At 71.1% G+C, this 57,671-nt stretch carries 48 protein-coding genes and 1 pseudogene (1 of these 49 running past the window's edge); 27 read left to right on the top strand and 22 right to left on the bottom strand.

The window, feature by feature from the left end; genetic code table 11:
- From QCZ28_RS25275 to QCZ28_RS25240, 8 genes are all read right to left on the bottom strand, one after another.
- Positions 1-529 carry the 5' portion of a DUF4142 domain-containing protein gene (locus QCZ28_RS25275; RefSeq protein ID WP_279518982.1) on the bottom strand. Its footprint begins 212 nt before the window's first position, so 529 of the gene's 741 nt are visible here — the first part of the coding sequence; its start codon is at positions 527-529; its stop codon lies beyond the left edge, outside the window.
- Between the two features lie 124 nt (positions 530-653).
- Positions 654-950, bottom strand: a complete 297-nt coding sequence (locus tag QCZ28_RS25270) for a DUF1707 domain-containing protein (RefSeq protein WP_210864727.1) — start codon at positions 948-950, stop codon at positions 654-656.
- A gap of 19 nt (positions 951-969) precedes the next feature.
- Entirely contained in the window at positions 970-2,151 is a 1,182-nt protein-coding gene (locus QCZ28_RS25265) for an ROK family protein (RefSeq protein WP_210864726.1), read from the bottom strand.
- A 22-nt stretch (positions 2,152-2,173) separates the two neighbouring features.
- Positions 2,174-3,436, bottom strand: coding sequence for an ABC transporter permease (locus QCZ28_RS25260; protein WP_279518981.1), 1,263 nt, complete (start codon positions 3,434-3,436; stop codon positions 2,174-2,176).
- The gene (locus QCZ28_RS25255; protein WP_030330038.1) at positions 3,433-4,251 is read right to left on the bottom strand and encodes an ATP-binding cassette domain-containing protein; all 819 of its coding nucleotides are present in this window, start codon (positions 4,249-4,251) and stop codon (positions 3,433-3,435) included. Before QCZ28_RS25255 ends, QCZ28_RS25260 begins: the two co-directional genes overlap by 4 nt.
- 114 nt (positions 4,252-4,365) lie before the next feature.
- Positions 4,366-5,460, bottom strand: a complete 1,095-nt coding sequence (locus tag QCZ28_RS25250) for a substrate-binding domain-containing protein (protein WP_279518980.1) — start codon at positions 5,458-5,460, stop codon at positions 4,366-4,368.
- Positions 5,461-5,639: 179 nt separating this feature from the next.
- The gene (ybaK, locus tag QCZ28_RS25245; protein WP_279518979.1) at positions 5,640-6,119 is read right to left on the bottom strand and encodes a Cys-tRNA(Pro) deacylase; all 480 of its coding nucleotides are present in this window, start codon (positions 6,117-6,119) and stop codon (positions 5,640-5,642) included.
- Positions 6,120-6,129: 10 nt separating this feature from the next.
- Positions 6,130-7,326, bottom strand: a complete 1,197-nt coding sequence (locus QCZ28_RS25240; protein ID WP_279518978.1) for a methyltransferase domain-containing protein — start codon at positions 7,324-7,326, stop codon at positions 6,130-6,132.
- A gap of 259 nt (positions 7,327-7,585) precedes the next feature.
- Here QCZ28_RS25240 and groES point away from each other — a divergent pair, with 259 nt between their 5' ends.
- The 3 genes from groES to QCZ28_RS25225 all read left to right on the top strand — a co-directional run bounded on the left by groES (position 7,586) and on the right by QCZ28_RS25225 (position 11,503).
- Entirely contained in the window at positions 7,586-7,900 is a 315-nt protein-coding gene (groES, locus tag QCZ28_RS25235) for a co-chaperone GroES (protein ID WP_030330046.1), read from the top strand.
- 70 nt (positions 7,901-7,970) lie between these two features.
- Complete coding sequence (groL, locus tag QCZ28_RS25230) at positions 7,971-9,611, top strand: chaperonin GroEL (protein WP_279518977.1); 1,641 nt, start codon at positions 7,971-7,973, stop codon at positions 9,609-9,611.
- A gap of 164 nt (positions 9,612-9,775) precedes the next feature.
- The gene (locus QCZ28_RS25225) at positions 9,776-11,503 is read left to right on the top strand and encodes a molybdopterin-dependent oxidoreductase (protein ID WP_347815130.1); all 1,728 of its coding nucleotides are present in this window, start codon (positions 9,776-9,778) and stop codon (positions 11,501-11,503) included.
- A gap of 659 nt (positions 11,504-12,162) precedes the next feature.
- On the opposite strand, the gene QCZ28_RS25220 is transcribed toward QCZ28_RS25225, so the two are convergent.
- Positions 12,163-12,720, bottom strand: coding sequence for a hypothetical protein (locus QCZ28_RS25220; RefSeq protein WP_279518975.1), 558 nt, complete (start codon positions 12,718-12,720; stop codon positions 12,163-12,165).
- Positions 12,721-13,842: 1,122 nt separating this feature from the next.
- A complete protein-coding gene (locus QCZ28_RS25215) occupies positions 13,843-14,226 on the bottom strand; it encodes a WhiB family transcriptional regulator (RefSeq protein ID WP_279518974.1) in 384 nt (127 codons plus the stop codon).
- 253 nt (positions 14,227-14,479) lie between these two features.
- Here QCZ28_RS25215 and QCZ28_RS25210 point away from each other — a divergent pair, with 253 nt between their 5' ends.
- Entirely contained in the window at positions 14,480-15,295 is an 816-nt protein-coding gene (locus QCZ28_RS25210; RefSeq protein ID WP_279518973.1) for a response regulator transcription factor, read from the top strand.
- A 45-nt stretch (positions 15,296-15,340) separates the two neighbouring features.
- Here the strand turns inward: QCZ28_RS25210 and QCZ28_RS25205 are convergent, their stop codons facing one another.
- On the bottom strand, positions 15,341-15,760 hold the full coding sequence (locus tag QCZ28_RS25205) for a DUF5319 domain-containing protein (protein ID WP_030337860.1): 420 nt from the start codon (positions 15,758-15,760) through the stop codon (positions 15,341-15,343).
- 186 nt (positions 15,761-15,946) lie between these two features.
- Here QCZ28_RS25205 and guaB point away from each other — a divergent pair, with 186 nt between their 5' ends.
- Both guaB and QCZ28_RS25195 read left to right on the top strand, forming a co-directional pair.
- Positions 15,947-17,509, top strand: a complete 1,563-nt coding sequence (gene guaB / locus QCZ28_RS25200; RefSeq protein WP_279518972.1) for an IMP dehydrogenase — start codon at positions 15,947-15,949, stop codon at positions 17,507-17,509.
- Between the two features lie 30 nt (positions 17,510-17,539).
- Positions 17,540-18,658 (top strand): GuaB3 family IMP dehydrogenase-related protein, encoded by a 1,119-nt coding sequence (locus QCZ28_RS25195; RefSeq protein WP_030337858.1) that lies wholly within the window; start codon positions 17,540-17,542, stop codon positions 18,656-18,658.
- Positions 18,659-18,730: 72 nt separating this feature from the next.
- On the opposite strand, the gene QCZ28_RS25190 is transcribed toward QCZ28_RS25195, so the two are convergent.
- Positions 18,731-19,840, bottom strand: coding sequence for a sugar phosphate isomerase/epimerase (locus QCZ28_RS25190; RefSeq protein ID WP_279518971.1), 1,110 nt, complete (start codon positions 19,838-19,840; stop codon positions 18,731-18,733).
- Between the two features lie 185 nt (positions 19,841-20,025).
- Here QCZ28_RS25190 and QCZ28_RS25185 point away from each other — a divergent pair, with 185 nt between their 5' ends.
- Together QCZ28_RS25185 and QCZ28_RS25180 are read left to right on the top strand one after the other, a co-directional pair.
- Positions 20,026-21,429 carry a M1 family metallopeptidase gene (locus QCZ28_RS25185; RefSeq protein WP_279518970.1) on the top strand — a complete coding sequence of 468 codons (1,404 nt, stop codon included), beginning with the start codon at positions 20,026-20,028 and terminating at the stop codon, positions 21,427-21,429.
- Between the two features lie 110 nt (positions 21,430-21,539).
- Positions 21,540-22,997 (top strand): M1 family metallopeptidase, encoded by a 1,458-nt coding sequence (locus QCZ28_RS25180; protein ID WP_279518969.1) that lies wholly within the window; start codon positions 21,540-21,542, stop codon positions 22,995-22,997.
- Between the two features lie 7 nt (positions 22,998-23,004).
- Here QCZ28_RS25180 and QCZ28_RS25175 read toward each other — a convergent pair whose 3' ends face one another.
- Positions 23,005-24,123, bottom strand: a complete 1,119-nt coding sequence (locus QCZ28_RS25175) for an LCP family protein (RefSeq protein ID WP_279518968.1) — start codon at positions 24,121-24,123, stop codon at positions 23,005-23,007.
- A 144-nt stretch (positions 24,124-24,267) separates the two neighbouring features.
- On the opposite strand from QCZ28_RS25175, the gene QCZ28_RS25170 reads away from it, so the two are divergent.
- Both QCZ28_RS25170 and guaA read left to right on the top strand, forming a co-directional pair.
- Entirely contained in the window at positions 24,268-25,965 is a 1,698-nt protein-coding gene (locus QCZ28_RS25170) for a GMC family oxidoreductase (RefSeq protein WP_279518967.1), read from the top strand.
- A gap of 152 nt (positions 25,966-26,117) precedes the next feature.
- The gene (gene guaA / locus QCZ28_RS25165; protein ID WP_279518966.1) at positions 26,118-27,674 is read left to right on the top strand and encodes a glutamine-hydrolyzing GMP synthase; all 1,557 of its coding nucleotides are present in this window, start codon (positions 26,118-26,120) and stop codon (positions 27,672-27,674) included.
- A gap of 7 nt (positions 27,675-27,681) precedes the next feature.
- Here the strand turns inward: guaA and QCZ28_RS25160 are convergent, their stop codons facing one another.
- On the bottom strand, positions 27,682-28,050 hold the full coding sequence (locus QCZ28_RS25160; protein WP_279518965.1) for a PspC domain-containing protein: 369 nt from the start codon (positions 28,048-28,050) through the stop codon (positions 27,682-27,684).
- 143 nt (positions 28,051-28,193) lie between these two features.
- Between QCZ28_RS25160 and QCZ28_RS25155 the strand changes: the two genes are divergently transcribed.
- The 3 genes from QCZ28_RS25155 (at position 28,194) to QCZ28_RS25145 (ending at position 31,769) form a co-directional block, all read left to right on the top strand.
- Positions 28,194-29,144, top strand: a complete 951-nt coding sequence (locus tag QCZ28_RS25155; protein WP_030337850.1) for an NUDIX domain-containing protein — start codon at positions 28,194-28,196, stop codon at positions 29,142-29,144.
- A gap of 364 nt (positions 29,145-29,508) precedes the next feature.
- Positions 29,509-30,474 carry an NUDIX domain-containing protein gene (locus QCZ28_RS25150; RefSeq protein ID WP_279518964.1) on the top strand — a complete coding sequence of 322 codons (966 nt, stop codon included), beginning with the start codon at positions 29,509-29,511 and terminating at the stop codon, positions 30,472-30,474.
- A 344-nt stretch (positions 30,475-30,818) separates the two neighbouring features.
- A complete protein-coding gene (locus tag QCZ28_RS25145) occupies positions 30,819-31,769 on the top strand; it encodes a CDP-alcohol phosphatidyltransferase family protein (RefSeq protein ID WP_279519013.1) in 951 nt (316 codons plus the stop codon).
- 56 nt (positions 31,770-31,825) lie between these two features.
- On the opposite strand, the gene QCZ28_RS25140 is transcribed toward QCZ28_RS25145, so the two are convergent.
- The 3 genes and pseudogenes from QCZ28_RS25140 to QCZ28_RS25130 form a co-directional block, all read right to left on the bottom strand.
- The gene (locus tag QCZ28_RS25140; RefSeq protein ID WP_279518963.1) at positions 31,826-33,079 is read right to left on the bottom strand and encodes a phosphatidylserine decarboxylase; all 1,254 of its coding nucleotides are present in this window, start codon (positions 33,077-33,079) and stop codon (positions 31,826-31,828) included.
- Positions 33,080-33,810: 731 nt separating this feature from the next.
- Positions 33,811-33,993: pseudogene (locus QCZ28_RS25135) on the bottom strand (hypothetical protein); the annotation flags it as partial.
- The gene (locus QCZ28_RS25130; protein ID WP_279518962.1) at positions 33,990-35,789 is read right to left on the bottom strand and encodes a PspC domain-containing protein; all 1,800 of its coding nucleotides are present in this window, start codon (positions 35,787-35,789) and stop codon (positions 33,990-33,992) included. The pseudogene QCZ28_RS25135 and the gene QCZ28_RS25130, both read right to left, overlap by 4 nt.
- Before the next feature lie 156 nt (positions 35,790-35,945).
- On the opposite strand from QCZ28_RS25130, the gene QCZ28_RS25125 reads away from it, so the two are divergent.
- From QCZ28_RS25125 to QCZ28_RS25095, 7 genes are all read left to right on the top strand, one after another.
- Positions 35,946-37,214 (top strand): ATP-binding protein, encoded by a 1,269-nt coding sequence (locus tag QCZ28_RS25125; RefSeq protein ID WP_030337844.1) that lies wholly within the window; start codon positions 35,946-35,948, stop codon positions 37,212-37,214.
- Positions 37,215-37,216: 2 nt separating this feature from the next.
- The gene (locus QCZ28_RS25120) at positions 37,217-37,903 is read left to right on the top strand and encodes a response regulator transcription factor (RefSeq protein WP_030337843.1); all 687 of its coding nucleotides are present in this window, start codon (positions 37,217-37,219) and stop codon (positions 37,901-37,903) included.
- Positions 37,904-38,481: 578 nt separating this feature from the next.
- The gene (locus tag QCZ28_RS25115; RefSeq protein WP_279518961.1) at positions 38,482-40,119 is read left to right on the top strand and encodes an ABC transporter substrate-binding protein; all 1,638 of its coding nucleotides are present in this window, start codon (positions 38,482-38,484) and stop codon (positions 40,117-40,119) included.
- 148 nt (positions 40,120-40,267) lie between these two features.
- Entirely contained in the window at positions 40,268-41,194 is a 927-nt protein-coding gene (locus QCZ28_RS25110) for an ABC transporter permease (RefSeq protein WP_030337841.1), read from the top strand.
- A complete protein-coding gene (locus tag QCZ28_RS25105) occupies positions 41,187-42,155 on the top strand; it encodes an ABC transporter permease (RefSeq protein WP_279518960.1) in 969 nt (322 codons plus the stop codon). Before QCZ28_RS25110 ends, QCZ28_RS25105 begins: the two co-directional genes overlap by 8 nt.
- Before the next feature lie 26 nt (positions 42,156-42,181).
- Entirely contained in the window at positions 42,182-43,210 is a 1,029-nt protein-coding gene (locus QCZ28_RS25100; RefSeq protein ID WP_279519012.1) for an ABC transporter ATP-binding protein, read from the top strand.
- Positions 43,203-44,216 carry a dipeptide ABC transporter ATP-binding protein gene (locus QCZ28_RS25095; protein ID WP_279518959.1) on the top strand — a complete coding sequence of 338 codons (1,014 nt, stop codon included), beginning with the start codon at positions 43,203-43,205 and terminating at the stop codon, positions 44,214-44,216. The genes QCZ28_RS25100 and QCZ28_RS25095 overlap by 8 nt, the downstream gene beginning before the upstream one ends.
- Before the next feature lie 129 nt (positions 44,217-44,345).
- On the opposite strand, the gene QCZ28_RS25090 is transcribed toward QCZ28_RS25095, so the two are convergent.
- Positions 44,346-44,735 carry a chorismate mutase gene (locus tag QCZ28_RS25090; RefSeq protein WP_347815129.1) on the bottom strand — a complete coding sequence of 130 codons (390 nt, stop codon included), beginning with the start codon at positions 44,733-44,735 and terminating at the stop codon, positions 44,346-44,348.
- Positions 44,736-45,061: 326 nt separating this feature from the next.
- On the opposite strand from QCZ28_RS25090, the gene pcrA reads away from it, so the two are divergent.
- Positions 45,062-47,467: a DNA helicase PcrA gene (gene pcrA / locus QCZ28_RS25085; protein ID WP_030337836.1), complete on the top strand. Its 2,406-nt coding sequence runs from the start codon at positions 45,062-45,064 to the stop codon at positions 47,465-47,467.
- 107 nt (positions 47,468-47,574) lie between these two features.
- Here pcrA and QCZ28_RS25080 read toward each other — a convergent pair whose 3' ends face one another.
- A complete protein-coding gene (locus QCZ28_RS25080) occupies positions 47,575-48,333 on the bottom strand; it encodes a M23 family metallopeptidase (protein ID WP_279518958.1) in 759 nt (252 codons plus the stop codon).
- A 273-nt stretch (positions 48,334-48,606) separates the two neighbouring features.
- Positions 48,607-49,314: a M23 family metallopeptidase gene (locus QCZ28_RS25075; protein WP_030337834.1), complete on the bottom strand. Its 708-nt coding sequence runs from the start codon at positions 49,312-49,314 to the stop codon at positions 48,607-48,609.
- Between the two features lie 473 nt (positions 49,315-49,787).
- On the opposite strand from QCZ28_RS25075, the gene QCZ28_RS25070 reads away from it, so the two are divergent.
- The 3 genes from QCZ28_RS25070 to sucD all read left to right on the top strand — a co-directional run bounded on the left by QCZ28_RS25070 (position 49,788) and on the right by sucD (position 52,686).
- Complete coding sequence (locus QCZ28_RS25070) at positions 49,788-50,192, top strand: cobalamin B12-binding domain-containing protein (RefSeq protein ID WP_279518957.1); 405 nt, start codon at positions 49,788-49,790, stop codon at positions 50,190-50,192.
- Between the two features lie 425 nt (positions 50,193-50,617).
- Positions 50,618-51,796: an ADP-forming succinate--CoA ligase subunit beta gene (gene sucC / locus QCZ28_RS25065; RefSeq protein ID WP_279518956.1), complete on the top strand. Its 1,179-nt coding sequence runs from the start codon at positions 50,618-50,620 to the stop codon at positions 51,794-51,796.
- A gap of 2 nt (positions 51,797-51,798) precedes the next feature.
- Positions 51,799-52,686 carry a succinate--CoA ligase subunit alpha gene (gene sucD / locus QCZ28_RS25060; protein ID WP_030337831.1) on the top strand — a complete coding sequence of 296 codons (888 nt, stop codon included), beginning with the start codon at positions 51,799-51,801 and terminating at the stop codon, positions 52,684-52,686.
- Positions 52,687-52,759: 73 nt separating this feature from the next.
- Here sucD and QCZ28_RS25055 read toward each other — a convergent pair whose 3' ends face one another.
- The gene (locus tag QCZ28_RS25055) at positions 52,760-53,026 is read right to left on the bottom strand and encodes a hypothetical protein (RefSeq protein WP_030337830.1); all 267 of its coding nucleotides are present in this window, start codon (positions 53,024-53,026) and stop codon (positions 52,760-52,762) included.
- A gap of 200 nt (positions 53,027-53,226) precedes the next feature.
- Between QCZ28_RS25055 and QCZ28_RS25050 the strand changes: the two genes are divergently transcribed.
- On the top strand, positions 53,227-54,516 hold the full coding sequence (locus tag QCZ28_RS25050; RefSeq protein ID WP_279518955.1) for a DUF6350 family protein: 1,290 nt from the start codon (positions 53,227-53,229) through the stop codon (positions 54,514-54,516).
- 54 nt (positions 54,517-54,570) lie between these two features.
- Here the strand turns inward: QCZ28_RS25050 and QCZ28_RS25045 are convergent, their stop codons facing one another.
- Positions 54,571-55,095, bottom strand: coding sequence for a DUF4190 domain-containing protein (locus tag QCZ28_RS25045; RefSeq protein ID WP_279518954.1), 525 nt, complete (start codon positions 55,093-55,095; stop codon positions 54,571-54,573).
- 289 nt (positions 55,096-55,384) lie between these two features.
- Between QCZ28_RS25045 and purN the strand changes: the two genes are divergently transcribed.
- Positions 55,385-56,005 carry a phosphoribosylglycinamide formyltransferase gene (gene purN / locus QCZ28_RS25040; protein WP_030337827.1) on the top strand — a complete coding sequence of 207 codons (621 nt, stop codon included), beginning with the start codon at positions 55,385-55,387 and terminating at the stop codon, positions 56,003-56,005.
- The gene (gene purH, locus QCZ28_RS25035) at positions 56,002-57,573 is read left to right on the top strand and encodes a bifunctional phosphoribosylaminoimidazolecarboxamide formyltransferase/IMP cyclohydrolase (protein ID WP_279518953.1); all 1,572 of its coding nucleotides are present in this window, start codon (positions 56,002-56,004) and stop codon (positions 57,571-57,573) included. The genes purN and purH overlap by 4 nt, the downstream gene beginning before the upstream one ends.
- Positions 57,574-57,671 lie beyond the last annotated feature (98 nt).

Here is a 57,671-nt window from a genome sequence, read left to right as displayed (position 1 = left end):
GGTGCTGGACGAATTCGTTGGCGTCCTCGCAGAGCTTGCGGACGGTGGCGTCCCGGGTGCTGGCCCGTACCGCCCCGATCACCGGAAAGATCTTGCCGTGGGCGACCCGGAGCCGGGTGACGAAGATCTGGTCGAAGCGGGCGCCGGACGCCTTCTGCATCTCCGCCAACCAGCCCTTCTGCTCGGCCGTCGGCTCGGAGGGGATGGTCGCGCCGAGTTTGTTGGCCGCCTCCACGACGAGTTCGTCGAGCTTCTGGTGCTCGTTCGCGATGCCGGCGCCGATCTCCCGGACCTTCGCGGACTGTCCCTTCTCGGCGGCCATCTGGCCGGCTGGCATCTCCCACAGTCCGGCCAGCCGTACCCCGTTGAGCAGTGTCATGTCGGCGGCGTTGAGCTGTTGACCACCGGCGGGCGCGGCGACGGCCACTCCCGGCAGGACACCGACCCCCGCGATGATCGCGATGAGCAGCAACGCCGCCCGGTGGGTCCGATTGCCCAGTCGGCGATGGGCGGATCTGAGCGGTGCCATGTCTGTGGTGCCTCCTCGGTCCGGACCGGATCGCGTCTGGACCGGGCAGCCGTACCTGCCGGTTGCCCGTCCACCCACTGGTACGGACTGATCGCGCGATCAGTTCACCGTCGGGCGGCCCGGATCAGCGGGTGACGGCGAGCAGGCCGCCGAGCAGCAGCAGGGTGAGCGCCGCGGCGGCGAAGACCATCAGCAACTCCTGACGCCCGCGCCCGACCGGGTCGGCGTCGACGACCGGGTCCGGCAGGGCCGGTAGGTCGCGGGTCAGCGCGGCCAGGTCACCGAGGGTGCGCGCCGTCCACACCGCACCGGCCCGCTCGGAGAACTCGTCCAGGGTCAGCCGGCCCGCCGCGGTGTGCTGGTGCAGCGCGGCGACCACCCGGTTGCGGTCGTCGTCGGAGGCGCGCAGCTCGACATCCACGCCGGACAGCGTACGCGGATCAGCCCACGTCGAGGGGGTCCGCGAGGAGCCGTTCGAAGGCCAACTCGGCGGCGCCGATCAGGGGTGCGTCAGCGCCCAGTTTCGGGGTGCGCAGCCGGACGTGTTCCAGGCAGGCGCCGAGCGCGTTGGAGTTGAGCCGACTGCGGATCTGGGCCGCCGCCGCGAGGTAGAGGTCACGCATGGTCCCACCGAAGATGACCATCTCGGGGTTGAAGATGTTCACCAGGTTGGCCACCCCGAAGCCGAGCCAGTCACCGGCCTGACGGACCGCCGTCTGGGCCCGGGCGTCTCCCCGGTCGGCTGCGTCGAAGACCTCCAACAGTGCGTCGCGGCCCCGGGCGTCGGAGCGTCCGGCGGCGTGCAGGAGGCCGTGCTCACCGATCTCGGTCTCCCAGCAGCCCCGGGAGCCGCACTCACACTGCCTGCCGTCGCGGACCACCTTCATGTGGCCGACCTCGCCGCCGTATCCACCGTGGCCGGTCAGCCGACGTCCACCGGCGATGATGCCGGCCCCCACGCCGACGTCGCCGTACAGGTAGAGGACGTTGTCGCAGCCCGCCGCCACACCCCGGGCGTGCTCGGCGAACGCGGCGACGTCGGCGACGTTGCCCACGGTGATCGGCACGGCGATGCCCAACTCGTCGGCGAGGGCCGCGCCGATCGGCTCGTCCACCCAACCGGTGGTGGGGCCGAGCCGGACCAGACCGTCGTCCCGGCGGACCATGCCGCACACCGCGACGCCGGCACCGACGCAGATCGCGTCGGCCGGAACCGTCTGCTGCATCTCCTTGACCGCGCCGGCCAGCAGCGGCGCGGCCTCCGCAGCCAGCAGGCCGCGTGGCCGGTCCAGATCCCGGCGGTCCAGGACCGCGCCGCCCAGCCCGATCCGGGCCGCGCGCAGGCGGTCCACCTCCACCGAGTACGCGTACGCGTAGACCCGGGCCGACTCGGGCCGGACGACAAGTGACGGTCGTCCGGCCCGGCCGGTCTCCTTCGGTGCCCCTTCGCTGACCAGCCCCACTGCGGACAGGTCGGCGGTGAGCGCGCCGATGGTGCTGCGGTTGAGGCCCAGTGTGGTGGTCAGTTCGGCGCGTGTGGTCGCCCCGTGGACGTGCACGTGCCGCAGCAGGGCACCGAGGTTCTGCCGTCGGACGTCATCCTGGCTTGGTCCTGGGCGCATGCTGGTGCTACCTCCCGCGCGGTCAGCGGGTGCCGGTGGCTGCCGCGCGGCGGCGGGAGAGCGCGTCGACGCTGGCGGCGAGCAGCAGCACGACGCCGGTGACCACGTACTTGACTCCCGCGCTGTACCCCATCAGGCCCATTCCGTTTTCGATGACCGCGACGACCGCGCCGCCGAGCACGGCGTCGAGGACGCGGCCCTTGCCACCGAAGAGGCTGGTGCCGCCGATCACCGCCGCGCCGACCGCGTAGAGCAGTACGTTACTGCCCCCGGTGTTCGGGTCGACCGAGTTGGCCCGGCTGGCCGCCACGATGCCACCGATGGCGGCCATCGACGAGCAGATCATGAAGACCGAGATCCGGATCCGGTCGACCTCGATGCCGGCCCGCCGGGCGGCTTCCCGGTTGCCGCCCACGGCGTAGATGTGCCGGCCGTAGCTGGTGCGTTGCAGCACGAAGGTCCCGATGACCAGCAGCACCGCGATGACCGGCACCACGATCGGCACGCCCTTGAGTGAGCTGATCAGGACGTTGCGGCTGCGCTCCAGGTTGAGCACGTACACGGCGGTGCCGAGGATGACGGCGAGCCCGCCGATCCGCAGCGCCACCACCGCGATCGGGTCGGTGATCAGACCGCGGGCCACCCGGGTGCGGTGACGCAGCAGTTGCACCGCCGCGTAGCCGACGACCGCGACGGCGGTCAGCGCCCAGCCCACTGTGGGGGCGAGGTTGCGGTTGGCGATGGCGACCAGCACCTCGTCGCGGACGGAGATGTTGGTGCCCTCCTTGACGAGCAGCAGCACGACGCCCTGGAAGGCGAGGAACCCGGCGAGGGTGACCACGAAGGACGGAATGCCGATCTTCGCGACCAGCATGCCGAGCGTGGTGCCGATGAGCACGCCGGTGGCGATCGCGGCGAGCACGGCGACCCACCAGGGGTAGCCGAGCACGGTGACCACATTGGCCAGCACCGCCGCGCAGACCCCGCTGGCGAAGCCGGCGGAGAGGTCGATCTCGCCGAGCAGCAGCACGAAGACCAGACCCATCGCGATCAGCGTGACCGCCGCGCCCTGGGTGAAGAGGTTGGCGAAGTTGCCGGCCGACAGGAACGACGACGGCCGCATGATGGCGAAGACGGTGCAGAGCACGATCAGGCCGAGCACGGCCGGCAGCGCGCCGACGTCGCCACCGCGTACCCGACTCAGGTAGTTGCGGACGTGGCCCCCGACGGTCGGCGGGGGTGTGACGGCGGCGGGGCCGTCCTTCCGCACGGCGGTGGTGGTCATCGGACGCCTCCTGAGATCGAGTCGGCCGGCTGCGGGCCGTCGCCGTTGCTGCCCGGGTCGGTGGCGAGGCCGAGCCCGCCCGAGCGCCCGGCGGTGATCAGCTCGACCACCTGGGCGTGGGTGATGTCGGTGGTCTTCACCTGGGCGACCATCTGGCCGAGGTACAGCGCGGCGATCCGGTCGGAGACGGCGAAGACGTCGTTCATGTTGTGCGAGATGAGCACCACGGCCAGGCCGTTGTCGGCGAGGCGGCGGACCAGTTCGAGCACCTGGGCGGTCTGTGCCACGCCGAGCGCCGCGGTGGGCTCGTCCAGGATGACCAGCTTGCTGTTCCAGAGCACCGCCTTGGCGATGGCCACGGTCTGGCGCTGACCGCCGGACAGGCTGGAGACGTGCTGGCGAAGTGAGGTGACGGTGCGGATGGAGAGCCCCGCCAGCGTTTCGGCGGCGAGCTGTTCCATGGTCGGCTCGTCCAGGACGATGCCGCTGCGCTTCTCCCGGCCGAGGAACATGTTCTGCACGATGTCCAGGTTGTCGCAGAGCGCGAGGTCCTGGTAGACGACCTCGATGCCGAGCGTGGCGGCGTCGCGGGGGCTGCCGATGTGTACCGGTTCACCGTTGAACAGGAACTCTCCGGCGTCGATGGGGTGGATGCCGCTGATGCACTTCACCAGGGTCGACTTGCCGGCGCCGTTGTCGCCGACCAGTGCGGTCACTTCGCCCGGGTGGACGGTCAGGGCGACGTCGCGGAGCACCTGGACGGGACCGAAGCTCTTGTCGATCCCGCGGAGTTCCAGCAGGGGAGTCGCGGACACGGGGGTCTCCTTCTTAAGGGAGGGTCGGGGCCCGTCCGGCGGGCGCCGCCCGGCACGGGAGGGTGCTCCCGTGCCGGGCGGCGATGGTCGTCCCGGCGGGTACTGCGGCGTCGGTCAGCTGATGCCGGCGTCGGCGCAGAGCTTGGCGTACGCCCCGGCGCAGACCTCTTCCTTGGTCACGTAGCCGTCGGCGATGACGTCCTTGACGTTCTCCTTGTAGATGGCCTTCGGGGTGAGCAGCACCGACGGGACGTCGCGGCCACCCTCCGGGTCCTTCACCGTCTGGCCGGTGTCCTTCTTCTCGCCCTTGGCGAGCGCGATGGCCAGGTCGGAAGCGGCCTTGGCCTCTTCCCGAACCGCCTTGTAGACGGTCATGCACTGGTCACCGACGAGGATGTTCTGCAGGCCCTCGGTGCTGGCGTCCTGCCCGGTCACCGGCACCTTGCCGTTGAGCTTGTTCTTCTTGAGGATCGAGATGGCCGCGTTGCCGAGACCGTCGTTGGCGGCCAGCACGCCGTCGATCTTGCCGTTGGCCTTGGTGAGCTGCTGCTCGAAGATCGTCGCGGCCTGCGCGTTGTCCCACGCCGGCACCGCGTCCTCGGGGCCCTTGACGTACTCCTTGGAGTCGAACTTCGGCTTGAGCACCGAGTCGTAGCCGGCCTTGAACAGGGTGGCGTTGTTGTCGGTGGGGGAGCCGTTCAGGTACGCCACGACGGGGTTCTTGACGCCCTTGTCGGTCAGGCACTTCGACAGGCCCTCGCCCTGGAGCTTGCCGACGGTCTCGTTGTCGAAGCTGACGTAGTACTGGGCGGAGCCGCCCAGGGTGAGCCGGTCGTAGTCGATGGTGGCGACGCCCTGCGACTTGGCCTTGTCCAGCACGGCCTTGCCGGTGCCGGAGTCCAGGTTGACGATCATCAGGGCGGTGACGCCACTGGTGATCATCTGGTCGGCGATGGTCTGGAAGGCCGTCTTGTCGTTCTGGGCGTTCTGGATGTCGTACTGGACGCCGGCGGCCTTGAACGCCTCCTCCAGGAACCGACGGTCCGCGGTCTCCCAGCGGGCCGAGGACTTGCTGTCCGGGAGGATCACGCCGATCTTGGGGGTCTTGGCGGCGGCGGCGCCGTCGCCGCCGGAGTCGTCGCTGCAAGCGGTCAAGCCGCCGGTCGTGAGCAGGCCCACGGCGGCGATGGTGAGGATCCCCTTACGCATGTGCAGGGTCCTTTCGGAGGTGGGGGAGGTGTTGTTTTGTTGTGTCCGGCAACGTATTTCGCGTCACACCGGCTCCACAAGACCGCGCAGGTGCCTAGTTTGTTGGGGGCGATAACAATTCAGCAACGCGACTGTTACTCCGCGGGTATCCCGCGCGGAGGGCGACGTAACGACTGTCGTCAGCTGCTCTGCAACACTGCGGTACGGGCGTCGGTCAGCGCCACCAGATCCGCCGCTGCCAGTTCCAGTTGCAGTCCGCGCCGACCAGCCGAGACGTAGATCGTCGGCAGTTGCAGCGCCGACTCGTCCAGCACCGTGGGCAACCGCCGGCGCTGCCCCAGCGGGCTGATCCCACCGCGTACGTAGCCGGTTGCCCGCTCGGCGACCGCCCGATCCGCCAGCACCGCCCGCTTGCCGCCGACCGCCGCCGCGAGCGCCTTGAGATCCAGCTCCCCGGTCACCGGCACGACCGCCACGGTGAGCGCCCCGTCGACGGCGGTCACCAGCGACTTGAACACCCGCTCCGGCGCCACGCCGAGCGCCACCGCCACCAGCGCGCCGTAGTTCGGGGCGTCCGGCGACACCCGGTACGGATGGGTGCGATGCGCGATCCCACGCTTGACCAACAGTGCCGTCGCCGGCGTGCCCTGTCCCACCACGGCGACGACGTTAGTGGACCGGCCGGCCGATGAGCACCGTCGGTGCGCCGTCGACCCGGGTGAGCACCAGACTCGCCGCCTCGTCCCCGGCCAGCCGCAGGTCCTTGCGGAGTTGCTCCGGGACGAGCGCCGAACCCCGCTTGAGGATCTCCACACGGCCCACCCGGCGGTCCCGCAGCAGCGCCCGCAGGCGCTTGAGCGAGAACGGCAACACGTCGGTGATCTCCAGACAGCGCGCGTACGGGGTGCGGGTCGGCTGTTCGGCGTACAGGTAGGCGATGCTCGGGTCGGCCAGGGTGGCGTCCAGTTCGGCGGCCAGTTCGGCGATGAGGTGCGCGCGTACCACCGCCGGCTCCGGGTCGTACAGGTAGCGGCGTACCGGCCCGACCGGCGCCTCGGCGGCACCCGAGCCGGTGAGCTGGTCACGGTGGACCTCGCTGCCCCGCTGCCGGTAGAGGGTGGCCCGGCGGGGCACCTCCGCCAGCTCGCCGCACCAGAGCGCCGCCTCGACCAGGTCACCGTCGACGCCGACCCACTCGGCCTCCGCCCCGGCCGGGATGAGCGCGTGGTCCAGGCCCGGCGCCACCTTCACCACAGTGCGCGGCACCCGCTCGGCCAGCCCGGTCACGAAGTCCCACGGCGGCGAGTAGGCGCGCGGGTCGAAGATCCGCCGCCCGGTGCCGCTCGTGCGGCGGGCCGGGTCGCAGAAGACGCCGTCGACCCGGGACACGTCGAACCCGGTCGCGTCGCCGCACTCGACGGTGAACAGCTCGGCCAGGCCGGCCGCCGTGGCGTTGGCGGCGGCCATGGCGGCGGTCACCGGGTCGGCCTCCACCCCGTACACCCGGATGCCGGCACGGGCGGCGGCCAGTGCGTCGGCCCCCAGCCCGCAGCCGAGGTCGGCCAGGGTGCGCACGCCGGCTGCGGACAGCCGGGCGGCCCGACGGTCTGCGACCACCCGGCGGGTGGCCTGCTCCAGGCCGGGGCGGGTGAGGAACATCCCAGCGGCGGCCGGGCCGAACTTGCCGACCGCCCGGTGGCGCAGCTCGGCCTGGGTGAGGGCCGCCGCGGCCAGCGTGGGCGGCACCCCGGCCGCGCGCAGCGCCGAGGCCGCGGCCAGCGGGTCACCGCCGGCCAGCCCGGCCGCCGCGGTGAGCGCGGCCGACCCCTCAGGGGTACGCAGCGCCGCCAGCTGATCGAGATCCACCCGGTCATTGTCCCGGCCGAGCCGGAAATCCTGGCTGGCGGGGCGCGACGCGCTGGCACTCTCCTTGACGGAGTGCTAGCCACGGAATAACCTGCGATTAGCACTCTCACCCTGAGGGTGCCAGCTTCCGGGTCTCGCGACCCGGGTGCGCACGCCAGGCGGACCGGCACCCGCGACGACGGCACCGCCCGGTGGCATGAGGCAGATTGACGCTGGCCAGCCCCGCTGGTCAGCAACGAAACCAGTACCCCAGGAGGGTATGCCCGTGACTACCGCGACCAAGGTTGCGATCAAGCCGCTCGAGGACCGCATCGTGGTCCAGGCGAACGAGGCTGAGACCACCACGGCGTCGGGCATCGTGATCCCCGACACCGCCAAGGAGAAGCCGCAGGAGGGCACCGTCCTCGCTGTGGGCCCGGGGCGCGTCGACGACAACGGCAACCGGGTTCCGGTTGACGTGCAGGTCGGCGACACCGTCCTCTACTCGAAGTACGGCGGCACCGAGGTCAAGTACGCCGGCGAGGAGTACCTGGTGCTCTCCGCCCGCGACGTCCTCGCGGTCATCGAGAAGTAAGCAACCGATCAGTGCCACTGCCCCGGTCCGGCTCGCCGGGCCGGGGCAATGGCGCTTCGAAGGGACATTCATGGCGAAGATCCTGAGCTTCTCGGACGACGCCCGGCACCTGCTGGAGCACGGTGTCAACGCCCTCGCGGACGCGGTCAAGGTCACCCTCGGCCCGCGCGGGCGCAACGTCGTCCTGGACAAGAAATTCGGTGCGCCGACGATCACCAACGATGGTGTGACCATCGCCAAGGAGATCGAGCTCACCAACCCGTACGAGAACCTTGGCGCGCAGCTGGTCAAGGAGGTGGCGACCAAGACCAACGACGTCGCCGGCGACGGGACCACCACCGCGACCGTGCTGGCCCAGGCCATGGTCCGCGAGGGTCTGCGCAACGTGACCGCCGGGACCAACCCGGCCGGCCTCAAGCGGGGCATCGACGCGGCGGCCACCAAGGTCTCCGAGGCGCTGCTCGGCAAGGCCGCCGAGGTCACCAGCAAGGATTCGATCGCGAACGTGGCGACGATCTCCGCGCAGGACTCCACGATCGGCGATCTGATCGCCGAGGCGATGGAGCGCGTCGGCCGCGACGGTGTCATCACCGTCGAGGAAGGCTCGATGCTCACCACCGAACTGGACGTGACCGAGGGTCTCCAGTTCGACAAGGGCTTCATCTCGCCGAACTTCGTCACCGACCTGGAGAGCCAGGAGTCCGTCCTCGAGGACGCGTACATCCTGGTCACCACCCAGAAGATCTCGGCGATCGAGGAGCTGCTGCCGCTGCTGGAGAAGGTCCTGCAGAACAGCAAGCCCCTGCTGATCATCGCCGAGGACGTGGACGGCCAGGCGCTCTCCACCCTGGTGGTCAACTCGCTGCGCAAGACCCTCAAGGTCTGCGCGGTCAAGGCCCCGGGCTTCGGTGACCGGCGCAAGGCGATGCTCCAGGACATCGCGATCTCCACGGGCGCCGAGCTGGTCGCCTCGGAGCTGGGCTACAAGCTCGACCAGGTCGGCCTGGAGGTGCTCGGCACCGCCCGGCGCGTCGTGGTCGACAAGGAGAACACCACGATCGTCGACGGCGGTGGCCAGAAGGCCGACGTCGCCGACCGGGTGTCCCAGATCCGCAAGGAGATCGAGGCCTCCGACTCCGAGTGGGACCGGGAGAAGCTGGCCGAGCGGCTGGCGAAGCTCTCCGGTGGCATCGCCGTCATCAAGGCCGGCGCGGCGACCGAGGTCGAGATGAAGGAGCGCAAGCACCGCATCGAGGACGCCATCGCGGCGACCAAGGCAGCGGTCGAGGAGGGCACTGTGCCCGGCGGCGGTGCCGCCCTGGTGCAGATCCTCTCGGTGCTCGACGACGACCTGGGCTTCACCGGTGACGAGAAGGTCGGCGTCTCGGTCGTGCGCAAGGCGCTCGTCGAGCCGCTGCGCTGGATCGCCCAGAACGCCGGTCACGACGGCTACGTCGTGACGCAGAAGGTCGCCGACCTCAGCTGGGGCAACGGCCTCGACGCCGCCAAGGGCGAGTACGTCGACCTGGTCAAGGCCGGCATCATCGACCCGGTGAAGGTGACCCGCAACGCGGTCACCAACGCCGCCTCGATCGCCGGTCTGCTGCTCACCACGGAGAGCCTCGTGGTCGACAAGCCGGAACAGGCCGAACCGGCCGCCGCCGGCGGGCACGGCCACGGTCACGGCCACCAGCACGGCCCGGGCTTCTGATCCGGTAGCGACACCCGTTCCGGGGCGCACCGCCGTACGGCGGTGCGCCCCGGCCCGTTTCCGCCGGCCGGCAGGTCATTACCGAACGCTGACGTTGTTGGCGACCGGCCGAGATGATCGCGCACACTGGGCCGATGAGCACCACGTCACGGCGGTACGCCGCGCTGGCCGGAATCACCGCCGCCGCCGTCGCGATCGGGATCGCCGAACCGGTAGCGGTGCTGACCGGCCCCCGGTCGGCACCCCTGGTCGCGGTCGGCGGGGTCATCGTCGACGCCGTCCCCGAGTCACTCAAGCAACTCGCCATCGACCTCTTCGGCACCGCCGACAAGATCGCGCTGCTGGTCGGCACCGCCGTGTTGCTGGGCGCCTTCGCCGCGCTCCTCGGCGTACTGGCGGTTCGTCGGCTGGCACTCGGCCTGGCGGGCATCGGCGCCTTCGGCGCCATCGGCGTCGCCGCCGCGCTGACCCGCTCCGGCGCGGACCTCGCCGACGCACTGCCGTCAGTGGTCGGCGCGGGTCTCGGCGCCCTGGTGCTCTGGTTGTTCATCGCCGGCCCGTTCGAACTGAACCCCTGGCCCTGGTCACCACCCACACCGTCCCCCGGCCCGGTGTCGTCCCCCGGGCCTCCGGCTGGGCCGGCGTCGGTGTCTCCCGCCGGGCCGGTGCCGGTGTCTCCATCTGGGCCGACTTCCGGACCTCCCGCCGGGTCGACCTCCGGGCCTCCCGCTGGGCCGGTGCCGGTGTCTCCCGCTGGGCCGGCGTCGGTGCCTTCCGCCGGGCCGACGCCGGCGGTTGAGCCGGTCGGGCCCGTCGAGGTGGACCCGGAGTCGCGGCGGCGATTCCTCACCGGCAGCGGGGTGCTGCTCGGCGCGGCAGTGGTGGCCGGTCTCGGCGGGCGTTGGCTGGCGGGTCGGCGCGGCGTGTCCGCCGCCCGGGACGCGATCCGCCTGCCTGCGCCGGTCGCCCCCGCACCGGCCGTGCCGGCAGGCGCGAACCTCTCGCTGGCCCAACTGGCGCCCTACGTCACCCCGAACTTCGGGTTCTATCGGATCGACACCGCGCTGGTGGTGCCCCAGGTCGACCCGGACACCTGGCGGCTGCGGATCCACGGGCGGGTCGGCAAGGAGCGCACCTACAGCTACGCGGATCTGCTGGCCCGACCGCTGGTCGAGCGGTACGTCACACTGGCCTGCGTCTCCAACGAGGTGGGCGGGGACCTGATCGGCAACGCCCGCTGGCTCGGCGTACCCCTGCGGGAACTGCTGGACGAGGTCGAACCCGACGACGACGCCGACCAGGTCGTCGGCCGGTCAGTCGACGGCTGGACCTGCGGTACCCCCACCGCCGCGCTGCGCGACGGACGGGACGCGCTGCTGGCCGTCGGGATGAACGGCGAGCCGCTTCCGGTCGAGCACGGCTTCCCGGTCCGGATGGTGGTGCCGGGCCTCTACGGCTACGTGTCGGCCTGCAAATGGGTGACCGAACTTGAGCTGACCCGGTTCGCCGACTTCGACGCGTACTGGGTTCCGCGCGGATGGTCCCCCCAGGGGCCGATCAAGACCCAGTCGCGGATCGACACGCCCCGCAGACGCAACCGGCTGACCGCCGGGCCGGTGACCGTCGCCGGGGTGGCCTGGGCACAGCACCGAGGCATCCGCCGAGTCGAGGTACGCGTCGACGACGGCCAGTGGCAGGCAGCCACGCTGGCCCCCACCGTGTCAGTGGACACCTGGGTGCAGTGGTCCTGGCGCTGGGACGCCACACCGGGCGAACACCGGCTTCAGGTCCGAGCGACAGACGCGACCGGTGAAACCCAAACCGACCGTACCCAGGGCGTCGTCCCGGACGGCGCCACCGGCTGGCATAGCGTCACCGTCACCGTCCGCTGACCCCGACACACCACTGCCCCCTCCGGCCGACAGCGGGCTGGGTCCCCAACCCGACCGCGTCATCAGGGCACCCAGGTAGACCAGCAGTCCCTCGCGGTGCGGGGTCCGTGAGTGATCTACCGCGGCTGCCGACTGACCTGGCTTGCGGGCCCCGTGACTGGTCTTCGGCGCGGCGGGCGGCTGATGGACGCCGATGCTCGAACCGTGCATGCAGATCTTGGACAGTTTCCGTTCTGTGCTAACGGAAACTGTCCAAGATCTGGAAATGAACGCCGCTTGATGACGCCATCCGCCTCCGCCGAGGATCCCTTCAGCGCGGCATCTCCCGTTGCGGCCCGCTGCGGCGGTCGATGGTCGGCGTCCCCGCGTCCCCGCGTCCCCGCGTCCCCGCGTCCCCGCGTCCCGGCGGGCCGGCGTCCCCGCGTCCCGGCGGGCCGGCGTCCCCGCGGGCCGGCAGGCCGGCGTCCCCGCGTCCCGGCGTCCCGGCGGGCCGGCGTCCCCGCGTCCCGGCGGGCCGGCGTCCCCGCGTCCCGGCGGTCGATGGCAACGCGAAGGCCGCTGGCCGGCACCCCGGGTTGCGGGTGCCGGCCAGCGGTCGGTGTTCTTGGGTCTTACCGTGCGGTGCTGATGGTGGTGCGGTGGTGCGGTGGTGCTGGTGGTCAGCTGTTCCAGTGCTGGGCGACGAGGTCGGTGGCCTGCTGCTCCCACTGGGCGTAGGCGTCCGGGTACGCCGAGACCTGCACGGTCTGCGCGGCGTCGGTCAGGGGCATGTCCTGCCACCCGTCGACCTGCTTGAGGCCCTTCAGGAACGCAGTCGTCGAGTACTCGGGGTCGGTGATCTGCTCCGGGGTACCCCAACCCGAGCTCGGGCGCTGCTGGAACAGGCCCAGCGAGTCATGGTCGTTCATATCGCCGAGGTGGCCGAGGTTCTCCAGCTTGGACTCCTGCAGGCTCGTCGCGATGGAGATGACCGCGGCGCGCTCGGGCAGGCCGGCCTTCTTCGTGGCGGCGATGATCGCCTTCACGTTGGCGGTCTGCTCGTCGTTCAGGGTGATCCGGGACTGGTCGCCCTGCGGCTTCGCCGTCTGCACGGCCACGGCGGTGGGCTTGGCGTCCACGGCCGGGTTGGCGTGGGCGGCGATCGGGCCGGCGAACACACCACCGGCGAACGCGAGACCAGCAACGGACAGCATGCTCTTACGGAAGATCGTGTTCATGGGGGTAGCTCCTTCGGGGGTAGGAACACCCGCACCGCCAAGGGGGGAACGGCGGCAAGGGGTGTGAGCACCTCGTCCGGCGCTGCACTTGCAGGGGAAAGTTTGGGGGATGACGCCTGCGGGGGCGTCGGTCGGCGACTTCACGGGCGCGAGGGCTCGTGGCGCCGGGGTCCAGGTGTAACGACCGGGGGGGCCGGGGTCATTCCCCGGTGGCCCAGTCCGTCGGCACTCACCCGGAGGCGGTGCCTGCGGTCGTTCGTGGGGATCACAACGACCCGGGGCCCGGGGTCATTCCGGGCTGGCCCAACCTGTCGACACCCTCATCGCGGCGGTGCCTGCGGTCGGTCGTGGGGGTCATAACGACCGGGTGGCGGCGGGCATTCCAACCTGCGCGACCAATCCAAACCTGCGCGACCGACCGTCGCGGCCTGGGGCGCGGGCCGGTGGTGCTGCGATCGTCCGGATGTGTAACGACCCCGGCCCGGCCATGATTCCGGCCCACCGGTGATGCCGGTCACCGGACAAAAGACACAAACCTGCATATAGCCTTAGGCTGCGTCGTCCCGGAACAGCCCAGACCGGACAAATCTCCCGGGAGATCGTCCCCCGCCTACTGGTCGTGTGCGCAGCCAGGCTTGATCCACTCGTCTTCAGTGAAATCGCGGTGTCCGGGCGAGTGGGACGCCCCGGCATCAAGTAGCTCGTGTCGATCACAGTCGGCACTGGGCGCGATGATCGCGGGCGTGCCAGCCGCCTGAAGCCGCGCAGATCTCGCAAAGCCACGCGAGCCCGCAACGCAGACGCAGACCTCGCGAAGCTAGGCAGGCCCGCAAGGCCACGCAGAACTCGGGAAGCCACCCAAGCCCGCGAGGGCCGCGCAGACCTCGCGAAGCTACGCGAGGCCGCAACGCGGCGCGGACCCCGCAAAGCCACGCAAGCCCGGCAAGGCCCGCGCAGACCTGCAGAGCAGCACCAGCTCACGGCATAACAACGTGCGGGCGGCGTAGGCGGCGCGCCGCGCAGGCCGGGTGGCCCCGCGCGTTGGCGCGAGACCGCGCACAACCGCGCGAACCGCGCTCCCCAGGTCGGGGGCGCGGTTCGCGGATGTTGGGGGCGGTCGGGTCAGGCGACCTTGCGTTGGGCCGGGAGCGTCGACTTGTGCGGGCGGCCCAGGCGGGCTTCCAGTCGCGCGACGTCGACCCGGGCGTGCCGGCGGTCTGCGAGGTCCTCCCAGCCGACGGCGAGCAGTCGGAGGCGTTCCGACTCGCTGAAGCCGCCCCACACGCCGTACGGCTCGCGTACCGACAGCGCGTGGGCGGCGCACTCGGCGCGTACGGGGCAGGTGCGGCAGACCGCCTTGGCGGAGGATTCGCGGCGCAGCCGGGACGAGCCGCGCTCACCGTCGGGGTGGAAGAACTGCGCGCTGTCGCGTCCTCGGCAGGCACCGAGTCGCTGCCAGTCCCAGAGATCGACGATGGGTCCGGGCAGTCTACGTACGTTCGACATCAGCACCCCTCCTCCCGCGCGGCTCCGCGAGAATCCTTGATGGCCGGCGTCCGGGCGGCGGGCCGCGCAGGCGCACCGTTCCCGGCCTGGACCTCCCGTACCCGGGCTGTCGTCAACTCACACGTCTGTGATCGAAAACCTCCGGGAAATTGCGGCTTTCGCCCTACTTGTCGGAAAAGTTCGAACGATTGCCCGGAACCACCTCCCCAGCCGACCGCGTCATGGTCTGCTCGTTGGCGGAGAGGAGACCACAGTGCGTACCGTCCTTGTGTGCGTTCGGACACCGCTCGCGGCCCAGCACCTTACTTCTGCTGCCGCGCGGCTGGGGTTGTCCGCGATCGTTCGTACCGCCGTCTCTGATCCCGAGGTGATGCTGCGGCTCGCGGAGCGACCGGCCGACGTGGTGTTGGCGGACACCGCCCTCACCCGGCCGGACAGCGCCGGCTTCGTCCGCCGGGTGTTGGCGCGGGCCCCGCAGGCGGCGGTGCTGCTGCTCGGCACCGAGGAGTCCGAGGCCGCGGCGGCCACCATCAGTGCCGGTGCCCGGGGGCTCATCCAGAATGTCGACCACGACCTGACCAGCGCGGTGGCGAAGGCGCTGCTGCTGCTCACCGCGCCCGGTCGAGCCTCCCGGCAGCGAAGCACCGATCCGGCCCGCGACGCGGCGGCGGTGGGTGGGTCCGGTCGCTCCGGGCCGGCGCCGCGCGGTTCCGGTGAGCCCGGTTGGACGGCGACGGCCGCTGACGGGCCGGCCGGTCTGGCGTCGGTGCCGGTGCAGCGGGGCGACGACGAGGCGGAGGCGGGGACCGACGAGCCGGCGGCGCAGGCCGACCCGGGCCGTCCCGTCCCGAACGCTCGACCCAGTCGGGCGTCCATCGGCCTCACCGAGCGTGAGCTTCAGGTGCTGCTGGGCATGGCCGAGGGCAAGAGCAACGCGGAGATCGGCCGGGAGCTGTTCGTGTCGGAGGACACCGTCAAGACGCACGCCCGCAGGTTGTTCCGCAAGCTCGGTGCCCGGGACCGGGCGCACGCGGTGGCGGCGGGGTTCCGCGCCGGTCTGGTCGCCTGACGGACGCGCTGCCCGACGGCGGGACACCGCCGCGCGGCGGTGCTGTCACTTGGTGGCGGTCGGGGCGCCCGGCTCGTCCTCGGTGCCCTCGGACAGGGTGTCGTGCACCCCGTCGGCGTACCCCCGGGCGTAGTCCCAGGTCACATAGTGATCCGGGTCGGGGTCGTACGCGGGCTCGTGCACCCGGGGCCGGCCGGAGTTGAGCAGGTGCCGCAGGTTGCCGCGGAGCAGGTCCCAGTCGAAGTAGTGCGGCTCCCGGCAGTCCTCGCATTCGATCACCAGCCCGCGGACCCCGATCGGGGCCAGCAGCGCCTGGTAGATCTCCAGGTCGGCGAGGTCCTCCAGCACATCCTGCCGCTCGACGTCGGTCAGCGGATCCGGCGTCGCGTCATCGCCCGGGTCATCCAGACCCGCTGTCGGATCGGCCGGGTCGCCATTGAACGGGTCGATGGGCTCGTCGTGCACCCCCTCACCGTAGACCCAACGCGGCGCGAACGTCCGCCCCCCGGCCTCCGCGCCGGGCCGGCCTGCCACGGACGGGTCGCCCAGCTCACTGGGTACGATGAGGCGACGTGCCGGCACCGTGGCGCGCTCCGGTGCCCGCCCGCGCCACCTCGCTGAAGCCCATCCGAGCAGCTCAGGGGAGCAATCGTGGAAAATTCGCCCAGCACCGATCTTCCGGCCGGCGTCGAGCACGCCGACCTGGGCGGCCACCTGCCTGAGCTGCCGGCCGGCTCCGCCCGGGTGGTTCCGCTCGGGTTGACCTTCGACGACGTGCTGCTGCAGCCGGGCGAGTCGGACGTGGTGCCCAGCCGGGTCAACACCCGGACGAAGCTCACCCGCAACATCGAGTTGTCCATTCCGCTGCTGTCCAGCGCCATGGACACGGTGACCGAGGCCCGGATGGCGATCGCCATGGCCCGCCAGGGCGGCATCGGTGTGTTGCACCGCAACCTCTCCATGGAGGACCAGGCCCTCCAGGTCGACCTGGTCAAGCGCTCCGAGTCCGGCATGATCACCAACCCGGTGACCGCCAGCCCGGACGACACGCTGCGCGAGGTCGACGAGCTGTGCGGGCGGTACCGCATCTCGGGCGTTCCGGTGGTGGACGGCGACGGCCAGCTGGTGGGCATCGTCACCAACCGGGACATGCGTTTCGTCTCCGAGCCGAACACCCCGGTCCGCGAGATCATGACCCGCACTCCGCTGATCACCGCCCGGGTCGGGGTGAGCAAGGACGACGCTCTGGCGCTGCTGCGTCAGCACAAGGTCGAGAAGCTGCCGATCGTCGACGACTCGGGCCGGCTGCGCGGCCTGATCACGGTGAAGGACTTCACCAAGAGCGAGCAGTACCCGGACGCCAGCAAGGACGACGCCGGCCGTCTGCGGGTCGCCGCCGCGATCGGGGTGGGCGAGGACGCCTACAAGCGGGCCCGTGCCCTGGTCGACGCGGGCGTCGACGTGCTGATCGTGGACACCGCGCACGGTCACCAGCGGGCCGTGCTGGACATGGTCCGCCGGCTCAAGGCCGATGTGACTGTCGACATCATGGGCGGCAACGTGGCCACGTACGCCGGCGCGAAGGCGCTCGTCGACGCCGGCGCCGACGGCGTCAAGGTGGGTGTGGGGCCGGGCGCGATCTGCACCACCCGGATCGTCGCCGGGGTCGGCGTGCCGCAGGTGACCGCGATCATGGAGGCGGCCCGGGCCGCCCGCCCGGCCGGTGTGCCGGTGATCGGCGACGGCGGCATCCAGTATTCCGGTGACATCGCCAAGGCCCTGGTCGCCGGCGCCGACACGGTGATGCTCGGCAGCCTGCTGGCCGGCTGCGAGGAGAGCCCCGGCGAGCTGATCTTCGTCAACGGCAAGCAGTTCAAGACGTACCGCGGGATGGGGTCGCTCGGCGCGATGCAGTCCCGGGGCCAGGCCAAGTCGTACAGCAAGGACCGCTACTTCCAGCAGGACGTGCTCAGCGACGACAAGCTGGTCCCGGAGGGCGTGGAGGGCCAGGTGCCCTACCGGGGGCCGCTCTCCCGGGTGGCCCACCAGCTGGTCGGCGGTCTGCGACTGGCCATGGGGTACGCCGGTGCGGAGAACATCCCCGATCTGCACCGCCGGGGCCAGCTCATCCGGATCACCGCGGCTGGCCTGAAGGAGAGCCACCCGCACGACATCCAGATGACCGTCGAGGCGCCCAACTACCACACCCGCTGACCCACCACCCCCAACCACCTGGAGTCCCCCATGCGTGACGTGGTCGAGATCGGGCTGGGCAAGACCGCGCAGCGCGGCTACCACCTGGACGACATCGCCATCGTGCCGAGCCGCCGCACCCGCGACGTCGACGACGTGTCGACGTCCTGGCAGCTCGACGCGTACCCGTTCGGCATTCCGTGCGTCGGTCACCCCTCCGACGCCACCATGAGCCCGTCCTCGGCGGTGCGTCTCGGTCAGCTCGGCGGCCTCGGCGTGCTCAACGTCGAGGGTCTCTGGACCCGCTACGAGAACCCGACGAAGGTGCTGGACGAGCTGGCCGGCCTCGACGAGGACGCCCGCGCCACCAAGCGGCTCCAAGAGGTGTACGCGGAGCCGATCCGCCCGGATCTGATCGCGGAGCGGGTCCGTGAGCTGCGCGCCGGCGGCGGCACGGTGGCGGTGCGGGTCTCCCCGCAGCACACCCTCGCGCTGGCGCCGGTGATCCTCGACGCCGGGGTGGACATCCTGGTCATCCAGGGCACCATCGTCTCGGCCGAGCACGTGTCGACCACCGACGAGCCGCTGAACCTCAAGGAGTTCATCGCCGACCTCGACCTGCCGGTGATCGTCGGTGGTTGCACCGACTACAAGACGGCGCTGCACCTGATGCGCACCGGCGCGGCCGGGGTGATCGTGGGCATCGGTGGCGACGAGTGGTCGACCACCGAGTCGGTGCTGGGCATCCGGGTGCCGATGGCCACCGCGATCGCCGACGCCGCGGCGGCCCGCCGTGACTACCTGGACGAGACCGGCGGCCGGTACGTGCACCTGATCGCCGACGGTGACATCCAGACCTCGGGCGACATCGCCAAGGCGCTCGGTTGCGGCGCTGACGCGGTGATGCTCGGTGAGCCGCTGTCGCTGTGCGAGGAGGCCCCCGCCGGTGGTGCCTGGTGGCACTCGGCGGCGAGCCACCCGTCGCTGCCCCGGGGTGCCTTCGAGGTTTCCGGTGAGCCGCTCGGGTCGATGGAGCAGTTGCTCTTCGGGCCGGCGGACGAGGCCGACGGTCAGTTGAACCTGTTCGGCGGGCTGCGTCGGGCGATGGCCAAGTGTGGTTACCGCGACCTGAAGGAGTTCCAGAAGGTCGGTCTGGTCCTCGACCGCTGACCGGTCCGTCAGACGCTACGAAGGCCGGCCCCGCACTGGTGGGGGCCGGCCTTCGTCGCGTTCAGCGGAGAGTCACTTCTCCAGGTAGATGGTCAGGTCGGACATGTTGCGGTAACTGGTCGCCGCGAAGTCGAGCGACTGGCCCTTGTTGTCGGCGCCGCCGGGGGCGGTGTCCATCTCCCAGTTGGCGTGGTGGAAGTTGCGCTCGCCGATGGTCTGGAAGAACTGCTGGAAGTTGAGGTCGCCGTCGCCCAGCGGGGTCATCTGGTACCCGTTGGGGACGCTGGTGTCCCGGTCGCCGTCCTTGGCGTGGAAGAGCGGGAACCGGGTGGTCCGGTCGGCCACGGTGAGGATCGGGTCGAACAGGTCGGTCACCTCCTGGCCGGCCGGGTTGATGTACCTCTGGTGCTTGTAGCGGGCCACGTAGGCCCAGTAGATGTCCAGCTCGAAGAAGACGTACCGCGGGTCGGTGATCTCGAAGAAGTACTCCAGCCGGCGGATGCCGGAGGACCGGGTCTGCCGGCCCTGCGCGTCGCGCGGGCCCCGGTCGATCAGGAAGCTGTACGCGGCGTCGTGGTTGTGCGTGTAGAGCCGCATGCCCCGGGCCTTGGCCTGCCGGCCCAGCTCGTTCCAGATGTCCGCGGCGGCGTCCCACTCGGCCTTGTACGCGCTGTTGGTCGGGTCGCTGCCGGTGCCGATGTTCTTCATGCCGAGTTCCTCGGCGATGTCCAGTTGTTGCTGGAAGGTGGCCGGCTGGATCGTGGCGTGGGTGCCGTTGGCCACCAGGCCGTTGTCGTCGAGGACCTTGCGGATCTCGGCGGGGGTGATCTGCCGGCCCAGGATCTCGGTGCTCTGGGTGTAGCCGGCGAACTCGATCTCCTTGTAACCGATTTCGGCGAGTCGGGCGAGGACGCGCTCGAAGCCGTACGGGACTCCGCTGTCGTCGGGCGCGGCGGTGATCCGGTCGCGGACGCTGTAGAGGATGATGCCGCGGTTCTTCGCCGGGATCAGCGGTTCGACCCGCAGCTTGCTCTTCGGGTTGGCGAGCGCGGGGGTGCCGGTGGCCAGGACGGGCAGGCCGGCCGCGCCGATCGCGGCGGCGGCGCCGGCGGACGCGGCGAGCAGGGAGCGGCGGCTGAGTCGGCCGGTGGTGGTGGCGTCGGGGGCGGTGTGGTCGGGCATGGTTCCACCTTTCGCGACGGTGGTCGGGAACAGACACTAACGTCGGTCAAAGTCGAAAGAAAGGTTAAATCGACGGCATCTTTTGTTTGATTCGACGAAAGTAACTGATGATCGTCGATACGGGCCGCGCGGCCGGCGATGCTGACTACGCTCGGCCTGAGCGGAGTGCCGCAGGAGGAGTGCGCATGGTCCTGACCGGACGGAGACTGCGGGTCGCCGTGCTGACCTGCGCCCTCGGGCTGGTCGCGGCCGGCTGTACGGGCGACGGGCGCGACGGCTTCCGACCCGGCGCGGCCGACGTCGGCGACCCGTACGTGCCGGGGCGCGGCAACGGCGGCTACGACGTCGCGCACTACGGCCTCGACGTCCGCTACGACCCGTCCACCGACCGGCTGACCGGGAAGGCCGTCATCACCGCCACCGCCACCCAGGACCTGTCCCGGTTCAACCTGGACCTGGCCGGCCTGGAGGTCGGCGCGGTCAGCGTGGGCGACGCGGCGGCCAACTACCGGCGCGGCGACGGCGAACTGGTGGTGACGCCCCGCGACGGCGTGCCGCGAGGGCGGCAGTTCACCGTCACCGTCGACTACGCGGGCGTACCCACTGCCGTCGACGACGGGGCGTTGGGCAGCGGCGGTTTCCTGCACACCACCGACGGCGCGGTGGCGCTCGGCCAACCCGACTCGGCCGCCACCTGGTTCCCGGTCAACGACCACCCCTCGGACAAGGCCACCTACGAGCTGGCGGTGACCGTCCCGGACGGCCTGGCCGCGCTGAGCAATGGCGTACCGCTGCCGAAGAGCAGCGCCGACGGGTGGACCACCTGGCGGTGGTCGGAGCGCACCCCGATGGCCAGCTACCTGAGCACCCTCGTGATCGGTGACTACCGGGTGGTGACCGGCACGCACGCCGGCCGGCCGATGGTGACGGCGGTGGCCGCGAGCCTGCCGGCGACCGGTGGGGCGGCTACCTCGCTGGCCCGCACCGGCGCGATCGCCGACTTCCTGGCCAGCCGCTTCGGCCCGTACCCGTTCGACTCGTACGGGGGGATCGTGATCGCCGACGACCGGGTCGGGTACGCGCTGGAGACCCAGTCCCGACCGGTCTACGGGCCGGCCTTCTTCGCCGACGACCGACCGAACCCGAGCGTCGTCGCACACGAGCTGGCGCACCAGTGGTTCGGCGACAGCGTGTCACTGACCAGGTGGAGCGACATCTGGCTCAACGAGGGTTTCGCCAGTTACGCCGAGTGGCTGTGGGAGGAGCACGACGGCGGCCGGACCGCCCAGCGCAACTTCGAGATGCAGTACGCGGCGACCGACTGGGGGCAGCCGTCGGTCGAGCCGGGCCGGGAGCAGATGTTCGGCACCGCGGTCTACAAGCGGGGTGCGCTCGCCGTGCACGCGTTGCGCCGGACTGTCGGTGACGACCTCTTCTTCCGCATCCTGCGCACCTGGACCGCCGAGCGGGCGGGGGGCAACGCGACCACCGAGGACCTCGTCTCGCTGGCCGAGCGGGTCGCGCAGCGGCAACTGCGCCCGCTCTTCGACGCCTGGCTGGTGGGTGGGTCGGCCCCCACACTGCCGTGACCCGGCCCGGCCGCCCGGTCGATATGCTGCCGCCGGTGAACGGCGGGTAGGCGCCCGTTCGTGCGGAGCGGCGGAGGCCGTGACCGGCCACCGTGCGGAGAGGGTGTGGGATGCGGGGGACGCGGCACAGACTGCGGACGGGTGCCGCTCTGGTGGTGGCCGGTGCGCTGGCACTGTCCGGATGCGACTCGACGGGCCCGGAGGCGGCACCGGCACCGAGCACGTCCCCCACCGCGGCGCGGACGTTCACGGCGGGTGCCGACGGGGTCGGCGACACCTACTTCCCGACCTACGGCAACGGCGGCTACGACGTCGGCCGGTACACGGTGAAGGTGCGCTACGACCCGGCCAAGGACCAGTTGACGGGTACGACCACAGTGCGGGCCACCGCGACCACCGACCTGTCGACGTTCAACCTCGACCTGGCCGGCCTGACCGTCAGCGCGGTCACCGTGGACGGCGCACCGGCGACGCACAGCCGCAAGCGCAACGAGCTGGTGATCAAGCCGGCGTCCGGCCTGATCAACGGCAACGGGTTCGTCGTCGAGATCACCTACGCGGGCAAGCCGAAGCCGTTGAAGAACGAGACGCTCGGTGACGGCGGCTTCCTGCACACCGCCGACGGTGCCATCGCGCTGGGTCAGCCGGAGTCGGCCAGCACCTGGTTCCCGGTCAACGACCACCCGTCGGACAAGGCGGCCTACGACTTCGAGGTCACCGTTCCGGACGGGCTGACCGCGATCAGCAACGGCGTTCCCGGCGGGAAGGTCAGCTCGGGCGGTTGGACCACCTGGAAATGGTCGGAGAAGTCACCGATGGCCAGCTATCTGAGCACGCTGGTGATCGGCAAGTTCCGGATCACCACCGGCGAGCACAAGGGCCGCCCGGTCTACAACGCGGTCACCACCAACCTGGCCAAGGGGAGCGCGGACGCGTCGATCGCCCGGACCGTCGAGGTGGCCGACTACCTGGAGAGCGTGTTCGGGCCGTATCCGTTCGACGCGTACGGCGGGGTGGTGGTCTCCGACAGCCGGATCTCGTACGCACTGGAGACGCAGAGCCGACCGGTGTACGCGGCGAGTTTCTTCCGGCAGGGCGAGAACACCGAGGTCGTCGCGCACGAGTTGGCCCACCAGTGGTTCGGCGACAGTGTGGCGTTGGCGAAGTGGGAGGACATCTGGCTCAACGAGGGCTTCGCGACGTACGCGGAGTGGCTCTGGGCCGAGCACACCGACGCGTACACCGCCAAGGAGGCGTTCGACAACCGGTACGCGGAGATGTCCGCGCAGGTGTGGCAGACGCCGCCGGGCAAGCCGGGTGCGGAGAAGCTGTTCAGCGAGTCGGTCTACCAGCGCGGCGGGATGACGGTGCACGCCCTGCGGGTGGCCGTGGGCGACGAGGCGTTCTTTGAGATCATCAAGACCTGGGCGGCGGAGAAGCGCGACGGCACCGCCACCACCGCCGAGTTCGTGGCCCTCGCCGAGCGGGTCTCCGGCAAGAAGCTCGACGCGCTCTTCGACGCCTGGCTCTACGGCACCAAGAAGCCCGCCCTGCCCAAGCGGCTCTGAACGGCGGTCAGTTCTTGACGACCAGCTTGGGGTGGGCGGCCAGGTACGCGTCGGCGCGGCCGGCGCGCAGTTCGGTGAGGAACGTGCGGCCCTCGGCGGTCAGCTGCTCACCCCGGTAGGCGCTGCCCTTGCCGACGCCGGAACCGGGCAGCCCGACCAGCGTGAAACGGTTCTCCGGCAGGCCACTGAGGGCGTACGCGATGTCGACGATCCGGCGTCCGCCGACGTAGACCAACGTGTCACCCAGCGCGGAGACCACCTTGTCGACGCGCTCCGGTTGCTTGGCCAGGCCCTCGTCCAGGATCTTGCGGGTCATCGCGCGGATCAGCTGCTGCTGGTGACGCTGCCGGGCGTAGTCGCCGCCGGTGATGTAGCGCTGCCGCGCGTAGTCCAGCGCCTGCCAGCCGTTGAGGTGCCGCTCGCCCTTCTCGTAGACCTGCTGCGGCCCCTTGTACCCGCCCGGCGCGGGCTCCCGGTACTTGCCGTCCGGTCGACGGTGCAGCGACTCGACCCGCTGGTCGACGTAGATGTCCACCCCGCCCAGTTCGTCGACCAGCCGGTCGAACCCGTTGAACGTGAGCACCGCGCCGGCGTCGATGCGCAGCCCGGTGTAACCGCTGACCGTGCTGCGCAGCAGCTCGTACCCCTGGGCGGTGCTGGGTTGTTTGGGTTTGCCCGGCACCCGGCTGCCGAAGCTCATCGCGTGGGTGAGCTTGGTCTTGCCGCCCTTGTAGCCGGCCTTCGGGAACGCCGGGATGTCCACGAGCAGGTCGCGGGGGAGTGAGAAGAGGTACGCCCGGTCCAGTCCCTTGGGTACGTGCAGCACCAGCACGGCGTCCGAGTGCGGCTCCCACCCGGGCACGCTGACCCGGGTGTCCACACCGACCAGCAGCAGGTTGAGCGGGCCGGTGATGTCCGCGCCCGGCGGTGGACCGCTGGGGCTCGGGGTGGGCGTGCCGACCGGCGACGGGGTGGGTGAGCCGGCCACCGGAGCGCCGCCCGGCGTGTTGTCACCGGTCAGCCGGGTGATCACCACCGCGCCGGCCGCGATCAGCGCGACCACGGCGAGGGCCGTGAGCCCCAGCAGCAGCCACCGTCGGCGTGGTGCCATCGACCCGAGAACCATGTGGATTCCTCTCACCCGTCTGGTGAACAACGCTCCGACGGGTGCTCCGGGTTGCGGCCGGGAGGCGCCGGGTCGGTCGGCCGGAGCATGATCGCGCGAAAAGTGCCGCTGGCGCGAGCGCTACTCACGAGTAATGATGCCTTCATGCGGTACGACGTGGTCGTCATCGGGTCCGGCTTCGGTGGCAGCGTCACCGCGCTCCGACTCGCCGAGAAGGGTTACTCGGTGGCGGTGCTGGAGGCCGGCCGCCGCTTCACCGACGACGAGTTCCCGCAGACGTCCTGGCGGGTCCGCAGGTTCCTCTGGGCTCCGAGGCTGGGCTGCTACGGCATCCAACGACTCACAGTGCTCCGCCCGGCCGACCGACGGTCCGGCGGTGGGGTGCTGGTGCTCTCCGGCGCCGGGGTGGGCGGTGGTTCACTGGTCTACGCGAACACCCTCTACGAACCGCTGCCGGCCTTCTACGACGACCCGCAGTGGCGGGACATCACCGACTGGCGCGACGAGTTGGCCCACCACTACGACCAGGCGAAACGGATGCTCGGCGTCACCACGTACCCCGTGCACACCGGTGCGGACCGGGCCATGCGGGCGGTGGCCGAGCGGATGGGGGTGGGGCAGACCTTCCACGCCACCCCGGTGGGCGTGCACATCGGCCGGCCCGGCCAGCGGGTCGCCGACCCGTACTTCGGCGGCGCCGGCCCGGAGCGCACCGGCTGCACCCACTGCGGCTCGTGCATGACCGGTTGCCGGCACGGGGCGAAGAACACGCTTGTCAAGAACTACCTCTGGCTCGCCGAACGGCTCGGGGTCACGGTCCGCCCGTTGACCACTGTGACCGCCGTCCGGCCCGCCGACGGCGGCGGCTACCAGGTGCACACCGAACGCACCGGCGCCTGGCTGCGCCGGGGCCGGCAGGTCATCCACGCCGACCAGGTGGTCTTCGCCGCCGGGGCGCTCGGCACCCAGCGGCTGCTGCACGCGATGCGCGCCGACGCGGCGCTGCCCCGGCTCTCGCCCCGCCTCGGCGAGCTGACCCGGACCAACTCGGAGGCGATCCTCGGCGCCTCGGTGCCGCGACAGCGGGCCCGCTCCGAGCGGTTGGACTACACCGAGGGGGTGGCCATCACCAGCTCGTTCCACCCCGACCCGCAGACGCACATCGAGCCGGTCCGCTACGGGCGCGGCTCGAACGCGATGGGGCTGCTCCAGTCGCTGCTGGTCGACGGCGGCCCGCATCGGGTACGCCGCTGGCTGGGCAGCATCGTGCGGCAGCCCGGGTTGGCCGCCCGGATGCTGTCGGTGCGGGGCTGGTCGGAACGTACGGTGATCGCCCTGGTCATGCAGTCGGTGGACAACTCGCTGAGCACCCGGTGGCGGCGTGGCCCGCTGGGTCGCAGGCTGGTCACCGGCCCGGGTCACGGCACCCCGAGCCCGACCTGGATCCCGGCCGGCAACACAGCGGTCCGGATGCTCGCCGACGAGATCGGCGGCACCGCCGGCGGCTCGCTCACCGAGCCGTTCGACATCCCGGTGACCGCGCACATCCTGGGCGGGGCGGTCATCGGCGCGACAGCTGCCGACGGAGTGATCGATCCCTGGCACCGGGTGTACGGGCACGCCGGGCTGCACGTGGTCGACGGCGCGGCGGTCTCGGCCAACCTGGGCGTGAACCCGTCCCTGACGATCACCGCCCAGGCCGAACGGGCCATGTCCTTCTGGCCGAACAAGGGCGAAGAAGATCCCCGCCCGCCCCTCGGCGGCCCGTACCGGAGGCTAGCCCCCGTACCCCCGCAAAACCCGGCGGTCCCGCCGAACGCCCCGGGTGCGCTGCGACAGTGACCCCCCGCAACCTCCGCGATCTTGCACTTTCGGTCGTCGTTGCGCGGCATTCGTGGCCTTTGTCGGGGCAGAAAGTGCAAGATCGCGGGACGTGGGGCTTGCTGGCGTGCCGGTGGCGGGAACGGTCGTGACTGTCGGTAGGCTTTGTGCACATGAGCCTGCCTCGCCCTGTCCTCGTGGTGGACTTCGGAGCCCAGTACGCCCAGCTCATCGCCCGTCGGGTCCGTGAGGCGAAGGTCTACTCCGAGATCGTGCCGCACTCGATGCCGATCGCCGAGATGCTGGCGAAGAACCCCGCCGCGATCATCCTGTCCGGCGGTCCGGCCAGCGTCTACGCCCCGGACGCCCCGCAGATCGACGCTGGGGTGTTCACCGCCGACGTGCCCGTCTTCGGCATCTGCTACGGCTTCCAGGCGATGGCCCAGGCGCTCGGCGGCACGGTCACCAGGACCGGCAACCGTGAGTACGGCGGCACCCCGCTGCGCCCCCGCCTGCTCGACCCCGGTGTGCTGCTGCGGGACCTGCCGGCCGACCTGCCGGTGTGGATGAGCCACGGCGACTGCGTCACCGAGGCGCCCGAGGGCTTCACGGTGACCGCCGAGTCGGCGGGCGCCCCCGTCGCGGCATTCGAGGACCTGGCCGGGCGGCGGGCCGGCGTGCAGTTCCACCCGGAGGTCGGGCACACCGCGCACGGCCAGGAGATGCTGACCCGTTTCCTCTACGACATCGCCGGCATCGAGCCGACCTGGACGCCCGAGAACATCATCGACGAGCAGGTCGCCCGGATCCGTGCCCAGATCGGCGACAAGGAGGTCATCTGCGGCCTCTCCGGCGGGGTGGACTCGGCGGTCGCCGCGGCGCTGGTGCACAAGGCGGTCGGTGACCAGCTCACCTGCGTCTTCGTCGACCACGGCCTGCTGCGCGCCGGCGAGGCCGAGCAGGTGGAGAAGGACTACGTCGCCGCCACCGGCATCAAGCTCAAGGTGGTCGACGCCGCCGACCGGTTCCTCGGCGCGCTCGCCGGGGTGACCGACCCGGAGCAGAAGCGCAAGATCATTGGCCGGGAGTTCATCCGGGTCTTCGAGGCGGCGGCCCGCGAGATCGCCGCGCACGGCGACGTGGAGTTCCTTGTCCAGGGCACCCTCTACCCCGACGTGGTGGAGTCCGGCGGCGGCACCGGCACCGCCAACATCAAGAGCCACCACAACGTCGGCGGCCTCCCGGAGGACCTGAAGTTCGCGCTGGTCGAGCCGCTGCGCACCCTGTTCAAGGACGAGGTCCGAGCGCTCGGCCTCCAGTTGGGCCTGCCCGAGGCGATGGTCTGGCGGCACCCGTTCCCCGGCCCCGGCCTCGCCATCCGGATCATCGGCGCCGTCGACCAGGAGCGCCTCGACCTGCTCCGCCAGGCCGACCTGATCGCCCGCGAGGAGTTGACCGCCGCCGGCCTCGACCGGGGCGTGTGGCAGTTCCCGGTGGTGCTGCTCGCCGACGTGCGCAGTGTCGGTGTGCAGGGAGACGGGCGCAGCTACGGGCACCCCGTGGTGCTGCGCCCGGTCTCCAGCGAGGACGCGATGACCGCCGACTGGTCCCGGCTGCCCTACGACGTGGTGGCCCGGATCTCCACCCGGATCACCAACGAGGTCGCCGAGGTCAACCGAGTGGTCCTGGACGTCACCAGCAAGCCGCCGGGCACCATCGAGTGGGAGTGAGCACCGCTCAGGCGGCCGGCGGCGGGCTGGACGGGGTCGTCGGCGGGTAGGGCGGCGTCGGGGCGTACCCCTGCGGTGGGCCGCCGGGCGCGGGCCCGGCGGTGGGCGGCGGGCCGTTCTGCGGCGCGACGCCCGCGGCGTGTGGCCAGGCCGGCGCGCCGGCGGGCTCCTCCGGCATCAGGAACCACATGATCGGGTACGCGAACAGCGCGAGCCCGCCGGTGAGCAGGCCGGTGACCGCGAAGATCACCCGGACCAGTGTGGGGTCGATGTCGAAGTAGCGGCCGACGCCGCTGGCGACCCCCGCGACCATGCGGTCGGTGGTGGGTCGCCGGAGCTGCTTGTACGGGGCGTGGGGTGCGGTGGTCGATGTCATACCCCCACGGTCCGCGCTGGCGTCCGCCCCGCCCTCGGTGACCGCCCGGATCATTACCCTGACCAATCCCTGATCGGGGCCGGACAGTCAGGAATCCGACTCTTTTCCGTTCCGGTAACCCGGCCCGGGGAGAATTTGCTTCCGTGACCACCTTGCTCAAGCCGCTCCGCAGGATCGCGGCATACGCAGTTTGTGCTGATTCAAGCGGCCGCGTCCTGCTGGTCCGCGCATCGGAGCACTCCGGGACCCCCGGCGCGTGGTCGCTGCCCGGCGGGGCCGTCGACCACGGCGAGGACCCGAACCACACCGTCGTTCGCGAGACCGCCGCCGAGACCGGCCTCTCGGTCGCCGTCTCCGGCCTGGCCGACGTGCTCGCCGACATGCGGGCACTCCCGGATCGCGGCATCACCATCCACACCGACCGGCTGATCTACCGGGTGGCCGTGCGCGGCGGCACCCTCGCGGACCGGGCCGGCGAACGCCCCACCGACCTCGCCCGGTGGTACACCCTCGACGAGGCGCGCGAGCTGCCGCTGCGCTCGTTCACCGCACGCGCCCTCGGGCTGCCCGCCTCCTCGGCCGACGTGGTGCCCGACGAGGCACCCGAGTTCCCCTCCTTCTACGCCGTGCCCGGCCCCGACGGGCTGCACCGGGCCCAGCGCTTCGCCGCGTACGCGGTCTGCACCGACCCCGCCGGTCGCGTCCTGCTCACCCGGGTCTCCGACGGCTACCCCGGTGCCGGCTGCTGGCACCTTCCCGGCGGCGGCACCGACTACGGCGAGCAGCCCGGCGCGGCCCTCATCCGGGAGTTGGTCGAGGAGACCGGGCAGACCGGCCGCCTCGTCGAACTGCTCGGGGTGGCCAGTCACCGTGACGCCGCCTCGCTCGGTCCCGAGGGCTACCCGATCGACTGGCACGGCGTACGCGCCTTCTACCGGGTCGTCGTCGACCAGCCCAACCCGCTGACCGTGGCCGACGTGGGCGGCTCCACCTGCGAGGCCCGCTGGTTCGGCCGCGAGGAGTTGGGCGCGCTCCCCACCGACCGCCTCACCGAGGTGACCGCCGAGGCGGTGCAGGCGGCCCAGCTAACCTGACCCCGACCGGTCTCCGAGGAGACGGCCCGACGGTCGCGCCCCCGTCCGGCTCGACCTACCGGCTTGCCGCCGGCTACCCGTGGTCGCGCCCCGCCGCTGCGCAGTGGCCTCGCCCGTGATCGACTGGCCTCACCGCCTTGATCAACTCGGGTTTCTTGAAGGCGCGGTATCCCGGCGCGCGGGACACCGCGCCTTCCGTGAACCCGAGTGGATCACGCTTCGTCCTGAATGACGCCGGTTCCACAGCTCCGTGGGTTCCCATGCGCCGCCTCGCGTTGATCATGAAGTTATTGTCAGAGTGCGAGATGGATGGCGATAACTTCATGATCAACGGCATGGAGTGCGAAGCGGGGGGCGAGCAAAGGTGCAGTTGACGCGGCGGGTCGGGGTCTACGGGCTCATCAGGGATTCGGGTCGGGTCCTGGTGGTCCGGGACGGGGTTGAAGGCGAATTCCCGGGGCTCTGGCGGTTGCCGGGCGGTGCCGTCGCGCATGCCGAGGACCCGGAGCGCGCCGTGGTCCGCGAGGTCGCCGAACAGGTCGGGCTGACGGTGACGGTGTCTCGACTGCTCGCGGTGGTCGCCGATGTGGCCACTTCTCCGGAGGACAGGGTCTCGCTGCACACCGACCGGCTGTTGTTCGAGCTCAGCACGCCCCACGGCGCTCTGTCCGATGCCCCGCGACCCCAGGCTGCTCAGCCGCAGGATGCGCAGCCCCAAGGCGCGCAGCCCGAGGCCGGGGCTGGTCTGGATGATCAGTCTCGCTGGCTCTCGCCGGCGGAGGCGGCGGAGGTGCCGCTGACGCCGTTCACCGCCGAGGCGCTCGGTGTGCCGGTCACCCCACTGCCGCCCGGGACGCACCGGCCGCGGCATCCGGCTGCGCCGCCACACCCCGATCGTCGGCTGCGCTTCGGGGCGTACGGGCTGGTCACCGACCCCGCTGGGCGGATTCTGCTGACGCAGATCGCGCAGGGCTATCCGGGGGCCGGTCTCTGGCATCTGCCCGGCGGTGGCACCGATCACGGTGAGCAGCCGGCCACCGGGTTGCTCCGGGAACTGGTCGAGGAGGGTGGGCAGGTGGGCCGGGTGGTGGAGCTCCTGGGCGTCAACAACCTGCACAATCCGGCCGCGTACGGCCCGGAGGGTCGGCCGCTGGACTGGCATGGCGTACGGGTGATCTATCGGGTGTTGGTGGACGTACCCACTGACGCGACGGTCACCGAATCCGCCGGAGGGTCGACGGCCCGGGCGGGGTGGTTCACCCGGGCCGAGGCGGTTGACCTGCCGTTGAGCGACATCGCTGCCGTGGCAATCGGACAGAGTGGCCGATAGCACTCGGCTCACTGAGCCGACTTGGTGACCCTCCGGTACAGTCAAAGGCGGGAATGATGGAGGAAACGGGCGATGAGGCCCGGGATGGGAACAAGCGAGCGGTTCGAGCGGTTTAAGCCAGTTATAAGTACCGCCGGCAGCTATCGCCAAGCCATGTTCCCCTATGCGATGGTGTACTCCGCAAAACGGCTGCCGGGCCATGCAAGGTCCGGCACGAGACAGCCGGACACCGCCCCACGGCGGCCAGCAGATCCGGTGATGGAGGAAACGTGCCGAGAGCCCCATGGCGCCGGCGTCGTACTACTGACAGTCCGCGCCCCGCAGGGCGTCGCTGGGCGGGCCGGTTGCGCCGCAGCAGCACGTTCGCCCGCCAGGTGCTGTTGGTCCGGGTCGGTCGCCGCGACGGTGACCTGCACCCGACCGACCTGACCCCGACCGAGCACCGGTACGCCGACCGGCAGCGCCGTCGTTACGGCCTGGACCGGCTCAGCCGACCGACGCTGGGCGTGGACCCGACACTGGGCCTGGACCGGGCGGACATCGACGCGGTCGTACCGGTCAGCCCGGCGATGCCGCCGATGGCGCAGGTCGACGAGGCCCGCTCGATCCCGCTGCTTCCCGGCGAGCGCACCATGGTGCGCCGGATGAAGTTCGGCCTGGTCAACGCCTGCACGCTGGCCAGCCTGATGCTGGGCATGCTGGCGATCTTCCTGGCGATGCAGGGTGAGGTGCGCATGGCCGCGCTCTGCCTGATCGCCTGCGTCGGCTTCGACGGTCTGGACGGCGCGCTGGCCCGACGCCTCGGCGTGGCCAGCCCGTTCGGCGCCCAGATGGACTCACTGGCCGACATGTGCTCGTTCGGCCTGGCCGCGCCGGTCGTGGTCTACGCGTCGCTCGCCGGCTCGGTCTCCACGGCCGCGGCGGCGGTGGCCTGCGCCCTGGTCGCCGCGTGTGCCGCGATCCGACTGGCCCGGTTCAACGTCTCACCGAAGGACGGCCGCTTCTTCTGCGGTGTGCCCACCACCATGGCTGCAGCGGTGCTCGCCGTGACGGTGGCGATCGGCCTGCCGGTGCCCGGTGCCGTGCTGGTCGCCGGGGTGGCGTTGCTGGCGTTCGCGATGGTGTCGAGCTTTCCGTACGCCAAGCTCGCCCGCCTGGTGAAGCTGCCGCCGTGGCTCTGGTTGGCTCCGGTGATCGGCGCACTGGTCGACATCCGGCTGACGTTCGCCCTGATCGTGGTGGGCTACCTGGTCAGCGGGCCGGTCCTCTGGCTGCGGCAGCGTCGTACCGCCTGATTGAGCAGACCGAACGGGGCGCCGCGGACAGCGGCGCCCCGTTCGTCGTCAGCGGGTCAGCGCCAGCGGGCGATGACCGTGGAACCACCGACCACCTTGTCGCCCGGCCCGACCAGCGGGTCCGCGGCCTCGGCGGGCAGGTAGACGTCGGTCCGGGAGCCGAACCGGATCAGCCCGAAGCGCTCGCCCTTGGCCAGCAGTGCGCCGATCGGCGCGCGCTGCACGATCCGCCGGGCGATCAGCCCGGTCCGCTGCGCGACCACCACGGTGCCGCGCGCGGTGTCCAGCACGGTGTACGCGGCGACGTTGTGCTCGGCGTCCGGCTTCATCGCGTTGACGAAGCCGCCGTCGGCGACGAAGTAGTCCACCACCTTGCCGGCGACCGGTGCGCGGTTGACGTGCACGTCCAGCACCGACAGGAACACCGCGACCCGCAGCCACTCGCCGTCGCCGAAGCGCTCGTCGTGCAGCCGCTGCACCGACAGGACCTTTCCGTCCGCGCTGGCGACCACGGCGCTCGGGTCCTCCGGCACGTCCCGCTCGGGATCCCGGAAGAACGCGGCGACCGGCCCGGCGGCCAGGGCCGGCAGCAGCCACAGCTTGGATGACGGACGCGCCACCCGGGTGAGCGCGGCGAGGCCCAGCGCGATGCCCGCCGCCGCCACACCGTTGGAGTCGATGTGCATGCTCCGGGTCACCGGCACACTCGACGGCCGGTACGCGGGGGCCAGGCTGTCGGCGGTGGCCGGGCTGGCCGGGGTGAACCGCAGTCGGTAGACCCGTACCGGTGGCGAGTTGCGCAGCACCAGGTCGGCGCCGACGCCGTAGAGGGCGTCCTGCCGGGCCAGCTCGGCGGCGGCGCCCTCGGTCCGGCCGGGCGCGGCGACTGTCGCCACGCTCAGCACCGCCCCGTCGGTCAGGTACTTGGCCAGCCCGTCGACGCCGCTGCGGGTCGCCTCCGCGGTGCCGGTGAACACCTCACCGGCGATGACGACCGCGGCGGGCTCGGCTTCGGCCAGCGAGTCGACGACGTTCACCCGGTCGGCGACCCAGCGGCCCTGGGCGGTGACGTGCTCGCGCAGCGCCGCGGCGCCGAACGGCTCGGTGGGCACCACGGTGAGCCGGTCACCGGGGAGCAGCGCCTCGATCGCCGCGGCCAGCACCGCGGAGGCCGGGTGCACCCCGACCAGCAGGGCGGCCTTGGCGTCGTTGATCCGGGCCAGCTCGGCGACGAGGGTACGGGCGGCTCGCTCGCCGATGCGGACCGGACCGGACCGGCCGGTGGTACGCACGGCGGGGGACTGGGTCATGTCGGGCGGGCTCCTGACGGGGGTAGAGACGGGAATCGCGGCGGGACCGCCATGGGCGGGACGGGCCGGCCGGCGGAGGCGAGATCTCCACCGGCCAGCATATGCGCCCGTCCGCGCCGGTCCCACCGCCGTGCGGCTGTGGTGGACCGACGCGGGTCAGGCGCCCGGGGTCAGGCGTCCCGGCGCGGACCCTCCCGCTCGTCGCGGGGCTGGTCGCCGCCGCTCACTGCCGCATCCTCGTCGGCGGCCTTGCCCGGGTGGTCGCCGCCGGCCGCGATCGGCTGGTCGGACCGGGTCGGCTCGTCCCCGTCGGACGTCCCCGGGCGGGCGGAGACCCCGAGGGTCGGCTCTTCGTCCGCGCCGCCGGACCGCCCGGGGACCGGCTCGGTCGGCGGCTCCGACGGCGGATGTGCCAGCCAGGCCGGGTGGATCACATCGGTGATCGGCGCATCCTCCGCCCGTACCTCGGCGGTCGGCGTCTCCAGCGACCGGTCCGAGGCGAACGTCGGGTCCGAGACGCGCGTCGAGTCCGTCGAGAACGTCGGGTCCGGGGAGGGGGTGTCCCAGGTGGAGCGTTCGGCCTCCCAGACCGGCAGGGCCGCGCCGGAGGTCGACGTGGCGGCACCGGAGACCGGCGCGGGCGCACCGGAGCTGGGCGCACCGGAGACGGACGTGCCGGAAACGGGCGCGACGGCCCCGGCGGCTTCGGCGGTCGGCTCCGGCTGGCTCGGTCGACCCGAGCGCAGCGCGCCGACCAGCCCGAAGACCCCGATCAGGATGAGTGCGCCGGCCAGGAACCAGCCGACCGGCGGCAGCGCCAGCCCGAGCAGTTGGGCGAGCAGCCACCAGGCGGACAGCGCCAGGAACACGAGCCCGAAGGCGAACGACACCAGATCCGTGCGGTGAGCCTTCACCGGGTCACCTCCAGGTTGCCCGCGTTGACGTGGATGTAGAGGCGCAGGGTCCCGCCACCGGGCCCGTCCGCGCCGAGGTCGGTGGATTCCCGCAGACGGCCGTCCAGGCCGCCGGAGCGGTTGCCGAAGACGGTGGCGTCACCCGCGTTGACGTCGGCCACCGTCGTGACGTCCACGTTCGGCGGCACGACAACTGTCGCCTGGCCGAAGTTGACGGCCACCGTCACCTGGCTCTCCCGTTTCGCGAAGTCGATCCCGCGCAGGTCGAGCACGGCGTCACCGAAGCTGTTCTCGTACCGGTCCGCCAGGTCGCGGTAGTCGGTGGGCGCCCAGGTCACCGCGCCGTCGACCCCTCGAATCCGGTCGTAGGACTCGGCGACGGTAGCCGTGCCCAGCGCCGCAGCGGTCACCAGGCCGAGCGCGATGAGCCAGCGGGCCCGTCCGAACCAGGTGCCGACCAGCAGACCCAGCGCGATGGTGGCCAACGCGGCGGCGAAGTACGCCGAGGCGCTGATGGCGAAGACGTCCAGCAGGTCGAGCAGGGCGACCAGACCGAGCACCAGGAAGATCAACGAGAAGGTCACCGCGCCGAGTGGTGACCGCTCCTTCGGGCGCTTCGGCGGCTTCGGCGGCTTGGGTGGTGGGGGTGCGGCCGGGGTCGGCGAGGCGTACGGGCCGTGCGGCGCGAACGGCGGGCGGTAACCGGAGGGCGGTGGAGCGGTCGGGTAGCCGGCCGGGCCAGCGGGTGCGCTGCTCACCGGTGGCGACGGCCAACCGGCGCTGGGCATGGCGGTGCTCGGCCAGCTGGGTTGGGCGGCGGTCGCGCCGGCCGGCTGCCCGGACACCGGACCCACCCCGGACACCTGCTGCGTCGCGGTGGCCGGCTGCGGGCCGCTGGTCGGCGGCGTGTCGTACCCCGGGAGGGTGGCGGTGGGCGTCGCCCCCGTGGTCGCGGTGGCGTACCCCGGACCGGTGCCGAACATCGGCGGCGTCACCGCCGGGCCGGTCGACGGCGCCGCACCGTACGACGGTGCGGGCCAGGCCATCGGTGGGACGACCGGGCCGGCCGGGTTGCCGGCCGGGGCGGCGGGCGGTGGACCGCCCGGGGTGCCGGGCCGTGGGTTGCGGCCGTCCCGGTTGAGCAGGAGCGCGCCGGCGACCAGGATGGCCGCGCCGAGCAGCACCGCGCGGAAGGCGTCGGTGACGATGTACGCGAAGCTGGCCGCGACCAGGATGCCCAGGACGATCACGGTCACCGGCGACATGCTGGAGCGACCGCGGCCGAGCATGGACTCGACGGGGGACGCGGTGTCGCCCTCGTTCGGGATGATCAGCCAGGCGGCGACGTACACCAGAATGCCGATGCCCCCGAAGAAGCCGAGCACCGCGAGCAGCACCCGCCACAGCACCGGATCGGTGTTGGTGGCGCGCCCGATGGCCGCGCAGACCCCGGCCAGATACCGCCCGTCGCGCGGTCGGACCAGCCCGTACCGTGAGGTGAAGCTGGTGCCGCCCAGCGGCGGTGGCGGTGCGGACGGCCCGGGACCACCGGGTGGCGTGCCGCCCGGACCGTAGCCGGTGCCCGCCGCGAACCCCGGGCCGTGGCCCGCCGTGGGCGGGCCGTAGCCGTCGGCCGGATCGCCGGGTGCGGTGTCGGCGGGCGCACCGAAGCCGGACTGCGGGCCGAACGTGCTGGGTTCGGTCCATTCGGTGGGCGTGGTGGCGGGCGGGGGCGGTGCTGAACCGCCCGGCTGTGCCGACCCCGGTCGGGGCGGCGGGGCAGCGTCCTCGGTCATGCTTCGATCCTGCTGCCCGGCGCACCCGAACGACCTCAGGACCCGACCCTGACCCCACCCTGAGATCCGGGCGGCCGGAATGTCGGGGGCGTCCCCGTGGTCACCGACGCCGCAGCGTGTGACGATCGAGTCACCGACCTCGACCTGTCCGCCACCGTGACCAGGGAGCCTCCGATCAGCAGCACCGTGACCCCACCCCCGCGGCTCTACCGCGCCCCCGAGCACCGGATGGCCGCCGGCGTCGCTGCCGGGATCGCCGACCACCTCGGCATCTCGGTGCTGCGGGTGCGCGTCGCGTTCATGGTCCTGCTCGGGCTGAGCGGGCTCGGTCTGCTGCTCTACGCGGCCTTCTGGGCGGTGGTGCCGCTGCGTCCCGGTGACACAGCGGTGCCGCCCCGGCGGGATGTCGCCCAACTCCTGCCGTTCGTGGGGATCGGGCTCGGTGTCCTGCTGATCCAGGTGATGGTCTTCGACTCGGTGGGCGCGGCGGGCACCGCCGGCTGGTTGGTGGCGATCATCGCGGTCGGTGCCGGGGTCATCTGGCACCAGTCCGCGCCCGAGCGGCGGCGGCAGTGGGGCGACGCGATGCCGGTGCCGTGGCTCGGCGCGGTCGTCGAGGAGAGCGACCGGCGGGCCTTCGTGCTCCGGTTCATCGGCGGTGGAGTGCTGGTCGCGGTCGGCATCATCGGCGTCGCGGCGGTCTACTCGCCGGCACAGAACTTCGACGCGGTGATCAACGGCGTGATCTTCGCGCTGGTCGGGCTGGCGGGCGTCGGCGTGGTCGCCGCCCCGGTGCTCTGGCGGACGTACAGCCAGCTCCGCTCGGAGCGCGAGGGGCGCATCCGCGAGCAGGAGCGGGCCGAGTTGGCCGCCATGGTGCACGACCAGGTGCTGCACACGTTGGCCCTGATCCAGCGCAACGCCGGTGACGTCAAGACCGTGCAGCGGCTGGCCCGGGGGCAGGAGCGTTCGCTGCGCAACTGGCTCTACAAGCCGACCGCCTCGCCGAGCGAGCGCTTCGCTGCCGCCCTGGAGCAGGCCGCGGCCGAGGTCGAGGACACCTTCGCGATCAGCGTGGAGACGGTGGTGGTCGGCGATCGGGAGACCGACGAGAAGGTCGGGGCACTGGTGGCGGCCGCCCGCGAGGCGCTGGTGAACGCGGCCCGGCACGCCGGCGTGCAGACCGTGTCGCTCTACGCCGAGGTGGAGCCGGATCAGGTCAGCGTCTTCGTCCGGGACCGGGGGAAGGGCTTCGATCCGGATACCGTGGAGGACCACCGGCACGGCGTACGCGGCTCGATCATCGGGCGGATGAAGCGGCACGGCGGACGGGCCGAAATCCGGTCCGGCCCGGGGGAGGGGACCGAGGTCCGGTTGATCCTGCCGATCTCCCGGGACTCGTCCGCAGCGGAGAGGAACAGATGACCATGGCCGAGCAGTCGACCGAGCACCTCGACCCGGCGGATGCCCGCCCCGAGCGGCTGCGGGTGTTCCTGGTGGACGATCACGCCATGTTCCGGGCCGGTGTGCGCGCGGAGTTGGGCGCCCACGTGGAGGTGGTGGGCGAGGCGAGCACGGTGGCCGAGGCGGTCACCCGGATCGCCGCCGTCGGCCCGGACGTGGTCCTGCTCGACGTGCACATGCCCGACGGTGGCGGTCGCGCGGTGCTGGAGGCGATGCGGCGTACCCATCCGCAGGTCAAGTTCCTGGCGTTGAGCGTCTCCGACGCGGCGGAGGACGTGATCGGGCTGATCCGTGCCGGTGCCCGGGGGTACGTCACCAAGACCATCTCCCCGGACGAGTTGGCCGCCGCGATCCGTCGCGTGGCCGACGGCGACGCGGTGTTCAGCCCACGGCTGGCCGGGTTCGTGCTGGACGCCTTCGCGGCCCGGCCGGACGCCCCGGTGGCCGACCCGGAGCTGGACCAGCTCACCAACCGTGAGCGGGAGGTGCTGCGGCTGCTGGCCCGGGGGTACGCGTACAAGGAGATCGCCAAGGAGCTGTTCATCTCCATCAAGACGGTGGAGACACACGTGTCCAACGTGCTGCGCAAGCTCCAGATGTCCAACCGTTACGAGCTCTCCCGCTGGGCGGCGGATCGTCGGCTCGTCTGACGTGCCTCGCCAGCGGCGAGGATCAGAGAAACGTCCGGCGCGCCCTCGTCCACCCAGCCGGTGATCGTGGCCGGGTAGCCCCGGGCACCCTCATCCGGATGGCTCGAAACATGAGTGGTGACGGACGTCCCACCGGGCCGGGGTGACCGCGGGGGCGCGCACGGGCTGAGGCCTGGTGTTCGGGCGGTGCAACGTATTTCCTGCTCAACGCTGCCTGCGGCGACCGTTTTATGATCATTTTTCAAGTATCGGCAACGTGGCGGGCAACTAACGGCTTGATAACGGCACCTTCACGGAAGCGGCCAGTGGGTGTCACAGTGGCAGCACCTCACCATCGGTGTGTGGCACTCCGTACGCCCCACGACCACGATTCTGCCGATCACGGCGGCCCGTGGCTGTGTCGGTTGCGTCGTGTCGCGCCTCGTTGGTGAGGGAGCCCGGCGGATCGGAACATCAGGGGTGTCCCCAACTTCCCTGTGGTCCCGGCGACCCGCGCCCCGGGGTGGTCGGGCGGTGTCACCCCCAAACGTGCGTGAAACCCACGACGGAACCTGGTTAGAAAGAGGAGGCCCCTCGGAATGAGAGTCTCGAAGCGGGCGACGAGCGCCATCGCGCTCAGCGCGGCTGCCGCGCTTGTCGCGAGCGGTTGCTCGAGCGGCGGCGACGGCGATACTGCCGCCAGCGCGGACGGCTCGATCGTTGTGCACGGCGTCCAGCCGGAGAACCCGCTGGTCCCGTCGAACACCACGGAGACCGGCGGCGGGAAGATTGTCGACTGGCTGTGGACCGGCCTGGTCGAGTACCCGAACGACGGTGGGGCCCCGCGTAACGCGCTGGCGGAGTCCATCAACACCACGGACTCCAAGGTCTTCACGATCAAGATCAAGGCCGGTACCAAGTTCCACGACGGTACCGAGGTCAAGGCGAAGAACTTCGTCGACGCCTGGAACTGGGCCGCCTACTCGCCGAACGGCGCGCAGAACGGCACCTTCTTCGCCGACATCGCGGGCTTCGACCAGACCTACACCTCGGACCCGGACGGCCCGGACGGCCCGAAGAAGGCCCCGACGCCGTCGACCGACAAGCTGTCCGGCCTGAAGGTCATCGACGAGCAGACCTTCGAGGTCACCCTGGCGGCGCCGACCGCGGTCTTCCCGACCAAGCTCGGCTACAGCGCGTTCATGCCGCTGCCGGACGCATTCTTCACCCAGAAGCCCGAGGAGTTCGGCCGCAAGCCGATCGGCAACGGCCCGGTGAAGTTCGTGTCGTGGGATGACAACGCCCTCATCAAGCTGACGCGCTTCGACGACTACAATCTTCGCGACAAGATGAAGATCAAGGACGTCGACGTCAAGCTGTACCAGGACGACAACGCCGCCTACGCCGACCTGCTGGCGAACAACCTCGACTTCATGGAGGTCGTTCCCACCTCGGCGCTCGCCGGTGACAAGTGGAAGACCGACCTCGGTGACCGGGGCCGCAACACCGTCACGCCGTCGACCGCGTTCATCGCGTTCCCGATCTACGACAAGCGCTTCCAGAACCCGAAGCTGCGTCGTGCCGTGTCCCTCGCCGTCAACCGGCAGGAGATCTCGGACAAGATCTTCTTCGGCACCCGCAAGCCGGCCGACAGCTGGGCGAACCCGCTGACCCCGGGCGCCAAGCCGGGCAACTGCACCGCCTGCAAGTTCGACCCGGAGACGGCCAAGACGCTGCTCGCCGAGGCCGGTGGCTTCACCGGTGAGATGGTCTTCTACTACAACGCGGACTCCGCCCACAAGGACTGGATGGACGCCGTCGCGCAGCAGATCAAGACCAACCTCAACATCAACGCGCGGGCTGAGGGCGTGCCGACCTTCGCGGTCTTCCGCCAGAACATCAACGCCCACAAGATGACCGGCCCGTACCGTGCCGCCTGGCAGCAGGACTACCCGGACGTGGAGAACTGGGTCAACCCGCTCTTCATCACCGGCGGTTCCTCCAACGACGGTCTGTACAGCAACCCCGAGGTCGACGCGCTGGCCAAGCAGGCCAGCGGCGCGCCGAGCCTGGAGGCCTCGCACGAGGCGTTCGCCAAGGCCGTCGAGAAGGTCGACCAGGACGTCCCGAGCATCCCGGTCTACTTCTACGGCCAGCAGTCCGGCCACTCGGAGAAGATCAAGAAGCTCGAGCTGAACAACGTCGGCGAGATCGACATCACCTCGGTCGAGCTCTGATCCGAACGGTCTGACCCCGGGTCGGGCTCGCCACATCCGGTGAGCCCGACCCGGGGCCGTTCCGCGAGTGGGTGTCACAACGCTCCACTCGCACGTTGTCACCACCGTGTCGGCCGTCCGACGCGCCCCCTGTCTGGAGGACCACCCCATGGGCCGTTATCTGTTGAGACGGCTGCTCCAACTCGTGCCGGTCTTCATCGGTACGACGTTCCTGATCTACTGGCTCGTCTGGGCCGTCCCCGGTGACCCGTTCGCCGGCAAGTGCGGTGAGCGTCGCTGCCCGGACCAGTACATCGCCTTCATGACCGAGAAGTACCACCTCGACCAGAACGTCTTCGTGCAGTACGGCAGCTACATGAAGAACCTGCTCCAGGGCGACTTCGGTCAGACCTTCTCGCAGCGCGAGATCAGCGACATCATCATGACCTCGTACCCGAACACGCTGAAGCTGGCGCTCGTGGCGCTGGCCATCGAGGCGATCATCGGCCTCGGTGCCGGCGTGCTGAGCGGCCTGCGGCGTAACGGCTTCCTGGACAACCTGGTCCTGGTCTCCACCCTCTTCCTGATCGCGCTGCCGGTCTTCGTGGTCGGCTTTGTGCTGCAGTGGCTGCTGGGCGTGCAGTGGGGCATCATCAAGCCGACCGTCTCCTCGGAGATGCGGTGGTCCGAGCTGATCGTGCCGGGCTTCGTGCTCGGTAGCGCGTCAGTGGCGTACATCGCCCGGGTGGCACGAACGAGCATCGCCGAGAACCGTCGCGCGGACTACGTGCGTACCGCCATCGCCAAGGGCCTGCCGATGCGCCGGGTGGTGGGTGTGCACCTGCTGCGCAACTCGCTCATCCCAGTGGTGACCCTGCTCGGCACCGACCTCGGTGCCCTGATGGGTGGCGCGATCGTCACCGAGGGAATCTTCGGCATCAACGGAATCGGCCGCCAGGTCTTCCGGGCGATCATCACCAAGGAAAGCGCCACGGTGGTAGGAATCGTGGTCGTCCTGGTGCTGGTCTATCTCGTGATGAACCTGCTGGTTGACCTGCTCTACGCCGCCCTGGACCCGAGGATCCGATATGAGTGACCCGAGTACCGCATCGATCGTCAGCACCCCTGGCGCACACCCGACCGACTCCGCCGCCCCCGCCACCGCGGGCCAGCCGCAGAGCAACGAGAAGCCGCGCGGCCTGCTCGCCGACGCCTGGCGTGACCTGCGGCGCAAGCCGCTGTTCTGGATCTCGGCCACGCTGATCCTGATCTTCCTGCTGATGGCGGCCTTCCCGGCGCTCTTCGCCCCGGGCGACGCGATCAACGGTTCGCTGTCCCGCAGCCTCGACAAGCCGTCCGCCAACGGCTGGTTCGGTTACGACGTGCAGGGCCGTGACGTCTACGCCCGGGTCATCTACGGCGCACGGGCTTCCGTCGTGGTCGCCGTGCTCTCCGTGCTGGGCACCCTGCTCATCGGCGGAACGATGGGCATCATCTCCGGCTACCGCGGTGGTTGGGTGGACGCGCTGCTCAGCCGGATCGCCGACGTCTTCTTCGGTCTGCCGTTCGTGCTCGGCGCGATCGTCATCCTGACCACGTTCAACGGGTCGGGCTCCGGTAACAGCAAGGCCCAGATCATGGGTCTGGTGATCGCGTCGCTGATCGTGCTGAGCTGGCCGGTCGTGATGCGGCTGATGCGCTCCTCGGTGCTCGCCACCAAGGAGGCCGACTACATCGTGGCGGCCCGCGCACTGGGTGCCGGCACCGGCCGGATCATCCTCAAGCACCTGCTGCCGAACTGCCTGGCCCCGCTGCTGGTCTACGGCACGATCATGGTCGGCTCGTTCATCGGCGCCGAGGCCACGCTGTCGTTCCTGGGCGTCGGTCTGAAGTCGCCGGTGGTGTCCTGGGGCATCATGATCAGTGATGGGCAGCAGTTCGTCCGGGTCGCGCCGGGGCTGGTGTTCTTCCCCGCCGCGTTCCTCGTCACCGCAGTGCTGAGCTTCGTGATGCTCGGTGAGTCGGTCCGCGAGGCCCTCGATCCGAAACTCCGCTAGGGGAGATCCAGTTGTCCGACATTCTCGTGTCCGAGCAGTCAGCGCCGGGATCCGGCGGGTCCGGGCGTCCCTCCGGTCGGCTGCTCGAGGTCGACGACCTGCGGGTGGAGTTCCGTACCCGGGACGGCGTCGCAAAGGTCATCAACGGGGTCACGTACCACGTCGACGCGGGGGAGACCCTCGCCGTGCTCGGCGAGTCCGGCTCCGGTAAGAGCGTCACGGCGCAGACCATCATGGGCATCCTCGACACGCCGCCGGGCTTCGTGACCGGTGGGCAGGTCCGCTTCCACGGCAAGGACATGCTGCGCATGGCCGCCGAGGAGCGCCGCCGCATCCGCGGCGAGGGCATCGCGATGATCTTCCAGGACGCGCTCTCCGCGCTGAACCCCGTCTTCACCGTCGGGTTCCAGATCGCCGAGCAGTTCCGGGTCCGGCGGGGCATGGGCCGCGCGGAGGCCAAGAAGCGCGCGATCGACATGCTCGACCAGGTCAAGATCCCGAACGCCAAGGGTCGGTTCAACAACTACCCGCACCAGTTCTCCGGCGGTATGCGGCAGCGCGCGATGATCGCGATGTCGCTGGCGCTCGACCCGGAGGTGCTGATCGCGGACGAGCCGACCACCGCTCTCGACGTGACCGTGCAGGCCCAGATCATGGACCTGCTGGCCGAGCTCCAGCGTGAGCGGCAGATGGGAATGATCCTGATCACCCACGACCTCGGCGTGGTCGCCGACGTCGCGGACCGGATCGCGGTCATGTACGCGGGCCGGATCGTCGAGGAAGCGGACGTGTACGACCTGTACGCCAAGCCGGCGCACCCGTACACGATGGGTCTGATCGACTCGATCCCGCGGATGGACGAGAAGGGGCAGCAGCTCCGGACGATCAAGGGCCTCCCGCCGAACCTGATGAACATCCCGCCGGGCTGCCCGTTCAACCCGCGCTGCCCCATGGCTCAGCCGGTGTGTCGGGAGAAGCTCCCGCCGCTGCTGCAGGTGGGCAATGCCCGGGCCAGCGCCTGCCACTTCGCCGAGGAGCTGGTGAACCGTGTCTGAGAACATCCTCGAGGTCCGTGACCTGGTCAAGCACTACCCCGTGACGCAGGGTGTGGTGTTCAAGAAGACCGTCGGTCAGGTCAAGGCGGTCGACGGGGTCTCCTTCGATCTGCGCGCCGGCGAGACGCTCGGCGTGGTCGGCGAGTCCGGCTGCGGCAAGTCGACGCTCGCCCGGGTGCTGATGAACCTGGAGAAGCCGACCGAAGGCAGCGTCGTCTACAAGGGTCAGGACATCTCCAAGCTCTCCGGTGGCGCGCTGCGGCGCCTGCGCCGGCAGATCCAGCTGGTCATGCAGGACCCGTACACGTCGCTGAACCCGCGGATGACCGTCGGTGATCTGCTCGGTGAGCCGTTCGAGATCCACCCGGAGGTGGCGCCGAAGGGCAGCCGCCGGGCCAAGGTCAGGGAGCTGCTCGACCTGGTCGGGCTCAACCCGGAGCACATCAACCGGTACCCGCACCAGTTCTCCGGCGGTCAGCGTCAGCGCATCGGCATCGCCCGTGCGCTCGCGCTGCGGCCCGAGATCATCGTCTGCGACGAGCCGGTGTCGGCGCTGGACGTCTCCATCCAGGCCCAGGTCATGAACCTGCTGGAGCAGCTTCAGGGCGAGTTCGGGCTGTCGTACGTCTTCATCGCGCACGACCTGTCGGTGGTCCGCCACCTCTCGGACCGGGTCGCGGTGATGTACCTCGGCAAGATCGTGGAGATCGGCACCGAGGACGAGATCTACGAGCGGCCGACCCACCCGTACACCCAGGCTCTGCTCTCCGCGGTGCCGGTGCCGGACCCGACGCAGCGGCACCACAAGACGATCATCCGGCTCACGGGTGACGTGCCGTCGCCGATCAGCCCGCCCTCGGGCTGCCGGTTCCGGACCCGCTGCTGGAAGGCGCAGGACGTCTGTGCCGAGCAGGTCCCGCTGCTGGAGATCCGGTCGGGCTCGGACCACCCGAGCGCCTGCCACTTCGCGGAGAAGCGCGAGATCGTCGCCACCCACGAGGTGTGAGTCACCGAAACCGCCTGCCGCCGTCACCACGACGACGGCAGGCGGTTTCGTCTGTCAGTGACCCGTGGACGAGTGCTGCACGCAGCCATGGTCAGTGCGTCGGGTGACCCGACCGCCGGCCGGTGTGGCTCACAGCGGGCCGCGGCCCGCGCGGAGCAGCAGCAGGGCCAACTGGGTGCCGTCGGCGCCGAGCGCGACCCGGAACCGCTCCAGGATCTCCCGCTCCCGGGAGAGCACCAGCCGGGTCCCACCGGACGCCATCCGGGTCGCCCCGACCTCCTGGGACAACGCGGCCCGCTCCTGCCAGAGCGTGACCAACGCGTTGTCGATCTCGTCGATCCGTTCCCTGATCTGCACGATCCGCGCGGAGGCGGACGGCTCCTCGGTGCCGGTCTGCTGCTCGGCCGGCTCGGTGTTTCCACCCGTCGCCGCTGTGGCCGCCACCGGCCCAGCCCCCTGCGCTGCGGGCTGCCCCGGTCGGGTCGGGCCGCCGCTCTGCTCCATCACGTCTGTCATCATCGGGTACCTCTCGCAGTGTGGTGCCCGGTGCCCGGAACCTGGGACGGAAAAAGCCCCGGACTCCAGGAGCCCGGGGCTTTAGCAGGTCTGAATCGATCAGGCGCGACCTACGACAGCCGGACTCCCGGTGCCATAGTAAAAGTAGTAACGCGCAGCGATCACGCCGTCGAGTATGCCCACGCCGTTGCCCGGTGCGCAAGCAATCCGGGTCGAGAAGGGCAGCTTTCCCGACGGTGGGCGCACCCGGTGGTGGTGCGCGCCGGCGGGCACGAGCCGCTGAGCGCCGAAGGCACAGTGTCCGGCCGGCGGCATAGACTTGTCGGGCGATGCATCCTCTCTTCGACATCCCCGCGTCCCCGCCTGCGCCGGAGTCCGCGCCGGCCCGCCCGCACCGACCCGGGGCGGCCGCCGCGCGTCTCGATCCGCAGCAGCTCCTCGACGGGCTGAACGGGCCGCAGCGCGACGCCGTCAGCCATGCCGGCTCGCCGCTGCTGATCGTGGCCGGCGCCGGGTCCGGCAAGACCAGGGTGCTCACGCACCGGATCGCCTACCTGCTCGCCGCTCGGGACGTGCATCCCGGTGAGATCATCGCGATCACCTTCACCAACAAGGCCGCCGGCGAGATGAAGGAGCGCGTCGCCGCGCTGGTGGGCCCCCGGGCCCGCCTGATGTGGGTGTCGACGTTCCACTCGGCCTGCGTGCGGATCCTGCGCGCCGAGCACGAGCACGCCGGCCTCAAGTCGACGTTCTCCATCTACGACGCGGACGACTCCCGCCGGCTGATGCAGTTGGTGACCCGCGAACTGGACCTCGACCCGAAGCGCTACCCGGCGCGAGGGCTCGCCGCCCAGGTCTCCAACCTCAAGAACGAGCTGGTCGACCCGGAGCAGTTCGCGGCGCGGGCCACCGGCCCCAACGAGCGGGCGCTGGCCGAGGCGTACACGCTCTACCAGCGCCGGTTGCGTGAGGCGCACGCCCTGGACTTCGACGATCTGATCATGACCACGGTGCACCTGCTCCAGTCCCACCCGCACGTCGCGGAGAGCTACCGGCGGCGGTTCCGGCACGTGCTGGTGGACGAATACCAGGACACCAACCATGCCCAGTACGTCCTGATCAAGGAGCTGGTCTCCGGCACCGACGGGTTGGCGCCCGCCGAGCTGTGCGTGGTCGGCGACGCCGACCAGTCGATCTACGCGTTCCGGGGTGCGACGATCCGCAACATCCTGGAGTTCGAACGGGACTTCACCGACGCCCGGACGATCCTGCTGGAGCAGAACTACCGCTCCACCCAGACGATTCTCAACGCGGCGAACGCGGTGATCGACCGCAACACCTCCCGCAAACCCAAGCGGCTGTGGAGCGAGGCCGGCGCCGGCGAGCAGATCGTCGGCTACGTGGCCGACACCGAGCACGCCGAGGCCGACTGGGTGGCCCGGGAGATCGACCGGCTGGTCGACGCCGACGAGACGCGCCCCGGCGATGTGGCGGTCTTCTACCGCACCAACGCCCAGTCCCGCGTCTTCGAGGAGGTGTTCATCCGCGTCGGCCTGCCCTACAAGGTGGTCGGCGGGGTGCGCTTCTACGAGCGCAAGGAGGTCCGCGACGCCCTGGCGTACCTGCGTTCGGTGGTCAACGACGACGACACGGTGAGCCTGCGGCGGGTGCTCAACACCCCGCGCCGGGGGATCGGCGACCGGGCCGAGGCGTGTGTCGAGGCGCTCTCCAGCCGTGACCGGATCTCCTTCGGCGCGGCGCTGCGCCGGGCCCGGGAGGCGCCGGGCATCTCCAGCCGGGCGGCGAACGGCATCGCCGACTTCGTGGCGCTGCTCGACGGCGCCCGTGAGCTGGCCGAGACCGGCACCCCGGAGGAGGTGCTGGAGGCGCTGCTGACCCGCTCGGGCTACCTCACCGAGCTGGAGGAGAGCCTGGACCCGCAGGACGCCGGGCGGGTGGACAACCTCCAGGAACTGGTCAGTGTCGCCCGGGAGTACACCGAGCGGATCGAGGCGCTGGGCGCCGACGGGGAGCGGGCCACCCTGGCCGGCTTCCTGGAGCAGGTGGCGCTCGTCGCCGACGCCGACCAGATCCCGTCTGACGACCCCGACCACCAGGGCGTGGTCACCCTGATGACGTTGCACACCGCCAAGGGGCTGGAATTCCCGGTGGTCTTCCTGACCGGGCTGGAGGACGGCGTCTTCCCGCACCTGCGCTCGCTGGGCGACACCCGCGAGCTGGAGGAGGAGCGCCGGCTGGCGTACGTCGGCATCACCCGCGCCCGGCAGCGGCTCTACCTCTCCCGGGCGGTGACCCGCTCGGCGTGGGGGCAGCCGTCCTACAATCCGCCGTCGCGCTTCCTGGAGGAGCTGCCGACCGAGTTGGTGCACTGGGAGCGCACCGAGGGGTCGTACACCTCGTGGGCCGGCGGGGGCGGTGGCGTCGGCGGTCGTGCGGACCGTGCGCCCGGCGGCCGTGGCACCTTCACCGGTGGCACGCCGAAGGCGGCGCAGCTGGCCCAACGGCTCGGCGTGGACGCCAGCCGGCTGACCACGGCCAGCGAGCTGCCGCAGGGGCCGAAGGTGTCAGCGGGCGACCGGGTCAACCACCAGCGCTACGGGCTGGGCCGGGTGCTCGCCGTCGAGGGCCACGGCCCGGGCGCCCGCGCGCAGATCGACTTCGGCGACCAGACCATGTGGCTGGTGCTCCGGCACGCCCCGGTCGACAAGCTCTGACCCCCTACTCCGCGCCGATCTTGCACTTGCGGTTGTCGACATGAGGGCTTGTGCCCGTTATGTCGCCACAGAAAGTGCAAGATCGGCGCAGCGGGGTGGGGGTGGGGTTAGCAGCCCAGGTTTACGCCGTGGGCTCGCATGAACGGGGCTGGGTCGATCTGGTTCCACATGCCCTGGTGCACCTCGAAGTGCAGGTGCGGGCCGGTGGCGTCGCCGGTGGCGCCCTCGTAGCCGATGACCTGCCCCGCCTTGACCTTCTGGCCGACCGTGACCGCGATGCGGCTCTGGTGGGCGTAGTGGGTCAGGTAGCCGTTGCCGTGGTCGACGAAGACCGAGTTGCCGTACCCGTCGGAGGCGTCGCCGGCCTGGGTCACGGTGCCCGCGGCGGCGGCGCGGATCGGCGTACCCGAGGGCAGCGCCAGGTCGATACCGGCATGCAGGGTGCCCCAGCGCTGCCCGTAGCAGGAGGTGACGGCTGCGCCCGGCATCGGGTCGACCCAGGCGGGCGCGGGCTTGGTGGTCTTCGGCTTCGGCTTGGCCTTCGCGGCGGCCGTCCTGCTGGGGGTCGGGCTGGCGCTGACCGCGGACGGGCTCGGCGTCGGGCTGATCGAGGGGGTGGCCGGCGCGCTCGACTCGCGTACCGAGCGGTCGGCCCGGCTCGCGGCCTCGGCCCGGGACTGGGTGTCGAGGGAGACGGCGGCGGGCGCCGGGTGGTCGGTGCCGCTGGTGGCGACGGCGACTCCACCGAGGCCGAGGGCTACCAGGGCGGCGGCTCCGAGCACGATGAGGCGGTTCCGTCGGCCGGTGCGCCGCGGCTGCGCGGTGTCGGGGGTGTTCTCGTTCTGGACGGGGCTGTCTTCCTGCACGGCGGACCTTCACAGTCGAGGGGCACTTGACCTCGAAATACTGGTGTCGGGCCGAGTTGCGGCAGGCGCGGGGACCGAACGGCCGGAGCACCAACGGACGGCCGGCTGCCCGGATATGACCCGCTCTGGTGCACTACTTCCGGAAAAGTGATCATGTTTGCCCGTGTCGTCGGTCACAATCGCCGCTGTGACCCGGGATACATCAGCCAGGGCCGCCGCACGAAAAACCGCCCGGATCGACAGATCCGGGCGGCCAACGGTCGTGACGAAGCGTCAGGAGGCGGCTACCTCGCTGTAAATTGCCTCGACTTGCAGCTTGATGTCCACTCCGCGCTCCTGGAGGAACGGCACCGGGTCCTTCGGCTGCCCCTTGACATGGATCTCCAGGTGCAGGTGGGTGCCGTACGCGTGGCCGGTCTGACCCACCAGGCCGAGCTGGTCGCCCGCCTTGACCTGCTGGCCTTCCTTCACGCTGACCGCGGAGGAGTGGCCGTAGATGGCCTCGCTGCCGTCGGCGTGCTGGACGATCACCGCGTTGCCGTACCCGCCGAACCAGCCGGCCTTGGTGACCAGGCCGTCGTGGATCGCCACATAGGGGGTGCCCTCGGCGGCGACCAGGTCGACGCCGGTGTGCAGCTTGCCCCAGCGCATCCCGTACGGGGAGTTGAAGTCGTAGCCCTGCAGCGGCAGCAGCCAGACCTCGGGCTCGGCGCTGTCCTCCTTGCGGCTGTCCCGGGAGGCGCGGTCGGCGTTCTCCGAACGGGCGGCGGCGTCCTGGCTGGTGACCGACGCCTGCTTGAGCTCGTCGAGGACCGACGGGCTGACGTCCTTGGCGTCCGGCAGGGCGCTCGCGCCGAGGGCCACGATGCCGGCACCGACGAACGCGGTGGTGACGACAGCGGCGTAACGGCTGCGGGGTGGGGTGGGTACGCGGCGGCGACCGCGATATCGATCGGGCTCAGACGACAGGCGCTGGCGCACGCACACCCTCCGTTGTCGGGGTTCCGAAGCGGCCGGTGGGCGTCCTCTGAAGTTCCAGTGAACGTCCGCTGACCGCGTCGTCACCCGTCCATGGACCTGATGACAACCGTGGACACGTTAGCCATTCGCCAGGCGAGTCACAAGCTAGAGCGAGAAATTGGCGTGTCGATCTGTCCGTTTGCGTCCATGATTGTCATGCATCGCGACGCCGAACGGTGCCCCCGTCGCTGCCCGTTCGTCGCCGAGCGTGACCGTTCCGGCGGACTCGTCCGGCTTGACTCCGCACCGCGCCGGGATGCCGTCGACGGCACTGCCCAGGAGGTGGCGGGAGGGTTCGCGGCCTGAGGACCCCGGGTTGCCGGGCGGCTGCGCCGGGTAACGGCCGGTGACGGAGCCCGGATTTCCCGGGCCGGGCCCGCCGGGTTACCGTTCGTTAAGGTGAAGGCGGTCAAGCCGGTGAAAGGTGTGCGCTGATGAGCTCTCGTATCCGGGTCGTCGTCGCGAAGCCTGGCCTGGACGGCCACGACCGAGGCGCGAAGGTCGTCGCGCGCGCCCTGCGGGACGCCGGGATGGAGGTCGTCTACACCGGCCTGCACCAGACCCCCGAGCAGATCGTGGAAACCGCCATCCAGGAGGACGCCGACGCGGTCGGCCTGTCCGTGCTCTCCGGCGCGCACATGACGCTCTTCCGGCGGGTGCTGGAACTGCTCGCTGAGCGGGACGCCCGCGACATCGTCGTGTTCGGCGGCGGCATCATTCCGAACGGCGACATTCCCGAGTTGGAGAAGCTGGGCGTGGCGAAGATCTTCACGCCGGGCGCCACCACTCAGGGGATTGTCGACTGGGTCCGGCAGAACGTGGCCCAGCCGGTTTCCTGAGAAACACGCCGGGCGATCGGATCTGGGCACGGGGGAGGGGCCGGACGCACCCCTCACACGTCCGGCCCCTCTATGCACGATGCCCCGCCGCCACCCCTCGACCGACAGGGCATCGGCCGTCTCCCGTCATTGCGCTGTTCAGCGCTCCGACATCTGACTCAACGACGCCCCCACGGCAGGGTTACGCAAGCCGGACAACATCGCTCGGACGGTGGATGTCACCCGGGTGATGACCGGAAACCGGCCACACCTGATGTCCGGTTGTGCATTACCGCACACCGTGCACCCGCTCGGTTGCCGGCGGTGCCGACCTCGCTAGGCTGCGGCCAATGGCCTGTTTCAACTGATGACAGGCGTCAAACTGTTTTCTGAACGCTGGTGGCGGCGCGACGGCGCGCCGCGGAGACGGGACGGGACGCGCAATCGTGGACCTGTACGAGTACCAGGGGCGGGACCTGTTCGAGCGGCACGGCTTGCCCGTGCTGGCCGGCGGCGTCGCCACTACCCCGGAAGAGGCCCGCGCGATCGCCGAACGCCTCGGCGGCCGTGTGGTCGTCAAGGCGCAGGTAAAGGTCGGCGGCCGAGGTAAGGCCGGCGGCGTCAAGCTGGCCGAGGGCCCGGATGAGGCGGTGGCTCGGGCCACCGACATCCTCGGCATGGACATCAAGGGTCACACCGTCCACAAGGTCATGATCACCGTGACCGCGGACGTGGCCGAGGAGTACTACTTCTCGTACCTGCTCGACCGGGCGAACCGCACCTTCCTCTGCATCGCCAGCGTCGCCGGCGGCATGGACATCGAGCAGGTCGCCGCCGACACCCCCGACAAGGTCGCGAAGGCCCCGATCGACGCCGTGAAGGGCGTGGACGAGGCCAAGGCCCGCGAGATCGTGACCGCTGCCGGCTTCCCGACCGCTGTCGCCGACCAGGTGGTCGAGATCGCCGTCGGTCTGTGGCAGGCGTTCGTCGCCGAGGACGCCACCCTGGTCGAGGTCAACCCGCTCGCCAAGAACGGCGACGGTCGGATGCTGCTGCTCGACGCCAAGATCAGCCTGGACGAGAACGCGGCGTTCCGGCACCCGGACCACGAGGCCCTGGTCGACCAGGCCGCTGTGGACCCGCTGGAGCAGGCCGCCAAGGCCAAGGACCTCAACTACGTCAAGCTCGACGGCGAGGTCGGCATCATCGGCAACGGTGCGGGTCTGGTCATGTCGACCCTCGACGTGGTCGCGTACGCCGGTGAGCGGCACGGCAACGTCAAGCCGGCCAACTTCCTCGACATCGGCGGTGGCGCGAGCGCCGCGGTGATGGCGAACGGGCTGGAGATCGTGCTCTCCGACCCGGCCGTGAAGAGCGTCTTCGTCAACGTCTTCGGCGGCATCACCGCCTGCGACGAGGTCGCCAACGGCATCATCCAGGCGCTGGCCCTGCTGGAGCAGCGCGGCGAGCGGGTCACCAAGCCGCTCGTCGTCCGGCTCGACGGCAACAACGCCGAGGCTGGCCGGGCGATCCTGGACAGCGCGAACAACCCGCTCGTGCAGCGGGTGGACACCATGGACGGTGCGGCCGAGCGGGCCGCCGAGCTGGCAGCTGCGGGGGTCTGATCATGGCTATCTGGCTGACCAAGGACTCGAAGGTCATCGTCCAGGGGATGACCGGTTCCGAGGGTTCCAAGCACACCCGGCGGATGCTGGCCGCCGGCACCAACGTGGTGGGCGGCGTCAACCCGCGCAAGGCGGGCCAGACCGTCGACTTCGACGGCACCGAGCTGCCGGTCTTCGCGTCCGTGGCGGACGCGATGGCCGAGACCGGGGCCGACGTCACCGTCATCTTCGTGCCGCCGCAGTTCACCAAGGCCGCCGTGGTCGAGGCGATCGACGCCGCGATCCCGCTGGCAGTGGTGATCACCGAGGGCGTCCCGGTGCACGACACCGCGTCGTTCTGGGCGTACAACGTGGCGCAGGGCGAGCGGACCCGGATCATCGGGCCGAACTGTCCGGGCATCGCCTCGCCGGGCGCGTCCAACGCCGGCATCATCCCGGCCGACATCACCGGTTCCGGCCGGATCGGTCTGGTCAGCAAGAGCGGCACCCTGACCTACCAGATGATGTACGAGCTGCGTGACATCGGCTTCTCCACCTGCGTCGGCATCGGCGGTGACCCGATCATCGGGACCACCCACATCGACGCCCTCGCGGCGTTCGAGGCCGACCCGGAGACCGACGCCATCGTCATGATCGGTGAGATCGGTGGCGACGCCGAGGAGCGGGCCGCCGAGTTCATCAAGGCCAACGTCACCAAGCCGGTGGTCGGCTACATCGCCGGCTTCACCGCGCCTCCCGGCAAGACCATGGGTCACGCCGGGGCGATCATCTCCGGCTCGGCCGGCACCGCCGAGGCGAAGCAGGCGGCGCTGGAGGCGGTCGGCGTCAAGGTCGGCAAGACGCCGACCGAGACGGCGAAGCTGATGCGGGAGATCATGTCCGGCAGCTGAGCCGGTCAGGCAACACGAAGGGGGTCGACCGGTCGCGGTCGACCCCCTTCGGCGTACCTGTGCTCGCCGCCGGTCAGTCGTTGTTCCAGAACGGGTAGTTGCCGGTTGCCCGCAGGATCGCGCCGCCGATGATGTTGATCACGCCGAACGCGATGGCGAGGTAACCGAGCAACGGCGACTGCCCGTACCGTCGGGCGTCGCGGATGGACAGGTAGCCGAAGATGATGCCGAGGATGCCGCAGCAGATCAGCCCCAGCACGATGCCCAGCACGCCCCAGAGGGTGGTCCGGTCGCGTCCCTGCGCCGGTGGTGGCGGGGGAGGCGGGTATGGCGTCGTCACAACTTCCTCCGAGCGGTCATGGGTGACGTGCCGGCCCGGACGCCGGCCGGCGGCCCCGTCCCGGGTGGCGGCGACTCGCGCCCCCTCTGGGCCGAGGCTAGACCGGCCCAGAGGAGCAGGACGCCGGTTCGGTGAACTCGCGGTCCTTAGGAGGGGTTAACGGACTGCCACCGCCCGCGCGACGTGCCAGAGTAGAGCTGATGTCCCCCGTCACCCCTGACCGTCCCAGCCGTCCCGGCGGTGTGAGCGCCGACGACCGGCCGGTCGACCGTGCCGCATCGGCCCGGCGGGTGCCCGCGCCCCGCGCGGGTGGGTCGCCGCGCGGGCGCGCGCCGTTGCCCGTCGCCGCCGGGGTGGCCGCCTGTTGGGCCGCGCTCACCTCCTACCTGCCGGTCGCCATCGTGCTCGGCCTGGTGCAGCTCGGCACGGACTCCACCACGCTGACCGGCACCCTGCGCACCGCGCTGGCCGGCTGGCTGCTCGGGCACGGCGTGCCCCTGCGCAGCGAGTCCGGCCCGCTCGGGCTCGCCCCGCTCGCGCTGACAGTGCTCGCGCTCTGGCGGCTGACCCGTGCCGGCGTGCACGTCAGTCGGGCGATCGGCGCTCGCGACTCCCGCTCGCCCCGTCGGGCACTGCTCGCCGCGGCTGCGGTCGGCATCGCGTACGCGCTGCTCGGCGCGCTCGCGGCGATGCTGGTCGGCACCGGCGGGCCGGAGGTGTCGCTGATCCGGGCGGGCGCCACGTTCGCGGTGGTCGGCACACTCGCCGCGCTGGTCGGCGCAGTCCGGATCACCGCCGTGACCCGGCTGCTCGTCGCATGGCTGCCCGGCCCGGTGCGCGACGGTGTGCGCACCGGTCTGGTGGCCGGGCTGCTGCTGCTCGGCGCGGGCGCTGGCGCGGCCGGCCTGGCGGTGGCCACCGGCGGCGGCGACGCGGCCGACATGATCGGGGCGTACCGGACCGGGGTGGCCGGGCAGGCCGGCATCACACTGGTCAGCGTCGCCTACGCGCCCAACGCGGCGGTCTGGTCGACCAGTTACCTGCTCGGGCCCGGCTTCGCGGTCGGGACCGACACCGCGGTGCGCACCAGCGAGGTGTCGGTCGGCGCGCTGCCGGCCGTGCCGCTGCTCGCTGGCCTGCCGCGCGGCCCGGTGGACGGCTTCGGAGCGCTGCTGCTCGCGGTGCCGGTGCTGGCCGGGATGGTCGCCGGCTGGCTGCTCGCCCGTCGGGTGGCGCGACTCGCCGGGCCGGAGCGGGCCGCCCCACGCTGGGCCCAGTTGCTGGCGCCGGCGGCGTTGGCCGGGCCGGTGGCCGGGGTGGTGCTCGGTGCGGCCGCCGCGGTCTCCGGTGGGCCGCTCGGCGCCGGTCGGCTGGCCCAGGTCGGGCCGGTGGGTTGGCAGGTCGGGGCGGTCGCGGCCGGTGTCATCGCGGCCGGCGCGCTCCTCGGCGCCGCCGCCACCCGCGTGCTGACCCGCCGGCCGGCACAGTAGACGAGCGCGGGGCGCCCCGGGCGAACCCGGAACGCCCCGTCGAACCCGAGCCCGTCAGGGCTGGGTGGGCAGGTTGACCTGCGCCACGACGCTCAGGATGAGCAGCAGGATGCCCAGCCCGACGCCGACCGCGCCGCAGATCAGACCGGCCTTGGCCTGGCCGGCGTTGTTGGCCTGGCCCTGCGCCACCTTCTGCTTGGCGAGATAACCGGTCACGATGCCCGCGATGCCGACCGGGATGCCCAGGTACAGGCAGCAGACCAGCGGGATCGACGCGATACCGAGGATCATCGACACCAGGCCGAGGGTGTTGTTCTGCCCCTGCGCCTGCGGGTACCCGGCGTTCGGGTACGTCGGGGCGCCGTACGGGGGCTGCTGCTGGGCGTACGGGTCCTGGTACGGCGGCTGCTGACCGTACGGTGCCTGCGGTGCGGCGTACGGGTCCTGGTTGGGCTGCTGGCCGTACGGCTGGCCGGAGGTGGGCTGCTGGCCGTACGGGGCGGCCGGCGGCTGGGGGGCGGTCGGGTCCTGGTTGGGCTGCTGGCCGTACGGGTCCTGACCGGGGTTACCGGGCTGCATTCGAGAAGCTCCTTGAACTGGGTTCCGTCAGTTGGTGCTCTTTGTTTCCATCCATGATCGCGGTCAGTCCTCCCAATGCCCAGTGATGCGGCGGGAGGACATCTCTCCCAAAGCACGTGAACAGCCCTTGTCGGCCGCTTCGTTGTGCCGGATCAGGGGCGGTGTGTGGGCCGGTGCGGCGTTCAGCCCGAGCGAGCGGCAGCGTACCGGGTCGAGGCACGTGGTCGCTGGTGATGACGGCGTGCCGCCCAGCCGATGGGCGTGCCTGACCTGCCGATAGGGTGACCCGGTGACCGAGCCCGCGTCTGTCGCCCGCATCGTCGTCCTCATCTCCGGCTCCGGGAGCAACCTTCAGTCGCTGCTGGATGCCGCCGCCGACCCCGCGTACGGCGCGCAGGTCGTCGCGGTCGGCGCGGACCGCGACGGCATCGCGGGCCTGGACCGGGCCGAGGCGGCGGGGGTGCCGACGTTCGTGGAGCGGGTCCGCGACCACGACACCCGGGAGGCCTGGGACCGTGCGCTCACCGCGCACGTCGCGAAGCACCAACCCGACCTGGTCATCTCGGCCGGTTTCCTGAAGTTGGTCGGTCCGCATTTTCTCGCCGCTTTCGGCGACCGCTATCTGAACACCCACAACACGCTGCTGCCGGCGTTTCCCGGCATCCACGGCCCGCGTGACGCCCTCGCCTACGGCGTGAAGCTCACCGGGGCCACCCTCTTCTTCGTCGACGCCGGCATGGACACCGGGCCGATCGTCGCGCAGGTCGCGGTGCCGGTGCTGGACGACGACGACGTGGACACGCTCACCGAGCGCATCAAGGAAGCCGAGCGGCGCCAGCTCGTCGAGCAGGTCGGTCGCCTGGTCCGCGAAGGCTGGACCATCACCGGAAGGAAGGTCACGGTTCCGTGAGTCCCACTCAGGACGGGCGCCGCCCGATCAGGCGGGCGCTGGTCAGCGTCTACGACAAGACCGGGCTGGCCGAGCTGGCCCGGGCCCTGCACGCGGCCGGCGTGGAGATCGTCTCCACCGGCAGCACGGCGGGCACCATCGCCGCCGCCGGGGTGCCGGTGACGCCGGTGGAGACGGTGACCGGGTTTCCCGAGGTGCTCGACGGCCGGGTGAAGACCCTGCACCCGAAGGTGCACGCGGGTCTCCTCGCGGATCTGCGCAAGGACACCCACGTCACGCAGCTCGACGAGTTGGGCGTGGCGGCGTTCGACCTGCTGGTCTCCAACCTCTACCCGTTCCAGGCGACAGTCGCCTCCGGCGCCGGCGTCGAGGAGTGCGTGGAGCAGATCGACATCGGTGGCCCCGCGATGGTGCGGGCCGCCGCCAAGAACCACGCCTCGGTCGCCGTGCTCACCGACCCGGCCGGTTACCCGGCGCTGGTCGACGCGCTCGGCGAGGGTGGCTTCACACTGGCGCAGCGTCGTGCGCTGGCGGCGCGGGCGTTCGCCGACATCGCCGAGTACGACGTTGCCGTCGCGCAGTGGTGCGCCCGCGAGTTGGCGCCGGCCGACGACTCGTGGCCGGCGTTCACCGGTTCGGCGCTGCGTAAGTCGGCGGTGCTGCGCTACGGCGAGAACCCGCACCAGCCGGCAGCGCTCTACGTCGACCCGGACGCCCCGGCGGGGCTGGCCCAGGCGGAGCAGCTGCACGGCAAGGAGATGTCGTACAACAACTACGTCGACGCGGACGCCGCCTGGCGGGCCGCGAACGACTTCGCCGACCAGCCGGCGGTGGCGATCATCAAGCACGCCAACCCGTGCGGCATCGCCATTGGCGCTGACGTCGCCGAGGCACACCGCCGGGCGCATGCCTGCGACCCGGTGTCGGCGTTCGGTGGCGTCATCGCTGTCAACCGGCCGGTCTCGGTCGAGCTGGCCCAGCAGGTCGCCGAGATCTTCACCGAGGTGGTGGTCGCCCCCGGTTTCGACGAGGGCGCGGTCGAGGTGCTGCAGGGCAAGAAGAACATCCGGCTGCTGCGGGCGCCGGCCTGGACGCCGGCCCGGGTGGAGGTGCGGCAGGTGACCGGTGGCGTGCTGGCCCAGGTCGCCGACCGGGTGGACGCCCCCGGTGACGACCCGGCCAACTGGCGGTTGGTGACCGGTGAGGCCGCCGACGAGGAGTTGCTGCGGGACCTTGCGTTCGCCTGGCGGGCGGTCCGCGCGGTGAAGAGCAACGCGATCCTGCTCGCCAAGGACGGCGCCACCGTCGGGGTCGGCATGGGTCAGGTCAACCGGGTCGACTCGGCGCAGCTGGCGGTCACCCGTGCCGGTGCCGACCGGGCCCGGGGCTCGGTCGCCGCCTCGGACGCGTTCTTCCCGTTCGCCGACGGGCCGCAGATCCTCATCGACGCCGGCGTCCGCGCCATCGTCCAGCCGGGCGGCTCGATCCGCGACGAAGAGGTCATCGAAGCGGCCAAGAAGGCCAACGTAACGATGTACCTAACGGGAACCCGCCACTTCTTCCACTAACAGTGCCTCCCGGCCCCTGAACCCGGTCGATCATGAAGTTATTGCCCTGCACGTCGGCGTGTCAGGGCAATAACTTCATGATCAACGGAAGGGGTCGG

The organism is Micromonospora sp. DH14 (assembly GCF_029809455.1).
Taxonomy (GTDB): Bacteria; Actinomycetota; Actinomycetes; order Mycobacteriales; family Micromonosporaceae; genus Micromonospora; species Micromonospora parva.
The sequence above is the reverse complement of the archived record's forward strand: the minus strand, read 5'-3'. Positions and strand labels throughout refer to the sequence as shown.

Coding starts and splice junctions, on each gene's coding strand:
- QCZ28_RS25195 (WP_030337858.1), top strand. CDS start 17,540: ATGCGTGACGTGGTCGAGATCGGGCTGGGCAAGACCGCGCAGCGCGGC.
- groES (WP_030330046.1), top strand. CDS start 7,586: ATGCCCGTGACTACCGCGACCAAGGTTGCGATCAAGCCGCTCGAGGAC.
- groL (WP_279518977.1), top strand. CDS start 7,971: ATGGCGAAGATCCTGAGCTTCTCGGACGACGCCCGGCACCTGCTGGAG.
- sucD (WP_030337831.1), top strand. CDS start 51,799: ATGGCTATCTGGCTGACCAAGGACTCGAAGGTCATCGTCCAGGGGATG.
- QCZ28_RS25215 (WP_279518974.1), bottom strand. CDS start 14,226: ATGTCGAACGTACGTAGACTGCCCGGACCCATCGTCGATCTCTGGGAC.
- guaA (WP_279518966.1), top strand. CDS start 26,118: ATGAGCCTGCCTCGCCCTGTCCTCGTGGTGGACTTCGGAGCCCAGTAC.
- QCZ28_RS25045 (WP_279518954.1), bottom strand. CDS start 55,095: ATGCAGCCCGGTAACCCCGGTCAGGACCCGTACGGCCAGCAGCCCAAC.
- QCZ28_RS25260 (WP_279518981.1), bottom strand. CDS start 3,436: ATGACCACCACCGCCGTGCGGAAGGACGGCCCCGCCGCCGTCACACCC.
- QCZ28_RS25070 (WP_279518957.1), top strand. CDS start 49,788: ATGAGCTCTCGTATCCGGGTCGTCGTCGCGAAGCCTGGCCTGGACGGC.
- QCZ28_RS25175 (WP_279518968.1), bottom strand. CDS start 24,123: ATGGTTCTCGGGTCGATGGCACCACGCCGACGGTGGCTGCTGCTGGGG.
- QCZ28_RS25130 (WP_279518962.1), bottom strand. CDS start 35,789: ATGACCGAGGACGCTGCCCCGCCGCCCCGACCGGGGTCGGCACAGCCG.
- QCZ28_RS25220 (WP_279518975.1), bottom strand. CDS start 12,720: ATGAACACGATCTTCCGTAAGAGCATGCTGTCCGTTGCTGGTCTCGCG.
- QCZ28_RS25115 (WP_279518961.1), top strand. CDS start 38,482: ATGAGAGTCTCGAAGCGGGCGACGAGCGCCATCGCGCTCAGCGCGGCT.
- QCZ28_RS25180 (WP_279518969.1), top strand. CDS start 21,540: ATGCGGGGGACGCGGCACAGACTGCGGACGGGTGCCGCTCTGGTGGTG.
- QCZ28_RS25105 (WP_279518960.1), top strand. CDS start 41,187: ATGAGTGACCCGAGTACCGCATCGATCGTCAGCACCCCTGGCGCACAC.
- QCZ28_RS25185 (WP_279518970.1), top strand. CDS start 20,026: ATGGTCCTGACCGGACGGAGACTGCGGGTCGCCGTGCTGACCTGCGCC.
- pcrA (WP_030337836.1), top strand. CDS start 45,062: ATGCATCCTCTCTTCGACATCCCCGCGTCCCCGCCTGCGCCGGAGTCC.
- QCZ28_RS25265 (WP_210864726.1), bottom strand. CDS start 2,151: ATGCGCCCAGGACCAAGCCAGGATGACGTCCGACGGCAGAACCTCGGT.
- QCZ28_RS25110 (WP_030337841.1), top strand. CDS start 40,268: ATGGGCCGTTATCTGTTGAGACGGCTGCTCCAACTCGTGCCGGTCTTC.
- QCZ28_RS25250 (WP_279518980.1), bottom strand. CDS start 5,460: ATGCGTAAGGGGATCCTCACCATCGCCGCCGTGGGCCTGCTCACGACC.
- QCZ28_RS25120 (WP_030337843.1), top strand. CDS start 37,217: ATGGCCGAGCAGTCGACCGAGCACCTCGACCCGGCGGATGCCCGCCCC.
- QCZ28_RS25090 (WP_347815129.1), bottom strand. CDS start 44,735: ATGATGACAGACGTGATGGAGCAGAGCGGCGGCCCGACCCGACCGGGG.
- QCZ28_RS25170 (WP_279518967.1), top strand. CDS start 24,268: ATGCGGTACGACGTGGTCGTCATCGGGTCCGGCTTCGGTGGCAGCGTC.
- QCZ28_RS25140 (WP_279518963.1), bottom strand. CDS start 33,079: ATGACCCAGTCCCCCGCCGTGCGTACCACCGGCCGGTCCGGTCCGGTC.
- QCZ28_RS25190 (WP_279518971.1), bottom strand. CDS start 19,840: ATGCCCGACCACACCGCCCCCGACGCCACCACCACCGGCCGACTCAGC.
- QCZ28_RS25160 (WP_279518965.1), bottom strand. CDS start 28,050: ATGACATCGACCACCGCACCCCACGCCCCGTACAAGCAGCTCCGGCGA.
- QCZ28_RS25050 (WP_279518955.1), top strand. CDS start 53,227: ATGTCCCCCGTCACCCCTGACCGTCCCAGCCGTCCCGGCGGTGTGAGC.